The sequence below is a fragment of the Curtobacterium sp. PhB190 genome, from assembly GCF_004365385.1.
Classification (GTDB): Bacteria; Actinomycetota; Actinomycetes; order Actinomycetales; family Microbacteriaceae; genus Curtobacterium.
On sequence record NZ_SODN01000014.1, the window covers coordinates 1 to 56,326 of the forward strand.

Annotated in this window: 58 protein-coding genes; 46 read left to right on the forward strand and 12 right to left on the reverse strand. The window is 71.5% G+C overall.

From position 1 onward, the window contains the following. Positions 1–151: 151 nt before the first annotated feature. On the reverse strand, positions 152–1,471 hold the full coding sequence (locus EDF47_RS17950) for an MFS transporter (protein ID WP_132099683.1): 1,320 nt from the start codon (positions 1,469–1,471) through the stop codon (positions 152–154). A gap of 69 nt (positions 1,472–1,540) precedes the next feature. Between EDF47_RS17950 and EDF47_RS17955 the strand changes: the two genes are divergently transcribed. From EDF47_RS17955 to EDF47_RS17965, 3 genes are all read left to right on the forward strand, one after another. Then, a complete protein-coding gene (locus tag EDF47_RS17955) occupies positions 1,541–1,912 on the forward strand; it encodes an FKBP-type peptidyl-prolyl cis-trans isomerase (RefSeq protein ID WP_123293932.1) in 372 nt (123 codons plus the stop codon). Then, the gene (locus tag EDF47_RS17960) at positions 1,912–2,748 is read left to right on the forward strand and encodes an aldo/keto reductase (RefSeq protein ID WP_132099684.1); all 837 of its coding nucleotides are present in this window, start codon (positions 1,912–1,914) and stop codon (positions 2,746–2,748) included. Before EDF47_RS17955 ends, EDF47_RS17960 begins: the two co-directional genes overlap by 1 nt. 73 nt (positions 2,749–2,821) lie before the next feature. After that, complete coding sequence (locus EDF47_RS17965) at positions 2,822–5,065, forward strand: AAA family ATPase (protein ID WP_243692389.1); 2,244 nt, start codon at positions 2,822–2,824, stop codon at positions 5,063–5,065. 153 nt (positions 5,066–5,218) lie between these two features. Here EDF47_RS17965 and EDF47_RS17970 read toward each other — a convergent pair whose 3' ends face one another. Genes EDF47_RS17970 through EDF47_RS17980 form a run of 3 tightly spaced genes read right to left on the reverse strand, consistent with a single transcriptional unit; the run spans position 5,219 to position 7,700 of the window. Next, the gene (locus EDF47_RS17970) at positions 5,219–5,488 is read right to left on the reverse strand and encodes a protealysin inhibitor emfourin (RefSeq protein ID WP_132099686.1); all 270 of its coding nucleotides are present in this window, start codon (positions 5,486–5,488) and stop codon (positions 5,219–5,221) included. A gap of 38 nt (positions 5,489–5,526) precedes the next feature. Further along, complete coding sequence (locus EDF47_RS17975) at positions 5,527–6,576, reverse strand: M4 family metallopeptidase (protein ID WP_132099687.1); 1,050 nt, start codon at positions 6,574–6,576, stop codon at positions 5,527–5,529. 41 nt (positions 6,577–6,617) lie between these two features. Beyond that, the gene (locus EDF47_RS17980) at positions 6,618–7,700 is read right to left on the reverse strand and encodes a glycoside hydrolase family 6 protein (protein ID WP_132099688.1); all 1,083 of its coding nucleotides are present in this window, start codon (positions 7,698–7,700) and stop codon (positions 6,618–6,620) included. 116 nt (positions 7,701–7,816) lie between these two features. On the opposite strand from EDF47_RS17980, the gene EDF47_RS17985 reads away from it, so the two are divergent. The 8 genes from EDF47_RS17985 to EDF47_RS18020 all read left to right on the forward strand — a co-directional run bounded on the left by EDF47_RS17985 (position 7,817) and on the right by EDF47_RS18020 (position 12,910). After that, positions 7,817–8,263, forward strand: a complete 447-nt coding sequence (locus EDF47_RS17985; RefSeq protein WP_123293926.1) for a VanZ family protein — start codon at positions 7,817–7,819, stop codon at positions 8,261–8,263. Positions 8,264–8,365: 102 nt separating this feature from the next. Beyond that, positions 8,366–8,635, forward strand: coding sequence for a 30S ribosomal protein S15 (rpsO, locus tag EDF47_RS17990; protein WP_070416523.1), 270 nt, complete (start codon positions 8,366–8,368; stop codon positions 8,633–8,635). A gap of 137 nt (positions 8,636–8,772) precedes the next feature. After that, a complete protein-coding gene (locus tag EDF47_RS17995) occupies positions 8,773–9,390 on the forward strand; it encodes a CE1759 family FMN reductase (RefSeq protein ID WP_123673424.1) in 618 nt (205 codons plus the stop codon). 125 nt (positions 9,391–9,515) lie between these two features. Further along, the gene (locus EDF47_RS18000) at positions 9,516–9,875 is read left to right on the forward strand and encodes a hypothetical protein (protein WP_133939020.1); all 360 of its coding nucleotides are present in this window, start codon (positions 9,516–9,518) and stop codon (positions 9,873–9,875) included. Next, entirely contained in the window at positions 9,872–10,837 is a 966-nt protein-coding gene (locus tag EDF47_RS18005) for an FAD:protein FMN transferase (RefSeq protein WP_208321006.1), read from the forward strand. The genes EDF47_RS18000 and EDF47_RS18005 overlap by 4 nt, the downstream gene beginning before the upstream one ends. Then, entirely contained in the window at positions 10,837–11,394 is a 558-nt protein-coding gene (locus EDF47_RS18010; protein ID WP_133939016.1) for a ferric reductase-like transmembrane domain-containing protein, read from the forward strand. The genes EDF47_RS18005 and EDF47_RS18010 overlap by 1 nt, the downstream gene beginning before the upstream one ends. Continuing rightward, positions 11,391–12,662: an NADH-ubiquinone oxidoreductase-F iron-sulfur binding region domain-containing protein gene (locus EDF47_RS18015; protein WP_133939014.1), complete on the forward strand. Its 1,272-nt coding sequence runs from the start codon at positions 11,391–11,393 to the stop codon at positions 12,660–12,662. The genes EDF47_RS18010 and EDF47_RS18015 overlap by 4 nt, the downstream gene beginning before the upstream one ends. A gap of 38 nt (positions 12,663–12,700) precedes the next feature. Beyond that, positions 12,701–12,910 (forward strand): ferredoxin, encoded by a 210-nt coding sequence (locus EDF47_RS18020; RefSeq protein ID WP_133939012.1) that lies wholly within the window; start codon positions 12,701–12,703, stop codon positions 12,908–12,910. 25 nt (positions 12,911–12,935) lie between these two features. Here EDF47_RS18020 and EDF47_RS18025 read toward each other — a convergent pair whose 3' ends face one another. After that, positions 12,936–14,150, reverse strand: coding sequence for a lytic transglycosylase domain-containing protein (locus EDF47_RS18025; protein ID WP_133939010.1), 1,215 nt, complete (start codon positions 14,148–14,150; stop codon positions 12,936–12,938). A gap of 281 nt (positions 14,151–14,431) precedes the next feature. Between EDF47_RS18025 and EDF47_RS18030 the strand changes: the two genes are divergently transcribed. After that, complete coding sequence (locus tag EDF47_RS18030; protein ID WP_123938813.1) at positions 14,432–16,699, forward strand: polyribonucleotide nucleotidyltransferase; 2,268 nt, start codon at positions 14,432–14,434, stop codon at positions 16,697–16,699. Positions 16,700–16,768: 69 nt separating this feature from the next. Here the strand turns inward: EDF47_RS18030 and EDF47_RS18035 are convergent, their stop codons facing one another. After that, the gene (locus tag EDF47_RS18035) at positions 16,769–17,296 is read right to left on the reverse strand and encodes a YbhB/YbcL family Raf kinase inhibitor-like protein (protein WP_111084582.1); all 528 of its coding nucleotides are present in this window, start codon (positions 17,294–17,296) and stop codon (positions 16,769–16,771) included. 234 nt (positions 17,297–17,530) lie between these two features. Here EDF47_RS18035 and EDF47_RS18040 point away from each other — a divergent pair, with 234 nt between their 5' ends. Further along, positions 17,531–18,496, forward strand: a complete 966-nt coding sequence (locus EDF47_RS18040) for a ferritin-like domain-containing protein (RefSeq protein ID WP_132099694.1) — start codon at positions 17,531–17,533, stop codon at positions 18,494–18,496. Positions 18,497–18,738: 242 nt separating this feature from the next. Here EDF47_RS18040 and EDF47_RS18045 read toward each other — a convergent pair whose 3' ends face one another. Next, the gene (locus tag EDF47_RS18045; RefSeq protein WP_123341038.1) at positions 18,739–19,386 is read right to left on the reverse strand and encodes a TetR/AcrR family transcriptional regulator; all 648 of its coding nucleotides are present in this window, start codon (positions 19,384–19,386) and stop codon (positions 18,739–18,741) included. Between the two features lie 246 nt (positions 19,387–19,632). On the opposite strand from EDF47_RS18045, the gene EDF47_RS18050 reads away from it, so the two are divergent. Then, on the forward strand, positions 19,633–20,967 hold the full coding sequence (locus tag EDF47_RS18050; protein WP_123938811.1) for a pitrilysin family protein: 1,335 nt from the start codon (positions 19,633–19,635) through the stop codon (positions 20,965–20,967). A gap of 8 nt (positions 20,968–20,975) precedes the next feature. Next, positions 20,976–21,578, forward strand: a complete 603-nt coding sequence (locus EDF47_RS18055) for a histidine phosphatase family protein (protein WP_111084585.1) — start codon at positions 20,976–20,978, stop codon at positions 21,576–21,578. Here the strand turns inward: EDF47_RS18055 and EDF47_RS18060 are convergent. Continuing rightward, positions 21,575–22,066: a GNAT family N-acetyltransferase gene (locus EDF47_RS18060; protein WP_133939008.1), complete on the reverse strand. Its 492-nt coding sequence runs from the start codon at positions 22,064–22,066 to the stop codon at positions 21,575–21,577. The two genes, EDF47_RS18055 and EDF47_RS18060, sit on opposite strands and share 4 nt — an antisense overlap. Before the next feature lie 23 nt (positions 22,067–22,089). On the opposite strand from EDF47_RS18060, the gene EDF47_RS18065 reads away from it, so the two are divergent. Beyond that, entirely contained in the window at positions 22,090–22,836 is a 747-nt protein-coding gene (locus tag EDF47_RS18065; RefSeq protein WP_228505012.1) for a dihydrodipicolinate reductase C-terminal domain-containing protein, read from the forward strand. A 64-nt stretch (positions 22,837–22,900) separates the two neighbouring features. Then, positions 22,901–23,311, forward strand: coding sequence for a tetratricopeptide repeat protein (locus EDF47_RS18070; protein WP_123938809.1), 411 nt, complete (start codon positions 22,901–22,903; stop codon positions 23,309–23,311). A 7-nt stretch (positions 23,312–23,318) separates the two neighbouring features. Here EDF47_RS18070 and EDF47_RS18075 read toward each other — a convergent pair whose 3' ends face one another. Then, the gene (locus EDF47_RS18075; RefSeq protein ID WP_123938808.1) at positions 23,319–24,239 is read right to left on the reverse strand and encodes a TIGR01777 family oxidoreductase; all 921 of its coding nucleotides are present in this window, start codon (positions 24,237–24,239) and stop codon (positions 23,319–23,321) included. A gap of 38 nt (positions 24,240–24,277) precedes the next feature. Here EDF47_RS18075 and EDF47_RS18080 point away from each other — a divergent pair, with 38 nt between their 5' ends. The 14 genes from EDF47_RS18080 to dapF all read left to right on the forward strand — a co-directional run bounded on the left by EDF47_RS18080 (position 24,278) and on the right by dapF (position 39,164). Then, a complete protein-coding gene (locus EDF47_RS18080; RefSeq protein WP_133939006.1) occupies positions 24,278–25,108 on the forward strand; it encodes a thymidylate synthase in 831 nt (276 codons plus the stop codon). After that, entirely contained in the window at positions 25,108–25,608 is a 501-nt protein-coding gene (locus EDF47_RS18085; RefSeq protein ID WP_133939004.1) for a dihydrofolate reductase, read from the forward strand. The genes EDF47_RS18080 and EDF47_RS18085 overlap by 1 nt, the downstream gene beginning before the upstream one ends. Before the next feature lie 248 nt (positions 25,609–25,856). Continuing rightward, positions 25,857–26,834: a 4-hydroxy-tetrahydrodipicolinate synthase gene (gene dapA / locus EDF47_RS18090; protein WP_111084638.1), complete on the forward strand. Its 978-nt coding sequence runs from the start codon at positions 25,857–25,859 to the stop codon at positions 26,832–26,834. A 49-nt stretch (positions 26,835–26,883) separates the two neighbouring features. After that, positions 26,884–28,560, forward strand: coding sequence for a ribonuclease J (locus EDF47_RS18095; protein ID WP_111084591.1), 1,677 nt, complete (start codon positions 26,884–26,886; stop codon positions 28,558–28,560). A 110-nt stretch (positions 28,561–28,670) separates the two neighbouring features. Continuing rightward, complete coding sequence (locus EDF47_RS18100) at positions 28,671–31,580, forward strand: DNA translocase FtsK (protein ID WP_133939002.1); 2,910 nt, start codon at positions 28,671–28,673, stop codon at positions 31,578–31,580. After that, positions 31,577–32,245 carry a CDP-diacylglycerol--glycerol-3-phosphate 3-phosphatidyltransferase gene (gene pgsA, locus EDF47_RS18105; RefSeq protein ID WP_133939030.1) on the forward strand — a complete coding sequence of 223 codons (669 nt, stop codon included), beginning with the start codon at positions 31,577–31,579 and terminating at the stop codon, positions 32,243–32,245. The genes EDF47_RS18100 and pgsA overlap by 4 nt, the downstream gene beginning before the upstream one ends. Before the next feature lie 59 nt (positions 32,246–32,304). Then, positions 32,305–32,787, forward strand: coding sequence for a CinA family protein (locus EDF47_RS18110; protein WP_123939007.1), 483 nt, complete (start codon positions 32,305–32,307; stop codon positions 32,785–32,787). 154 nt (positions 32,788–32,941) lie between these two features. Continuing rightward, a complete protein-coding gene (locus tag EDF47_RS18115; protein ID WP_027464765.1) occupies positions 32,942–33,250 on the forward strand; it encodes a helix-turn-helix transcriptional regulator in 309 nt (102 codons plus the stop codon). 93 nt (positions 33,251–33,343) lie between these two features. Continuing rightward, positions 33,344–33,568, forward strand: coding sequence for a DUF3046 domain-containing protein (locus EDF47_RS18120; RefSeq protein WP_111084594.1), 225 nt, complete (start codon positions 33,344–33,346; stop codon positions 33,566–33,568). 282 nt (positions 33,569–33,850) lie between these two features. Then, positions 33,851–34,912 carry a recombinase RecA gene (gene recA / locus EDF47_RS18125; RefSeq protein ID WP_133939000.1) on the forward strand — a complete coding sequence of 354 codons (1,062 nt, stop codon included), beginning with the start codon at positions 33,851–33,853 and terminating at the stop codon, positions 34,910–34,912. Then, positions 34,909–35,775, forward strand: coding sequence for a regulatory protein RecX (locus EDF47_RS18130; protein ID WP_123673447.1), 867 nt, complete (start codon positions 34,909–34,911; stop codon positions 35,773–35,775). The genes recA and EDF47_RS18130 overlap by 4 nt, the downstream gene beginning before the upstream one ends. A 26-nt stretch (positions 35,776–35,801) precedes the next feature. Next, the gene (gene miaB, locus EDF47_RS18135; RefSeq protein WP_123938804.1) at positions 35,802–37,295 is read left to right on the forward strand and encodes a tRNA (N6-isopentenyl adenosine(37)-C2)-methylthiotransferase MiaB; all 1,494 of its coding nucleotides are present in this window, start codon (positions 35,802–35,804) and stop codon (positions 37,293–37,295) included. Then, on the forward strand, positions 37,282–38,277 hold the full coding sequence (miaA, locus tag EDF47_RS18140) for a tRNA (adenosine(37)-N6)-dimethylallyltransferase MiaA (protein ID WP_347876475.1): 996 nt from the start codon (positions 37,282–37,284) through the stop codon (positions 38,275–38,277). Before miaB ends, miaA begins: the two co-directional genes overlap by 14 nt. Further along, positions 38,274–39,164, forward strand: coding sequence for a diaminopimelate epimerase (dapF, locus tag EDF47_RS18145; protein WP_123293905.1), 891 nt, complete (start codon positions 38,274–38,276; stop codon positions 39,162–39,164). The genes miaA and dapF overlap by 4 nt, the downstream gene beginning before the upstream one ends. A 213-nt stretch (positions 39,165–39,377) precedes the next feature. Here dapF and EDF47_RS18150 read toward each other — a convergent pair whose 3' ends face one another. Next, a complete protein-coding gene (locus EDF47_RS18150; protein ID WP_133938998.1) occupies positions 39,378–39,989 on the reverse strand; it encodes a methyltransferase in 612 nt (203 codons plus the stop codon). Between the two features lie 61 nt (positions 39,990–40,050). On the opposite strand from EDF47_RS18150, the gene hflX reads away from it, so the two are divergent. After that, entirely contained in the window at positions 40,051–41,589 is a 1,539-nt protein-coding gene (gene hflX, locus EDF47_RS18155) for a GTPase HflX (protein ID WP_111084601.1), read from the forward strand. A 181-nt stretch (positions 41,590–41,770) separates the two neighbouring features. On the opposite strand, the gene lexA is transcribed toward hflX, so the two are convergent. Continuing rightward, complete coding sequence (gene lexA, locus EDF47_RS18160) at positions 41,771–42,415, reverse strand: transcriptional repressor LexA (protein ID WP_123293903.1); 645 nt, start codon at positions 42,413–42,415, stop codon at positions 41,771–41,773. A gap of 235 nt (positions 42,416–42,650) precedes the next feature. Between lexA and EDF47_RS18165 the strand changes: the two genes are divergently transcribed. The 9 genes from EDF47_RS18165 (at position 42,651) to scpB (ending at position 49,636) form a co-directional block, all read left to right on the forward strand. After that, positions 42,651–43,028 carry a LysM peptidoglycan-binding domain-containing protein gene (locus tag EDF47_RS18165; RefSeq protein ID WP_133938996.1) on the forward strand — a complete coding sequence of 126 codons (378 nt, stop codon included), beginning with the start codon at positions 42,651–42,653 and terminating at the stop codon, positions 43,026–43,028. 75 nt (positions 43,029–43,103) lie between these two features. Further along, positions 43,104–44,210, forward strand: a complete 1,107-nt coding sequence (locus EDF47_RS18170; protein WP_133938994.1) for a histidinol-phosphate transaminase — start codon at positions 43,104–43,106, stop codon at positions 44,208–44,210. Further along, a complete protein-coding gene (gene hisB, locus EDF47_RS18175) occupies positions 44,207–44,809 on the forward strand; it encodes an imidazoleglycerol-phosphate dehydratase HisB (RefSeq protein WP_111084605.1) in 603 nt (200 codons plus the stop codon). The genes EDF47_RS18170 and hisB overlap by 4 nt, the downstream gene beginning before the upstream one ends. Next, positions 44,806–45,441 carry an imidazole glycerol phosphate synthase subunit HisH gene (gene hisH / locus EDF47_RS18180; protein ID WP_132099706.1) on the forward strand — a complete coding sequence of 212 codons (636 nt, stop codon included), beginning with the start codon at positions 44,806–44,808 and terminating at the stop codon, positions 45,439–45,441. Before hisB ends, hisH begins: the two co-directional genes overlap by 4 nt. Before the next feature lie 111 nt (positions 45,442–45,552). Then, a complete protein-coding gene (gene priA, locus EDF47_RS18185) occupies positions 45,553–46,299 on the forward strand; it encodes a bifunctional 1-(5-phosphoribosyl)-5-((5-phosphoribosylamino)methylideneamino)imidazole-4-carboxamide isomerase/phosphoribosylanthranilate isomerase PriA (RefSeq protein WP_111084607.1) in 747 nt (248 codons plus the stop codon). A gap of 4 nt (positions 46,300–46,303) precedes the next feature. Further along, positions 46,304–47,131, forward strand: a complete 828-nt coding sequence (locus EDF47_RS18190; protein WP_123293900.1) for an SseB family protein — start codon at positions 46,304–46,306, stop codon at positions 47,129–47,131. Positions 47,132–47,255: 124 nt separating this feature from the next. Next, the gene (locus EDF47_RS18195) at positions 47,256–48,131 is read left to right on the forward strand and encodes a ParA family protein (protein ID WP_111084609.1); all 876 of its coding nucleotides are present in this window, start codon (positions 47,256–47,258) and stop codon (positions 48,129–48,131) included. Continuing rightward, positions 48,115–48,918: a ScpA family protein gene (locus tag EDF47_RS18200; RefSeq protein ID WP_111084610.1), complete on the forward strand. Its 804-nt coding sequence runs from the start codon at positions 48,115–48,117 to the stop codon at positions 48,916–48,918. The genes EDF47_RS18195 and EDF47_RS18200 overlap by 17 nt, the downstream gene beginning before the upstream one ends. Further along, positions 48,908–49,636, forward strand: coding sequence for an SMC-Scp complex subunit ScpB (gene scpB, locus EDF47_RS18205; RefSeq protein ID WP_185021036.1), 729 nt, complete (start codon positions 48,908–48,910; stop codon positions 49,634–49,636). The genes EDF47_RS18200 and scpB overlap by 11 nt, the downstream gene beginning before the upstream one ends. A 49-nt stretch (positions 49,637–49,685) precedes the next feature. Here the strand turns inward: scpB and EDF47_RS20265 are convergent, their stop codons facing one another. Beyond that, positions 49,686–50,663, reverse strand: a complete 978-nt coding sequence (locus EDF47_RS20265) for a hypothetical protein (RefSeq protein ID WP_243834084.1) — start codon at positions 50,661–50,663, stop codon at positions 49,686–49,688. Positions 50,664–50,894: 231 nt separating this feature from the next. Here EDF47_RS20265 and EDF47_RS20270 point away from each other — a divergent pair, with 231 nt between their 5' ends. The 5 genes from EDF47_RS20270 (at position 50,895) to EDF47_RS18230 (ending at position 56,199) form a co-directional block, all read left to right on the forward strand. After that, positions 50,895–51,686 carry a pseudouridine synthase gene (locus EDF47_RS20270; protein ID WP_240347709.1) on the forward strand — a complete coding sequence of 264 codons (792 nt, stop codon included), beginning with the start codon at positions 50,895–50,897 and terminating at the stop codon, positions 51,684–51,686. A gap of 105 nt (positions 51,687–51,791) precedes the next feature. Next, a complete protein-coding gene (locus EDF47_RS18215) occupies positions 51,792–52,904 on the forward strand; it encodes a prephenate dehydrogenase (RefSeq protein ID WP_133938990.1) in 1,113 nt (370 codons plus the stop codon). A gap of 239 nt (positions 52,905–53,143) precedes the next feature. Continuing rightward, entirely contained in the window at positions 53,144–53,809 is a 666-nt protein-coding gene (cmk, locus tag EDF47_RS18220; protein WP_133939026.1) for a (d)CMP kinase, read from the forward strand. A 108-nt stretch (positions 53,810–53,917) separates the two neighbouring features. Next, a complete protein-coding gene (gene der / locus EDF47_RS18225) occupies positions 53,918–55,438 on the forward strand; it encodes a ribosome biogenesis GTPase Der (RefSeq protein ID WP_123293896.1) in 1,521 nt (506 codons plus the stop codon). A gap of 119 nt (positions 55,439–55,557) precedes the next feature. Next, positions 55,558–56,199 (forward strand): hypothetical protein, encoded by a 642-nt coding sequence (locus EDF47_RS18230; protein WP_133938988.1) that lies wholly within the window; start codon positions 55,558–55,560, stop codon positions 56,197–56,199. Positions 56,200–56,326: the final 127 nt, after the last annotated feature.

The following is a 56,326-nucleotide window of genomic DNA, read 5'->3' on the forward strand; positions in this document are numbered from 1 at the left end:
AACGCCTCGACGCCATGACGCCGAGAGAAGCTCTCGACGAGCTACTCTCGGCGTCACTGACAGGCGGTGTTGCACCGACCACTTGAATCCACCCGCGGAAGGTTCGCGCAGATCTGTCGCTTTCGCGGGAGGGCCTGCGGCCGCTCGCCGTTCAGTTGGCGTGGGGGTGCAGGGCGTCGTAGCGGCGGAAGGAAGGCACGAGGCGGAGGAGCAGCGCGACGAGCGCCACGATGAGCACGCCGCCGATGATCGGCGGGTACGCGATGCCGGCCGCGACGACCAGGCCCGCGTAGAGGTCACCGAGCCGTGGACCTCCTGTGACGACCACGATGAAGATGCCCTGCAGCCGGCCGCGCATGCCGTCCGGCGATGCCGCCTGCAGGATCGTGTTCCGGAACACCGAGCTGACGTTGTCCGCACCGCCGGCCGCCGCCAGGAACAGGGCCGCGAGGCCGAGCGCGGGCAGGATCCCGACCGAGAACGACTCGCCCGAGCGTCCGCCGAGCACGTGCGCGAGCGCGATGACGACGCCGAACGCCGCGATCGCTGCGCCGTACGCGGTGATGGCCCAACCGACCGCCTCGCCCTGGCGGCGCACGTGCCCGAGCGGTCCGGAGAAGACGCTCGACAGCAGTGCGCCGATCGCGTAGGCGGCCGTGAGGGTGCCCACGGTGATCGATCCGCCGCCGATGACGAGTGCCCCGATCGCGGGGAACAGGACGCGGGGCTGGCCGAACGTCATCGCGACGATGTCGAGCACGAACGTCATGGTGATGTTGCGCGACCTCCGCAGGAACCGCGCGCCCTCGACCAGGGAGCTCAGCCCCGGACGGAGAGCACCGTGGTCGGCCGCCATCCGCGGCAGCGTGAACACCCCGAGGAACGCGAAGGTGAACAGGACGACGTCGATCGTGTAGGTCGGCGCGAACCCGACGCTCGCGATCAGGACACCGGCGACGGCCGGTCCGACGGTGACCTGGAACCCGGAGGCGATCCCGCCCAGGGCGCTCGCCGCGGGCAGCAGGTCGGTGCCGACGAGTCGCGGGACGATCGCCGAGCGCGAGGCGTTGCTCACGGTCGCCGCGACGGCGTTCACGGTCGCCAGGACGTAGAGCAGTGCGACGCTGTGCAGTCCGAGCCACGAGTGCGTGGCGATGAGGGCGACCGCGACCCAGGCGATGATCGACGACACGAGCGCGACGGTGCGCCGGTCGAAGGCGTCGGCGAGCATGCCGCCGTACAGGCCGGCGACCACCATCGGCAGCAGGGCGATGACCCCCACGAGCGCCACGGCGAAGGTGGAGTGCGTGATCTCGTACACCTCGAGCCCGACCGCCACCGTGGTCATCTGCGTGCCGATGCCGGCGATGGCGGTGCCCGCCCAGAGCCGGGCGAAGGCGGGGGATCGGCGGAGCGGGGTGAGGTCGGCGAGCAGGCGGCGGCGCGGCGGTGCGGGAGTGGGTCGTGTCACGGTGGAACCATTCTGCGGCCTGGGTGGCCGTTGCGTCTGCCGTTGCCGCGCTCTGGTTGACTGGATCGCATGACTGACCTCAACAGCAAGCCCGAGTTCGACGCGCCCGAGGGCCCGGCCCCCACCGATCTCGTCATCACCGACATCGTCGAGGGCTCCGGCGAGGAAGCGTCCGCCGGCTCGACCGTCAAGGTGCACTACGCCGGCGTCGAGTACGAGACCGGCGAGGAGTTCGACAGCTCGTGGAACCGCGGTGAGCCCATCGACTTCCCGCTCGCAGCGCTCGTGCGCGGCTGGCAGGAGGGCATCCCCGGCATGAAGGTCGGCGGTCGCCGCAAGCTCGTCGTCCCGCCGGAGCTCGCCTACGGACCCGCCGGTGGTGGCCACTTCCTGTCCGGCAAGACCCTGATCTTCGTGATCGACCTGCTCGGGGTGCGCTGATGCAGGTCGGTGCACCGACCATCGAGCTGAACGACGGCCACCGGTTCCCGGAGCTCGGCCTCGGCACCTACGGCCTGAACGGCGACGAGGGTGCGGCCGCGGTCGGCACCGCCATCGCGGGCGGCTACCGGCTGCTCGACACCGCACTGAACTACGGCAACGAAGACGCCGTCGGCCGTGCCGTCCGCGAGTCCGACGTCGCGCGTGAGGACCTCGTCGTCACGTCGAAGCTCCCCGGCCGCCACCACGGCTACGACGAGGCGCACCGCTCGATCGACGAGACCCTGGGCAACCTCGGGCTCGACCACGTCGACCTGTACCTGATCCACTGGCCGAACCCGTCGGTGGACAGGTTCGTCGACACGTGGAAGGCGTTCGTCGACCTGCGCGACAGCGGCAAGGTCCGCTCGATCGGTGTCTCGAACTTCACCCCGGAGCACCTGCGTCGCATCATCGACGCGACCGGTGTCGCCCCGGCCGTGAACCAGGTCGAGCTGCACCCGTACTTCCCGCAGGCAGAACTGCGGAAGGTGCACCAGGAGCTCGGCATCGTGACCGAGAGCTGGAGCCCGCTCGCCGTCCGGTCGGAGCTCCTCACCGAGCAGCCGATCACCGACGCTGCAGCGGCCCACGGTGTGACCCCCGGACAGGTCGTCCTGCGGTGGCACGTCCAGCTCGGTGCCGTGCCGGTGCCGAAGTCGGCCGACGCCACCCGGCAGCGCGAGAACCTCGACGTGTTCGGCTTCGAGCTGACCGACGCCGAGGTGCAGGCCATCTCCGGCCTCGAGCGCGGCCGGCTGTGGGACGCAGACCCGGACACGCACGAAGAGATGTGACCGACGACCCTTCGGGAACTGCGGGCCTCCAGCGGGCAGTACACTGGATTCCCCTCTTCCCGAAGGGTTGCGTGTGTCCGAACCGACCGAGATCGACCGCGAGCGCGGCTACGTGGACGGCCTCTTCCGCCGTCTCGACGAGCTGACCGCCGAGGCCGAGCAACGTCTCGCCGAGACCCGTCGTCAGGCGGTCGGCGGGAACCACCAGAGCCGCAGCGAGCGCGACGCGTACGCCCGACTCTACGAAGACACCGTGGCGACGCTCGAGCGCGTGGGGGACCGTCTGGTCTTCGGCCGGCTCGAGGTCTCCGAGCCCGACAGCTCCGAGGACGCCTTCCGCTACATCGGCCGGGTGGGGCTGCGTGACGCCGACCACCGCCCGCTGCTGCTCGACTGGCGGGTGCCCGGTGCCAGCGCGTTCTACCAGGCCACCGCGGCGCACCCGATGGGGATGCGCTCGCGTCGCCACCTGTCGCTCGAGGGCCGTCGGGTCGTCGGCGTCGAGGACGAGGTGTTCGACGCCTCGCTCTACGACGACGAGCGCACCCACCTGCAGGGCGAGGGGGCGCTGCTGGCCGCGGTGACCGCCGAGCGCACCGGCCGGATGACCGACATCGTCGCCACCATCCAGGGCGAGCAGGACCGGATCATCCGTTCCCCGCTCGAGGGTGTCCTGATCGTGCAGGGCGGCCCCGGCACCGGCAAGACCGCCGTGGCGCTGCACCGTGCCGCGTACCTGCTGTACTCGTACCGCGAGCGGCTGCGGGGTTCCGGCGTCCTGATGGTCGGCCCGTCGCCGGCGTTCCTGACCTACATCGAACAGGTCCTGCCGTCGCTCGGTGAGACCGGCGTCGTGATGGCGTCGCTCGGTTCGCTCTACCCGGGTGTGCACGCGACGACGCACGACTCCCGCGACGTCGCCGCCGTGAAGGGCTCCGCGCAGACGGCTGCGCTCCTGCGCCGCGCCGTGCGCTCCCGCCAGGTGGTGCCGACCGAGTCGGTGACGCTCGACGTCGAGGGCGAGCGGCTCGTGGTGCCGCCGCAGCTCGTTGCCGACGCGATGAAGCGCGCACAGGACCGCGGCAAGCCCCACAACGCCGCGCGGGTGACGTTCAACAAGCTCGCGCTCGACGCGATGACCCGGCTGCTCGCCGAACAGCTGCGCGAGCGTGGGACGACGGTGGACGAGGCCGACGAGAAGGTCCTGCGCGAGGACATCCGGAGCTCGTACGACGCCCGGGTACTGCTCAACACCGCCTGGCTACCGCTGCCCCCGGAGAAGTTCCTCGAGGACCTGTACGCCCGTCCGAACTGGCTCGCCTCGCTGACCCCGGACTGGACCCCGGAGCGCCGTGCCCTGCTGCAGCGTGCACGCGGTGGTGCCTGGACGGTCGAGGACGTCCCCCTGCTCGACGAGGCCGCCGAACTGCTCGGCCCGTTCGACCCGACCGGCGGCGCCGCCAAGCGCGCGGCGAAGGCCAGCCGGAACCGCGACATCGAGAACGCGCGGCAGGCGATCGAGAACATGGGCGTCGAGGGCATCGTCACCGCCGAACAGGTCGCCGGCTCGTTCGCCGAGGGTGGCGACCCCCGCTCGACCGCGGAGCGCGCCGCCGACGACCGCGAGTGGACCTACGGGCACATCGTGGTCGACGAGGCGCAGGAGCTCTCGCCGATGCAGTGGCGCGTGCTCGCCCGCCGCAACCCGCTGCGCTCCTTCACGATCGTCGGCGACATGGCGCAGGGCTCCTCGCCCGGGGCCGCGCGCACCTGGGACGACGTGCTCGGCGCGCTCTCCCGCCGACGCCGTGGCCGGGCACCGCTCGTGCCGCTCGACCACCGCATCGAGCAGCTCACCGTGAACTACCGCACCCCGCGGTCGATCGTCGAGGCCGCAGGCGTGTTCGCCGACGGTGCCGGCCTGACCGTCACCCGCAACGAGGCCGTGCGCGACGGCGACCCCGTCGAGCGCGTCCGCGTCGCCCGCGCCGACCTGCTCGACACCGTCGTGTCGGTCGCCGACGCCGAGCGGTCGCGGATCGGTGCCGGCACCATCGGCGTGATCGTCCCGGAGTCCGAGGTCGACGCCGTCCGGCAGCGGCTCACGCGCACCGAGGCCGACGTGCGCGGGCTGGCCTCGCCGCACGCCGGGTCGCTCACGGTGCTCACCGGGGCGGACGCCAAGGGCCTCGAGTTCGACGGCGTGCTGCTCGTCGACCCCGACCGGGTCGGTGCCGACGCTGCGCGCCCGGCGGCCGCGGTCTACGTCGCGATGACGCGTCCGACGCGGCGCCTGACGGTCATCGACGTCGACTGAGGGGTCGCGTTCGCGCATCGCGCGGCCACTTCGTGAGCAGAAATGGTCGGGTTCGCCGCGCGGAGGCGACCACTCCTGCTCACGATCCGCGGCGGTCCGGCCGGCGCGGGGCGGACGGGAGGCCCGTGGCGGCTCCGGCACGGGCCTGCCGTCTCAGGGCTGGTCGCCTGCAGAGCGGACGCGCGCGACGAGGTCGGCCCACGCGCCGTCGAGTCGGCGTCCAGGGATCGTCACGGTCGTGCGCTCGACGGTGATCGTCCACGTGAAGTCGTCGGGGACCGGCGGCCCGGCCGTCGCCGGGGTCCGGGGGAGCGCGTCGACGACCTCGGACCACGCCGCGGGGTCGGCGCTCGTGTCGGTGTCGACCCGCCAGTGCCGCGTGGTACCGGCGAAGCCCCCGGAACGACGGACCTCGATGCGCATGCTCCCGACCGTACGCCGGTGCGTGGCGCTCGATCGTCTCAGACGAGGACGCCCACCGTCCGCCAGGCGTCCTGCACCGCGGTGTGCTCCGCGGAACCGGCGCCGAACCGGGACCCAGCGGCGTCGATCGTCACGGCGGCGAAGCCAGCGAAGTCGATCGAGGCGGTGACGGCGTCCGAGGTCAGGGCGTCCCACCACACGGCACCGGCGCCCTGCCAGGCGTACCCGCCGATCGCGGTCGCCGCCAGGAAGAACGCGTGGTTCGGGATGCCGGAGTTCGTGTGCACCCCACCGGCGTCGTCGGTCGTCACGACGAAGTCGGCCATCGTCGCGGGCTGCGGGTCCTTGCCGAGCACCGGGTCGTCGTAGGCGGTACCCGGGGCCCGCATCGAGCGCAGGGCATCGCCGTGCACGGCATCGGTGAAGAGCCCCTGGCCGATGAGCCAGCTCGCCTGCTCGGCGGTCTGCCCGGCCGCGTACTGGGCGACGAGTGAGCCGAACACGTCGCTGATCGACTCGTTGAGCGCCCCGGACTGCCCCTGGTAGGTCAGGTCGGCGGTGTACTGCGTGACGCCGTGCGCCAGTTCGTGCCCGATGACGTCGAGCGCGATGGTGAAGCGCCGGAAGACCTCGTCGTCGCCGTCGCCGAACACCATCCGGCTGCCGTCCCAGTAGGCGTTGTCGTAGTCCTGCCCGAAGTGGACCGTGGCGTCGAGGGGGAGTCCGGCACCGTCGATCGACACCCGGCCGAAGACGTCGAGCCAGAAGGCGTGGGTCGCACCGAGGCCCGCGTACGCCTCGTCGACGGCCGCGTCGCCGGTGACGGGGGCGCCCTCGCTCCGGACCACCGTGCCGGGCAGGGTCGTCGTGCCGCGGGCGTCGGCGATCGTGCGCTGGGGAGACCGGTCGACCGTGCCGCTGACACGGCGCGGGGCGACCAGGTGCTGGTGCTTCGGGCTCTGCACGAGCTCGAGCGACGCCAGTGCGGTGCGCGCGGCAGACGCCGCCCGGGGGAACTCGGCCGCCTGGGCCACGGCGTGGAGCAGGTAGGGCGGGACGACGGAGCGCCGGCTGTCGGTCGGGGTCATGCGCTCATGCAACCACCGGGCACCGACACCCCGGCACCGGCTCAGTCGCGCTTGCGGTTCTCGACCAGGCCGAGCGCGTAGGACTCCCACCACTGCCCGGCGGCCGGTCCACCGTTGCACGTGCCGTCGCTGAGCCCAGGGGTCTTGACCCAGAGCAGGGCGTCGAGCCGGCTCGATCCGCCGGTGACGTGCGGCGCCTGGCCGAGACCGGCGCCCTCGGGGTTGCACCACGTCCCGCGCCAGCCCTGACCGTTCCGGGAGACGTCGATGACGAAGTGCGGATCCCCACCGATCGCGTCGGCGAGTTCGTCGGCGTAGGCGCGTTCCTGGTCGACGCGGTAGAAGTTCGACACGTTCGTGAAGAAGCCCTGCACCTCGTCGACGCCCGCCTGCCGCAGCCAGTCGGCCATCGTCGCGGTCGGGACACGGTTCTCGTTGCCGCCGTCGAGGTACACCGTCAGTCCGTGCCCGGTCAGCGCGTCCACGGCCTTGCGGAGCAGCGGGAGTCGGGAGTCGCGGAGGCGCTCGCAGTTCTGGATCTGCGCGATCGCGTCCGGTTCGACGAGCACGACGGCCTTCGAGCCGGCCATCGCGCGGACGGCGGAGCGGACCCACGGCAGGTACGCGTCGTCGGTGGTGCCGCCCTTCGAGTAGCTGCCGCAGTCGCGGTCCGGCACGGTGTACAGCACGAACACCGGGGTGGCCTGCTGCTGCTCGGCGTTCCGGACGACGGTGCGGATCGTCGCGCGCGTCTCGGACCGCGAGGTGTTCGTGAGCCAGGTCGCGATCGGCTGGTCGGCGATGCGGGCGATCTGCGCCGCGGTGTCGTCGTGTCCGGCGGCGCGGGCCTGGCGCTCGCGGATGCCCGGCTGGTTCACGTCCGACGGCTGGTGCGCGAGGCCGCCGGGGAACGCCTGCTCCACGGTCTTCCGCGTCACGACGTCCCGTCCGCTCGCCGTCGGGTCGGCATCCGGGCCGCCGCCGTGCGGCACGACGACCACGAGCGTCGTCACGACCGCCGCGACACCGACGACCGCGGCCGCGATCCACAGCCACTGACGTCGCGCGGACGCACGCTTCCCCTGGTGCTCCGGCATCCGGCGGTCCTCCTTGTTCGCACCCATGCTGACAGGTGCGGGGGAGTCCTGACCAGGACACCGGGGTGTTCGTTCAGGTCGGCCGACGGCTTCTGCCAGGAGCGCTCCAGCGACCCCGCAGGACGGTGTTGCAGAATACCGGGATGTTCCGTCGACTCCTCCTCCTCGCCGTGACCGCGGCGTACGCCTGGGTGATCTGGCGGATGACGCTGACCCCGCAGGTCTTCACCTCGGCACAGAACTCGTTCGTGCTGCACGCGATCGCCTGGGTGCAGCAGCTGCCGCACGGCACCTGGTTCACGTACGAGCGCACCGAGTTCCTGGCCAACATCGCGATGTTCGTGCCGGTCGGCATGCTCGCCGCACTCTGGCTGCCGCGGCGCTGGTGGATCCTCGGGGCCCTGGTCGCGGTCGCCCTGTCGACCGGCATCGAGTTCGCGCAGGCCACCTACCTGCCCTACCGGGTCGCCGACCCCCGCGACGTGCTGTCGAACGGCCTCGGCGGACTGCTCGGCGCGACGCTCGTCGGACTCGTCCGCAGTCTGCTGCCGGCGCCCCGGCGTCGTCGCCTGCGCGCCAGGACCGCCTAGGACTCTGGTAGTCTTGCGCGGTTGCCGTCGAACGGCCGCGGACAAAGAGCGCTCGTGCATCAGGCACGGGCACCGCGCAACGGACTGAAAGGGGATCTACGCATGGCACTTGACGCGAAGGTCAAGCAGGAGATCATCGAAGAGTACGCGACCCACCCGGGCGACACCGGTTCCCCCGAGGTCCAGGTCGCCGTTCTGACGCGTCGTATCAACGACCTGAACGAGCACCTCAAGGAGCACAAGCACGACCACCACTCGCGTCGTGGTCTGCTGCTCATGGTCGGTCAGCGTCGCCGTCTCCTCGGTTACCTCTCCGACGTCGACATCGCCCGCTACCGTGCGCTCATCGAGCGCCTCGGACTGCGCCGCTAGTCGACGCCTCACGGCTTGACTGAACGCCCCGGTCCTCCTCGCGAGGACCGGGGCGTTCTCCGTTCCCGGGAATGGTTGCGCGCTGCGTGCGGTTCGGTACGATGTTCATGCAAACGCATCGAAAGTCGGGAACCACCATGACCACCATCGCCGTCGTCTCCGCCGGACTCTCCGAGCCCAGCTCCACCCGCCTGCTCGCCGACCGCCTGGGCGAGGCCGCCGTCGCCGCACTCGTCGCCGAGGGCACGCCCGCGCACGTCCTGCACGTCGAGCTCCGGCCGCTCGCGCACGAGATCACCGACGCGATGCTCACCGGCTTCGCGGCGCCCGCGCTGTCCGCCGCCACGGCCGCAGTGGTCGAGGCCGACGCCGTCGTCTTCGTGACGCCGATCTTCACGGCCGGCGTCAGCGGCCTCGCGAAGTCGTTCCTCGACGTCCTCGACAAGGACGCGCTCGCCGACCTGCCCGTCCTGCTCGGCGCCACGGGCGGGACCTCGCGGCACTCGCTCGCCATCGACCACGCCCTGCGTCCGGTCTTCGCGTACCTCCGTGCAGCGGTGGTGCCGACCGGCGTGTTCGCCGCGACCGACGACTGGGGGAGCGACGGCGACGCCGCGGCCCTGGACGGACGCATCCGCCGGGCCGGAGCGGACCTGGCCTGGGCGATCCGGGCCTCCCGGCGGGCCCCGCAGGAAGCCGACGCGCTCCCCGCGACCGTGGACTTCGCGAGCCTGCTCGGCGGCCTCGGTCACTGACCCGGACCGCTGACCCGTGGCGCGCTCTTAGGCGGACCACAGGGTTCGTGGGGTCGGAGTGCGGCCGGCTGGCGGCTCGCTCATCGGTGGGCTCGGGAACCTCGTCATGACGACGAGGAGGACCGATGGACACCAGAGGCAACGGCAAGCGATCCGCGCGGGTCACGAGTGCGCTCGTGAGCCTGGGCGGACTCGCGGTCGCGACGGTCACGGGTGCCGGGCTGTGGTTCGGGCACGAGCAGGCCAGCACGACGACGACCGACACGTCCACGAGCACGAGCACCACGACGGACTCCGGTTCGGGTACCGGGACGTCGGGCGACGCCACCACCGACTCCGGGTCCTCGTCCTCCTCGTCGTCGAACGACACGTCAACCGACTCGTCGAACGACACGTCGACCGACAGCGGCACGAGCAGCAGTGACACCGGCGTCTCGCAGGGCACCACCGGTGGGTCGTCCGACACGACGACGACGGGATCGTGACCGTGCGCGCCGCCGCTGAGTGGGACCTCTGGACCACCACCGCCCGGGTCGTCCTCGACCACCGCGACCGCCGCCACCTCGCTGCCGCCGAGTCCTGCGTCCGCGAGGTCACGGCCGCCGTCGACGCCGCGTGCAGCCGGTTCCGCGGCGACTCCGAGCTCCTGTCCCGCGCCGAGGACCTGGTGCGCGGCACCGAGGTCTCGCCGTTGCTGGCGACGCTCGTGCACCAGGCCGTCGACGCCGCCCGGCTGTCCGACGGGGACGTCGACCCGACGCTCGGCCGACGGATGGTGTCCCTCGGGTACGACGCCGCGTTCGCCGACGCGCTACCGGTCCCGTCACCCGACGCCGTGGCCCGATCGCTCGACGACCGCCCGGCGTGGCAGCGGATCCTGCTGTCCGGTACGTTCCTGCGGGTCCCCGAGGGCGTCACGCTCGACCTCGGTGCCACGGCGAAGGCCGCCGCCGCGGACATGGCGGCCGCGAGCATCACCGCGCGGCTCGGCGTCGGTGCCCTCGTCTCGCTCGGCGGGGACGTCGCCACGGCTGGCCCGGACCCCTCCGGCGGCTGGCAGGTGCGCGTGCAGGACTTGGCGGACGACCCCGTCGACCACGTCCGCATCGCCTCCGGGTGGTCCGTCGCGACCTCGAGTACGCAGAAGCGCCGCTGGGAGCAGGACGGGACCGCGCGGCACCACATCCTCGATCCCCGGTGGGGCCTGCCCGCCGACCCGGTGTGGCGGTCGGTGACGGTCGTCGCCCCCTCGTGCACCACCGCCAACACGATGACCACCGCCGCGGTCGTCCGGGGGCACGGCGCCGTGGAGTGGCTCCGGCAGAGCGGTCGTGCGGCCCGGCTCGTCGCGGCCGACGGCTCGGTGCTGCGGCTCGGCGGCTGGCCGGAGGACCAGGCTGCCGACGGTGCCGTCACTGACACCTTCGACGGGGCGGACGCCGCCTGATGGACACCGCGCTCTGGGTGATCGGCCGCGGCACGGGCGTCGCCGCCGTCGTGCTCCTGACCCTGACGGTCCTGCTCGGCATCGTGACCCGCGGCGGCCGACCGTTCCCCGGCCTGCCGCGGTTCGGCGTGCAGCTCGTGCACCGGGACGTCGCCCTCGCGTCCACCGTGTTCGTGGCCGTGCACGTGGTGACGCTGCTGCTCGACACCGAGGCCGAACTGCGCCTGCTGGACGCCGTCGTGCCGTTCATCGGCGCGTACCGCTGGTTCTGGCTCGGGCTCGGCACCCTGGCGGTGGACCTGCTCGTGGTGCTCGTCGTCACGGGGATGCTCCGCCGGGTGATCGGTCCGCGGGTGTTCCGCGCCGTGCACTGGGCTGCCTACGCCATGTGGCCGATCGCGATGGCGCACGCGATCGGCACCGGGACCGACGGCACGTCCGCCTGGTTCCTGGTGGTCGCCGGGGTCTGCGCCGCCGCCGTCCTCGGCGCCGTGGCCTGGCGCTGCACGGCCGGCGTCACCGCGTTCCGTCCGACCCCGAAGGAGGCCCTCCGATGACCCTGGCCCACCCGCTCACCGTGCCACCACCGACCGGCACGCAGCGACTCCTCGCCGCCCCCGGCCCAGGGCTCGACGCCCACCTCCGCACGCACGGGCCGCTGCCGCACGTGGGACCCGGGATCATCAACGAGATCGGTCTCGCCGGGGTCGACGGCCGCGGCGGAGCCGGGTTCCCGCTCGCCCGCAAGCTCGACGCCGTGGCGGGCCGGACCCGGCGCGGCAGCCGCGGTGCCCCCATCGTCATCGCCAACGGCGCCGAGGGGGAACCCGCCAGCCGCAAGGACGCCGTCCTGCTCGAACGCGCACCGCACCTGGTGCTCGACGGCATCGTCGTCGCGGCGCTCGCGATCGGTGCGACCGAGGCCGTGGTCGCCACGAGTGCGCGGCTCGCCGACCGGGTCCGGCAGGCACTCGCCGAACGCACCGACGGCCGGCGCGGCACCGGCACCGACCCGGTCGCCATCGAGGTCCGGGCACTGCTCCACACCACCTTCGTCGCCGGGCAGGCCACGGCACTCGCCTCGGCCGTCGCCGGAGGACGAGGACTGCCGGAGGACCGCGTCGTGCGGCTCGCCGACCGTGGCCCGAGCGGTCGCGCGACCCTCGTGTCGAACGTCGAGACCCTGGCCCAGGCGGCACTCGTCGCACGGTACGGGGCGGCGTGGGCGCGGAGCGTCGGCAGCGCGAGCGCTCCCGGCACCCGTCTCGTGACGGTCAGCGACGTGACCGACCCTGGCGGGGCCGTGGTGCTGGAGACTGCCGGGGGTGTGCCGCTCGGACAGCTGCTGGGGGCCTCCCGGCTATCGGCGGCCGACCCGCGACGGACGCGAGCCGTCCTGGTCGGCGGGTGGGGCGGCACCTGGCTGCCGGCCGCAGCGCTCGACGCGCGCCTCGACGTCGACGGACTCGCACCGTGGGGTGCGGCGCCCGGGGCGGGTGTGCTGGCCGTGCTCGACGACCGGACCTGCCCGGTCGGGGTCACCGCAGGCCTCGCCGCGGCGCTCGCCGGGGCGTCCGCCGGCCGCTGCGGGCCGTGCGTGAACGGGTTGCCGCGGATCGCCGACGTGGTCGCCGACCTGGCCTCCGGGCGTCGGGCGGGCGACCTGGCCGGCGAGGTCCGGCGGGTCGCTGCCCTGGTCGACGGGCGCGGGGCCTGCCACCACCCGGACGGCGTCGCGCGGATGGTGCGGAGCGCCCTCGACGTGTTCCACGACGACGTCCAGGCGCACCTGCGGGGCGCGTGCCTGGTCGGGGGACGACGGTGAGCGGCGCACCGGGCGGTGCAACCGCAGCCGGTCCCGTCGTGCTGCACGTCGACTGGACCCGCTGCCGGGGACGCGGCCTGTGCACCGAACTGTTCGCCGAGCGGCTGGCGCGCGACGAGTGGGGCTACCCGATCGAACGGGACGGCGGCGGCACCCGCGACGTGCCGGTGCGGCCGGACGAACGCGCCGCCGCTGCGGACGCGGTGGCGATGTGCCCGCTGCAGGCGTTGCGGCTGGTGGGGGAGTGAGCAGGGACGCGGCGAGCAGTGGTGCTCAGTACCAGTGCGGGTTGACGCTCATCTCGTGGCCCCACGCACCGCACGGCGACCCGTAGGCGCTCTTGATGTAGGCGAGTCCCCAGTTGACCTGCGTGTTCGCGTTCGTCCGCCAGTCCGCCCCGGCCGCCGACATCTTGTCAGCGGGCAGGGACTGCGGGATGCCGTAGGCGCCGCTCGAGGCGTTCAGCGCGTTCGCCCGCCAGCCGGACTCCTGCGTCCACAGCGACACCAGGCAGGAGAACTGGTCGTCGCCCCATCCGTACGAGCTCAGGGCGCTCCGCGCGTACGCCTGTGCGGCCGCGGGGTCCACCACGACACCGCCGGTGCTCGGGTAGCTCGTGCCCCCGCCGCCACCGGCGCTGGTGCTCCCGCCGCTACCGGTGTCGGCGCTCGCCGAGGCTGCTGCCGCCGCCTGTGCCGCGGCGGCCGCCGCACGCTTGCGCTGCTGTTCGGCCTTCTGCGCCGCGACCTTCTGCCCGAGCTCGTACCCGGCGGCCTGCTTCGCGGTGGTGTCCCGGAGCGACGCGAGCTGCGCGTACAGCTCGTCGCTGTGCTGCTCGGTCGACTCGACCGCGGCGTTCGCCACGGCCTCGGCGGACTTCGCCGCCGCGGACCGTTCCTCTGCGGCCTGCGCACGCGTCGCGCGTTCGGTCTCGGCGCGTTCGGCCTGTTCGTGCAGTGACGATGCCGTGCCGGCCGCGACGGACGCCTCGTCCATCACGCCGGACCACGTGGACGACAGCTGGTCGAGCGCGCCCAGCTGGTAGAGCAGCTGGTCGGGGTTCCCCGCGGTCGCGATCCGGGTGGTCATCTGGTTCGTGCTGCCGTCGCGGTACAGGTTCGCCGCCAGCTGGCCGGCGCGTGTCTGCGCGCGCTCGGCCGTCTCGGACGCGCGGTGCGCCTGGGCCTGGAGGCTCGTGGCGGCCTGGGTGGCCTCCGCCAGCTCCGCCTCGGCCGCGTCCGCCTTCGACGAGGCCGTCAGCGCGGCCTGCGACTTCACTGCCGCCTCGTCCTGCGCCGACTGCAGCGCGGCCTGCACCGTGGTGACCTCGGCGCGCTTGGCGGTCTCGTTCCCCTTGGCCTGCTGCACGTCCTGCCAGGTCGGGTACTCCGTCGCGGACGCCGGGACAGCGGTGAGGACCGGGGCGACGAGCGCGCCGACGACCACGGCGGCCGCGACGAGCACGCCCCGCGAGGGGGTGAGACGCATGGCAGCAGGTTACCGAGGCTCGCCCGGCCGTCAGCGAGCCGCGCCGCCGATTCCCTGTGGACTGGTAAAGTCCATCGTGTCCGAGGACCGTTTCCCCGGATGTTCGACACAACACTGCGCAGGCCGGGCACGGAGCTGGTCATCGGTGGTGGCTCGCGGGCCGGAACGGTTTCCCGAGTGCTTCTACTGCTGGCCAGACATGCGTCCGGAACGATCGGCGCGCACGCACCATCGAGTGCCGTCGCCACGGCCTGCCGAACACACATCAAGGAGGCACCCTTTTGGAGGGTCCCGAGATCAAGTTCGCCGAAGCCGTCATCGACAACGGCAAGTACGGCAAGCGCACCGTCCGGTTCGAGACCGGTCGGCTCGCACAGCAGGCGCAGGGCGCGGTCGCCGCGTACCTCGACGAGGAAACGATGCTCCTCTCGGCCACCAGCGCCGGCAAGCACCCGCGTGAAGGATTCGACTTCTTCCCGCTGACCGTCGACGTCGAGGAGCGCTCCTACGCCGCCGGCAAGATCCCCGGTTCGTTCTTCCGCCGCGAAGGCCGCCCGTCGACCGAGGCCATCCTGGTCTGCCGACTCATCGACCGGCCGCTGCGCCCGTCGTTCGTCGACGGCCTGCGCAACGAGGTCCAGATCGTCATCACCGTCCTGAGCATCGCTCCGGACGAGTTCTACGACGCGCTGGCCATCAACGCCGCGTCCGCGTCGACGCAGATCTCCGGTCTGCCGTTCTCCGGCCCGATCGCCGGTGTGCGCCTCGCGCTGATCGGCGAACAGTGGGTCGCGTTCCCGAAGGCATCGCAGCTCGCCGACGCCGTCTTCGACCTCACGGTCGCCGGCCGTGTCGTCACCGACGAGGCGGGCAACGAGGACGTCGCCATCATGATGGTCGAGGCCGAGGCCACCGAGCACAGCTGGGAGCTCATCCAGGGCGGCGCCACCAAGCCCGACGAGGCCGTCGTCGCGCAGGGTCTCGAGGCGGCCAAGCCGTTCCTCAAGTCCCTCGTCGACGCCCAGGCGAAGCTCGCCGCGCAGTCCGCCAAGGAGATCCAGGACTACCCGGTCTTCCCGCCGTACGCGCCCGAGGTCTACTCGGCCGTCGAGGCCATCGCGCTCTCCGAGCTCGGTGACGTCTACAAGATCGCCGCCAAGACCGAGCGCCAGGACGCCGACGACGCACTCAAGTCGCGCGTCAAGGAGGCCATCGCGTCGAAGGTGTCGGCGGGCGAACTTCCCGACGTCGCCAACTCGCAGGTCAGCGCCGCGTACAAGTCGGTCACGAAGAAGGTCGTGCGCGGCCGCATCCTGACCGAGCAGGTCCGCATGGACGGCCGAGGCCTCGCCGACATCCGTCCGCTCGACGCCGAGGTCGCCGTGATCCCGCGCGTCCACGGCTCGGCGATCTTCCAGCGCGGCGAGACGCAGATCCTCGGCGTCACCACGCTGAACATGCTCAAGATGGAGCAGCAGATCGACTCGCTGTCGCCCGTCACGAAGAAGCGCTACCTGCACCACTACAACTTCCCGCCCTACTCGACCGGTGAGACCGGCCGTGTGGGTTCGCCGAAGCGTCGCGAGATCGGGCACGGCTTCCTCGCCGAGCGCGCCCTCGTGCCGGTGCTGCCGACGCGTGAAGAGTTCCCGTACGCCATCCGTCAGGTCTCCGAGGCGCTCAGCTCCAACGGCTCGACCTCGATGGGTTCCGTCTGCGCCTCGACCCTCTCGCTGCTCAACGCCGGTGTGCCCCTCAAGGCCCCGGTCGCCGGCATCGCGATGGGTCTGGTGTCCGACACCGTCGACGGTCAGACCCGCTACGCGGCGCTGACCGACATCCTCGGTGCCGAGGACGCCCTCGGCGACATGGACTTCAAGGTCGCCGGTACCTCGGAGTTCGTCACCGCGATCCAGCTCGACACCAAGCTCGACGGCATCCCGTCGACGGTGCTCGACGCGGCGCTGAAGCAGGCCAAGGAGGCCCGCTCGGCCATCCTCGGTGTGCTGAACGAGGCGATCGACGCCCCCGACGAGATGGCGGACACCGCTCCTCGCGTCATCTCGGTGCAGATCCCCGTCGACAAGATCGGCGAGCTGATCGGCCCGAAGGGCAAGACGATCAACGGCATCCAGGACGAGACCGGTGCCGACATCTCGATCGAGGACAACGGCACCGTCTACATCGGTGCCGTCGACGGACCGTCGGCCGAGGCCGCTCGTGCGTCGGTCAACGCGATCGCGAACCCGACCAACCCGGAGATCGGGGACCAGTTCCTCGGCACCGTCGTGAAGATCGCCACGTTCGGCGCCTTCGTGTCGCTGCTCCCGGGCCGTGACGGTCTGCTCCACGTCTCCGAGGTGCGCAAGCTCGCCGGTGGCAAGCGTGTGGAGAACGTCGAGGACGTCCTGGGCGTCGGCCAGAAGGTCCTGGTCGAGGTCACCAAGGTGGACGACCGCGGCAAGCTGTCGCTCGCGCCGGTCGTCGCCGAGGAGTCGGACACCGACTCCAGCGGTGCCCGCGAGGAGTCGACGGACGCCACCGTCTGATCCACCCCTGGCACACGAACGGCCGTCGTCCCTTCCGGGGCGGCGGCCGTTCGTCGTTGCGGGGTCGTCCTACGCGGCGGGGGTCTCCTGCGTGCCGACGAGCTGCGCGCGACCGAGCAGGTGCTCGCGCAGCACGAACCCGACGACCGCGGGGGTGGCGTCGGCCGGCGCCTCGAGCAGCGGCACGTCGAGGGCGCTCAGCGTGAAGAAGTAGCGGTGCACGCCGTGGCCCGCGGGCGGAGCGGCGCCGAGGAACGTGTCGGTGCCGAACTCGTTGCGACGGCGCAGGGCCTCGGCCGGCAGCAGGGCGTCGTCGGTGCCGGCGCCGGCGGGCAGCGAGGTCGCCGAGCCCGGGATGTCCGTCAGGCTCCAGTGCCAGAAGCCCGAACCGGTCGGGGCGTCGGGGTCGTACACGGTGAGCACGAAGCTCTTCGTGCCCTCGGGAGCGCCGGACCACTCGAGTGCGGGGGAGCGGTCCTCGCCACCCGCGTCGGTGCCGCGCGCCGAAGTCGGCAGGGCGCCGCCGTCGGTGAAGTCGGGGCTGGTCAGGGTGAACGAGGGGACCTCGGGGAGGTTCCAGTTGGGGTCGTTGGCCATGCGCCCAGCCAACACCCACAGCCTCGGCGGCCGCCCGACGCGGCCGCCCGACGCGGCCGCCCGGTGCGGTGACCCTGTCCGAACTCCGCCGAATGACCGGGAACGCTGGAAGCGCCCCCTGTTCGGGGGTATCTTCGCCGCACGATCGACCATCCCGCCGATCGCGGCTCGACCGACCCGTTTCCCTGCAGCGTCGGTGGGGTCCCGTGCTGCCAGCACGACATGAGGACAACGATGTTCGACAAGCGTTTCATCCACCACGCCATCGATCGCAGCGCCGAGAACGCGCTCGACCGACGACGGTTCTTCGCAGCCGCCGGCGTCGCCGGCGCCTCAGCCGGCATCGCCGCGCTCGGCTCGTCGGTGCTCACCACCGACCGCGCCGCCGCCACCCCGGAAGAGGACGGTGCCGTCTCCGACGCCGCCATCCTCAACTTCGCCCTGAACCTCGAGTACCTCGAGGCCGAGTTCTACCTGCGTGCTGTGTTCGGCGCGGGCCTCGCCGACAGCATGATCACCGGCATCGACCCGCAGGGGCCGGTGATCGGTGGCAAGAAGGTGCCGTTCAAGACCGCGGCCATCCGCGGCATCGCCACCGAGATCGCGAACGACGAGCGCGCGCACGTTGCGTTCCTCCGATCCGCCCTCGGCGGTGCGAAGGTCTCACGTCCGAAGATCGACCTCGTGTCGAGCTTCACCGCGGCGGCGCGCGCTGCGGGTGTGGTCGGCCCGACCGGCACCTTCGACCCGTTCGCCAGCGAGGAGAACTTCCTGCTCGGGGCGTACATCTTCGAGGACGTCGGGGTCACCGCCTACAAGGGGGCCGCGCCGCTCATCACCAGCAAGACGTACCTCAGTGCCGCGGCGGGCATCCTCGCCGTCGAGGCCTACCACGCCGGGATCATCCGGTCGAAGCTCTCGGACAAGGGGCTGCAGGTGCCGGCGAACAAGATCTCCGACGCCCGTGACTCGCTCGACGGTCCGACCGACGACGACCAGGGGGTGACGACCCGGTCGGGAGCGGTGAACCTCGTGCCGACGGACTCGAACTCGCTCGCCTACGGCCGCACCGCGGAGCGTGTCCTGAACGTGGTGTTCCTGAACCCGAACCAGATCGACAAGGGCGGGTTCTTCCCGGACGGCGTCAACGGCTCCATCGTCTCGAGCGGCAACCCCGGGAGCGCCACCGGACCGGCCTGATCCGCGCGACGCGACCGGTCGCGGTGAGCGCGACCACAGTGCGGACGGGAGGCACGGTGCCAGCTGGCACCGTGCCTCCCGTCCGCTCGTGGTCGCGAAAGCGACGGATGTCCGTCACGTCGGCGGATCCGTGCCGCGAGGGCGACAGTGTGCCGCGAACAGTTCGCGGCAGACTGTCGCTTTCGCGGCAGGCGGGCGGCAGATGGGCCGCAGCCGAGCGGGGCCCCGACGGCAGCCGGGCGTCAGGCGGCGAGGACGCGGTCGACGACGCGACCGAGCGCTGCCGTCGCCGCGATGGCGTCGCCGGCGTAGGCGCCGGCCATCGCACCGTCGCGCGCGAGCATGAGCTCGTCGGCACCGTCGCCCGGCAGCTGGTGGCCGGACTCCTGCAGCAGGGTGGCGAGCCGGTCGGTGTACCAGTCGCGGTGGGTGGCGACCACCTCGCGCACGGGGTCGCGGGGGTCGTGGTACTCGGCGGCGGCGTTGAGGAACGCGCACCCGCGGAAATCGGGGTCGTTGACCTCGTCCGCCAGGGCAGCGACCCACGCGCGGACCGCTGCGGCGGAGGAGCCGGCGTCGGTGACGAGCTGTTCCAGGCGTTCCTGCACCCGCTCGTGCTGCGTGCGGATGTAGGCGAGGATCAGGTTGTCTTTCGACCCGTAGTGCTTGTAGAACGTCGCCTTCGTGACGCTCGCCTCGGAGATGAGGCGGTCGACGCCGACGCTGTGGATGCCCTCTTCGTAGAAGAGTCGCGTGGCCGTCTCGAGGATGCGGACCTTCGCGCCGCCGGAGCGGGGAGTCGGGGGGACGCTCGACCCGTCCGGCGACGCGAGGTTCGTGCTCGGACCAGGGAGACGCTGGACGGCCGGTTGGGGGGAATCGACCGTCACAGCGTGGCTCCTTGGTTCATCGGCTCCGCGGACGAGTGGGGGAACTCGTGGCCGCGAGGACTGATGTCCCGAGCCGCCGGATCGGAACTTAGGGGGGCTTTCGATCCGGCGTGAACGACTGTACCACAAGGAGGACAGACAGACGAGTCGGTCTGTCCGCAATTTCTGTACCCCTCTTCGAGTGACAGTCCGTGGGCCTGTGGAAACTGGGCGGTGGGCTCCGGAGCATCAGTAGGCTCGTCTGCGATGAACCAGCCAGTGCCACTGCCGCTCGGGGCCCCGGACACGTCCTTCCTGACGTCCGGAGGGGCCTTCGTCCGCCGCACCGTGCTGCCGTCGGGTGTCCGCGTGCTGACCGAAGCCGTGCCCGGGGCCGCTTCGACGAGCATCGGGTTCTGGGTCGGCGTCGGTTCGCGTGACGAACGCGACGGCCAGTTCGGATCGACCCACTTCCTCGAGCACCTGTTGTTCAAGGGCACCGAGACCCGGTCGGCGCTCGACATCGCGATCGCGTTCGACTCGGTCGGCGGCGAGCACAACGCCGCGACAGCCAAGGAGTACACCTGCTACTACGCACGGGTGCGGGACGCCGACGTCCCGATGGCCGTGCAGGTCATCGGTGACATGGTGACCGGCTCGGTGCTCGACCCCGAGGCGTTCGCCGTCGAGCGCGGCGTCATCCTCGAAGAACTCGCGATGGCCGCCGACGACCCGGCCGACGTCGCGGGCGAAGCGTTCTTCGCCGCGGCCTTCGGCGGACATGCGCTCGGTCGTCCGATCGGCGGGACCCCGGACAGCATCCGCGCGGTCCAGCGGGACGAGGTCCTGGCCCACTACCGCGAGCACTACGCACCGAACGGCATCGTCGTGACCGCCGCCGGTGCCGTCGACCACGACCGGTTCTGCGACGCGGTCGCCGCGGTGTTCCACGACGCTCCGCCCGCCGAGCCGCTCGCACGACGGACGCCACAGACCGTCGCCGACCCCATCGAGCCGAAGCTGTCGGTGGTCCACCGTCCGACGGAACAGGTCAGCATGCTGCGCGGCTCGCAGGGACTCGACCTGCGCGACGACCGCAGGCCGTCCCTCAGCGTCCTGAACGCCGTGCTCGGCGGGGGCATGAGCTCCCGGCTCTTCCAAGAGGTCCGCGAGCGACGCGGCCTCGCCTACGCGGTGTCGTCTTTCGCGCCCGCCTACCTCGACAACGGCGCCTTCGGCGTCTACGCGGGCTGTGCTCCCGACAACGTCCCCGGGGTCATCGAGATCATCGACGCCGAGTTCCGCCGCATGGTGGACGACGGCATCACCGACGACGAGCTCCGCCGCGCCAAGGGCCAGATCGAGGGCGCCCTGACGCTCTCGCTCGAGGACTCCGACGCCCGGATGACCCGCCTCGGCCGGTCCGAGCTCGGCACCGGGGAGTACACCGACCTGTCGACCGCACTGGAGCGTGTCGACCGGGTCACCACCGACGGCGTGCTCGAACTCGCCCGCGACCTCCTGACCCGCCCGACGATCACGTCGGTGGTCGGGGCGGTGCAGCAGGACGAGCTCGCCGCAGCGATCGGGATGGGCAGCTGAGCACGGACATGTCGCACTACCTGTACCTCGTCCGGCACGGCGAACACCAGGACGCCGAGCACGGCCTCCGCGACGGCAAGCTGTCGGAACGCGGCAAGCGCCAGGCCATGCTCGTCGCCGACCGTCTCGGCGGGCTGCCGTTCGACGGCGTGTACCACTCCCCGTTGGAGGCCCCCAGCGAGACCGCCGCGTTCCTGGCGCAGCGACTGCCGTCGATCCAGCCCGAACCGTCGACGCTGCTGTTCGACTGCGTCCCCTCCGGCCCGACCCCGGACATGCCGCACGCCTACCAGGGCTGGTACGGCGGCGTCACGGAAGAGGAGATCATCGCCGGCCAGGCACAGATGGGCGACGCCGTCTCCGAGTGGTTCACCCCTGCGCGCGAGGACCGGCACGACCTGCTCATCACCCACAACGCCGTGATCGGCTGGTTCGTGCGCGAGGCGTTCCAGGCACCCGAGTGGCGCTGGATGGGCACGAACGTCGCGCACACCGCGCTCACGATCATCCGGATCCGTTCCGCGAAGCCGGCCGAGGTGGTCGCCCTGAACGACCTGGCCCACCTGCCGGTGGAGCTCCGCACCGGGCTGCCGGTCGACCAGCCCGTCTAGCGGGAGGCCGGCTTGCGGAACCAGGCGGTCGCGTTCGGGTTGTCGTTGAACGGCGCGACGCGCTCGTAGCCCCGGCTGCGGTACATCGCGCCCGCGGCGACGAGCGAGTCGTTCGTGTCCAGCACGATGCTCGTCGCCCCCAGCGCGGCGCCTTCCCGTTCGAGCGCGTCCATCAGCGCCGTTGCCACGCCCTTGCCCCGTCCCGCCGGGGTGACGAAGACGTGCTTGACCTCGAACCGGACGTCCGTGGTGGTCGCGTCGGGGTCGTCCGCGATCCGCCGAAGGCCGCCGCAGCCGACCGCGACCCCGCCGTCGTACGCCACCGCGAAGACCCCGTTCGGCGGCGTGAACTCCGCCGCCGGGGTGCGCTTCCGCGAGTACGCGCCCTGCGCACTGGGGAACGTCGCCTCGCGCTCGTCGAGGTACGCGTCGAGCAGGACGTCGACCTCGGGCAGATCGGCCGGCACGGTCCTGACCTCGACTGACATGCGTCGATCCTAGGATGGACCGCATGGTCACTCCCGTCGCCGTCGTCGGCGCCACCGGTCGTCTCGGGGGCCTCGTGGCCTCCGTCGTCGAGGAACTCCCGGAGTTCGAGCTCGTCGCCCGCCTGTCGTCGAAGGACGGTGCCCACGAAGCACCGCCGTCGGTGTTCGGCGGTGCCGCGCTCGTCGTGGACGTGACGGTGCCGGCGCTCAGCCCCGCGATCGTCGAGAACGCGCTGTCGAGCGGGGCGAACGTCCTCGTCGGCACGTCCGGGTGGTCCGCCGACCGTCTCGCGAAGCTCCGTACCGCCCTGCAGGAGCGTCCCGACCAGGGCGTCCTCGTGGTGCCGAACTTCTCGATCGGGTCGGTGCTCGGCACTCACCTGGCCACCATCGCGGCGCCGTGGTTCCCCTCGGTCGAGATCGTCGAGACGCACCACGCCGGCAAGATCGACTCGCCGTCCGGCACCGCGGTGCGCACCGCCGAGCTCATCGCCGAGGCCCGTCGCGACGTCGGCCCGGTCGAGGCTCCGCACGTCGACCAGCGCGCCCGCGGCCAGCAGGTGGCGAGCGTGCCGATCCACTCGCTCCGGCTGCCCGGGGTGAAGGCCGTGCAGGACGTCCTGCTCAGCGGTCCCGGCGAGACCCTGACGATCCGGCACGACACCAACGACGACGTCGCCTACGTCGCCGGGATCCGGGCGGCGTTGTCCGCCCTCGGATCCGCCCGCGGGCTCACCGTGGGCCTCGGCAGCGTCCTCGGCATCGGCTGACCCGGTGGGACGTGCAGCGCGTGCCGGTAGCGCGATCCGGTCGCCGTTCTGGGGAGCAGCGCTGATGACCCTGCTGTTGGCGCTCTACATCGTGCTCGTCGGGCAGCGGGCCGTGGCGTTCATCGCCACCGGCATCCCGATCGGGATCGGCATCGGCGTCGCCCTGTTCGTCGTCGCCGCGATCGGGGCGCTGTTGCTCGTGCTCGAGTTCCGCTTCGGCATCCGGATCACCCGGCTCGGCTCCCGGCTCGAGGCCGAGGGCGGTGCACCGGAGGACGTCGTGCCCGTGCGTCCGTCCGGGCGTCCGACGCGCGAGGCCGCTGACGAGCTCTTCCCGCAGTACAAGGCCGCCGTCGAGCAGGACCCGGCGGACTGGCGCGCCTGGTACCGGCTCGGGGTGGTCTACGACGCCGCGGGGGACCGCAAGCGCGCTCGAGCCGCGATGCGCACGGCCCTGTCGCGGTCGAGCGCCTGAGACCTGGTCAGAGGACCGCGTCGACGGCGTCCACGGCACGCGTGTACCGGAACGTGTAGCCGGACTCGAGCAGCTTCGTCGGCACCATCCGCTGACTCGACAGCAGCATCTCGTCGGCGGCGTCCTGCAGCGCGAGGCGCAGCGCGAACTCCGGGATCCGGAACAGGTACGGCCGGTGCAGGTCCTCGGCGACGCGCTTCGTGATGCGGTCGGCGACGACGGCTTCCGGCCCGGAGAGGTTCACCGGTCCGCTGACACCGGACGCCGACGGGCTCGTCGCCAGGTGCACGATCGCCCCGACCTCGTCCTCGAGTGCGATCCACGGCCAGTGCTGCCCGCCGGTGCCGAGGCGACCGCCGAGCCCTGCCCGGGTGAGCGGGATGAGGGGTGCGAGCGCGCCGCCGCCCTCGCCGATCACGATGCCCGTGCGCAGGGTCACCACGCGGACGCCGTCCGGGGCAGCGTTCGCCGCGGATTCCCACGCGGTGCAGACCTCGGCGAGGAACCCGGTGCCGGGGGCCGCGTCGTCCTGCAGGACGTCCGCCGGGCGGTCGCCGTACACGCCGGACGCCGATCCGGACAGGAACAGCGCCGGGGGAGTGCTGGCGTGCCGCATGGCCTCGACCAGGGTGTCGGTCGCGTCGACGCGGGAGCGCCGGATCTCCTCGCGGTACTTCGCGGTCCAGGGCAGCTTGCCGATGTTCGCCCCCGCCAGGTTGATCACCACGTCGGCACCGTCGACGATGGCTGGGTCGAGCGGCCGGCGACCCGGAGCCCAGCGGAACTCGGTGGCCGTGTGCGGCTCGCGCCGGACGAGCGTGGTCACGTGGTGGCCCGCCTCGCGCAGCGCGCGGACGAGCGGGGTGCCGATGAAACCGGACGCGCCGGCGATCAGGATCGAGAGGGGCTCTGCCGCCGTGTCTGCCATGCCGGCAACGCTACTCACGCCGACGTAGGCTTCTGTGTGTGAGCGACAGCGAGACCGTGCAGCCCGACCCCACCGTGCCGACCCCGTACGAGGACCTGCTCCGCCGGGTCCTGACCGAGGGCACGCCGAAGGGTGACCGCACCGGCACCGGGACCCGCAGCCTGTTCGGCGCGCAGCTCCGCTACGACCTGTCGAAGGGCTTCCCGCTCGTGTCCACGAAGCGCGTGCACTTCAAGTCGATCGCGTACGAGCTGCTCTGGTTCCTACGCGGCGACGGCAACGCCACCTGGCTGCAGGAGCACGGTGTCCGGATCTGGAACGAGTGGGCGGACGAGGACGGCGACCTCGGCCCCGTCTACGGCGTGCAGTGGCGCTCGTGGCCGACCCCGTCCGGCGAGCACGTCGACCAGATCGCCCAGGTCATCGACCAGATCCGCACGAACCCGGACAGCCGCCGGCTCATCGTCTCGGCGTGGAACGTCGCCGAGATCCCGGACATGGCGCTCGCACCGTGCCACGCGTTCTTCCAGTTCTACGTCAACGACGGCAAGCTCTCGTGCCAGCTCTACCAGCGCAGCGCCGACATGTTCCTCGGCGTCCCCTTCAACATCGCGTCGTACGCGCTGCTCACCCACATGATCGCCGCGCAGACCGGGCTCGAGGTCGGCGACTTCGTCTGGACCGGCGGCGACTGCCACGTCTACGACAACCACGTCGAGCAGGTCGAGGGGCAGCTGTCCCGCACGGCGTACGCCCTGCCGACGCTCGAGCTCGCGCCGCGCGACTCGATCGACGACTACGAGTACGAGGACTTCACCGTCGTCGGCTACCACCACCACCCGGCGATCAAGGCCGCGGTCGCCGTCTGATGATCGGCATGGTCTGGGCCCGGTCGACCGACGGGGTCATCGGGGCCGACGGCGGCATGCCCTGGCACGTGCCCGAGGACCTCGCGCACTTCAAGCAGGTCACCGGCGACGCCACGGTGCTCATGGGCCGTCGCACCTGGGAGTCCCTGCCGGAACGCTTCCGCCCGCTGCCCGGTCGGCGCAACGTGGTGCTCACCCGCGACGCGTCCTGGACCGCCGACGGCGCCGAGGTCGTGCACGACCTCCGCGCCGCGCTCGACGGTGCCGACGGTGCCGACAGCCCCGTCTGGGTCATCGGCGGCGGCCAGGTCTACGCCGCGGCGCTGGACCGTGCCGACCGGGTGTCCGAGACCGTCATCGACGTCGACGTGCCCGGCGACACCGTCGCACCGACGCTCGGCGAGTCGGCCGGATGGACGCTCACCGACGAGGGCCCGTGGCAGGAGTCCCGCACGGGAACGCGCTACCGCTTCCTCGAGTGGCGCCGGAGCAGCGCCTGAGCGTGCGGGCGCCGCGTCGGTGTGCGCCGCGCGCCCCCGTGCGGGCGCCGCGCCCCGAAGAGTCGGGGCGCGAAGACCGCAGCGGGGCGCAGCTGGCGCGGAACCAGGTTCCGGACACCGCCGGGCGCGCGCGACACCGGGCGTGAGCGGCAGGACGGACGCGATCCGGGCCTCCCGTCCGCGCCGCAGGCAGGCGACCGTCCGCCCGGACGGCGGCCATCGCGTCTATCCCCGGTACGCTGGTGCCCGTGTCCCCGCGTGAGAATCCCTTCGGTCAGGTCCTCGTCGCCCTCGTGACCCCGTTCACGGCCGACGGTGAGGTCGACTGGCCCGGCGTCGAGCAGCACATCGACGACTGCATCACCGCCGGCGCCGACGGCATCGTCGTCACCGGGACGACCGGCGAGACCAGCACCCTGACCGACCCCGAGAAGCTCCGTCTGGTCGAGGTCGGCAAGTCCGTCGCCGCGGGCCGCGCGAAGATCATCACGGGTGGCGGGTCGAACGAGACCGCGCACGCGATCCACCTGTACAAGCAGAGCGAGAAGGCCGGCGCGGACGGCGTGATGATCGTCACGCCGTACTACAACAAGCCGACCCAGTCGGGGGTGCTCACCCACTTCCGGATGATCGCCGACGCCACCGACCTGCCGGTGATCCTGTACGACATCCCGGGGCGAACCGGCATCCCGATCACGTACGAGACGATCGTGCGGGCGTCGCACCACCCGAACATCCTCGCCGTGAAGGACGCCAAGGGCGACTTCGCCGAGGTGTCCCGCGTGCTCAACAACACCGACCTCATGTACTTCTCCGGCGACGACACCAACGTGCTCCCGCACCTGTCGATCGGCGCGACGGGCCTGATCGGCGTCACCGCGAACATCACGAGCACGCCGTACCGCACCATCATCGACGCCGTGAACCGCGGCGACCTGGCGACCGCCACCGCCGAGCACAAGCGCGTCGAGCCACTCGTCCGCGCCGTGATGACCCACGTGCCCGGCACGGTCGCGGCGAAGTACATCCTGCACGGGCTCGGCCGCATCGGCAGCCCGCGCGTCCGTCTGCCGCTCGTCGGCCCCGAGGACTCCGAGGCGTACGCCATCGAGACCTCGCTCGAAGCCGTGCGCGACGTGCCCGGCGCCGACTTCTCGAACTTCCGCCCCGACCGCAACGCTGCGGCCGGCGGCGCACTACCAAAGGTGCCAGGCACCACCCGCTAGCGAACACCGCGGCGCGCTCCTCGCGCGTCGCCTGAATCCGTAGGACCGAATGCCCACACAAGTCTCCACACCGCAGCCGCTCGAACCCGGCACCCTCCGCGTCATCCCCATCGGGGGACTCGGCGAGATCGGTCGCAACATGACCGTCTACGAGTACGAGGGCAAGCTGCTCATCGTCGACGCCGGCGTGCTCTTCCCCGAGGAGCACCAGCCGGGGGTCGACCTGATCCTGCCGGACTTCGCGCCGATCCGTGACCGTCTCGACGACGTCCTCGGTGTCGTGCTCACGCACGGCCACGAGGACCACATCGGCGCCGTGCCGTACCTGCTGAAGCTCCGCGACGACATCCCGCTGATCGGCTCCACGCTGACCCTCGCGCTCGTCGAGGCGAAGCTCAAGGAACACCGGATCAAGCCGTACACGCTCGTCGTGGCCGAGGACCAGACCGAGCAGCTCGGCCCGTTCCACCTCGAGTTCGTGGCCGTGAACCACTCCATCCCGGACGCCCTCGCCGTGTCGATCACGACCCCCGCCGGTCGTGTCCTGCACACGGGTGACTTCAAGATGGACCAGCTCCCGCTGGACGACCGCATCACCGACCTCCGTGCGTTCGCGCGTCTGGGGGAGCAGGGCGTCGACCTGTTCCTGCCGGACTCCACGAACGCCGACGTGCCCGGCTTCACCGCCCCTGAGCGCGACATCGGCCCGGTCCTCGAGAACATCATCACGCGCGCCCGCAAGAAGGTCGTCGTGGCGAGCTTCTCGTCGCACGTGCACCGTGTGCAGCAGGTCCTCGACGCCGCCGCGGCCGCGAACCGCAAGGTCGCGTTCATGGGGCGCTCGATGATCCGCAACATGACCATCGCCGCCGACCTCGGCTACCTCCGCGTGCCCGAGAACGTCCTCATCGACACCAAGAAGGCGAAGAACGTCCCCGACGACCAGATCGTCTACATGTCGACTGGGTCGCAGGGCGAGCCGATGGCCGTGCTCGCGCGCATGGCGAACCTCGAGCACCAGATCGAGATCGGCGAGGGCGACACCGTCATCCTCGCCTCGTCGCTGATCCCGGGCAACGAGAACGCCGTGTACCGCGTCATCGACGGGCTGACGAAGCTCGGCGCGAAGGTCGTGCACAAGGGCAACGCCAAGGTGCACGTCTCCGGACACGCCTCGGCCGGCGAACTGCTCTACTGCTACAACATCCTGCGTCCGCGCAACGTCCTGCCCGTGCACGGCGAACACCGCCACCTGTACGCGAACGCCGACCTGGCGATCCAGACGGGTGTGCCGCCGCGCAACGTGATCCTCGGGCAGGACGGCATCGTCGTCGACCTGAAGGACGGCGTCGCGACGGTCGCCGGGCAGCTCGACATCGGCTACGTGTACGTCGACGGCTCGACCGTGGGCGAGATCACCGACGCCGACCTCAAGGACCGCCGCGTGCTGTCCGAAGAGGGCTTCATCTCGGTCTTCGCCGCGGTGGACTTCACCACCGGCCAGTGCGTCATCGGCCCGGAGATCCAGTCGCGCGGCTTCGCCGAGGACGACTCCGTGTTCGACGACGTCCGTCCCCAGATCGCCAAGGCGATCGCCGAGGCTGCCGCGAACGGCACGCGCGACTCGCACGCGTTCGCGCAGGTCGTCCGCCGCACGGTCGGCCGCTGGGTCAACACCAAGCACCGCCGCCGTCCGATGATCGTCCCGGTGGTCATCGAGGCGTAGCGCGTCGGTCGCGTTCATCGCGGTCGACCGGGAGGCCCGTCCAGCGTCCGTCACGGATGCTGCGGCGGGCCTCCCTTGGTTTGTCCTGAGTGGGGATTAGGGTTCTGCCCATGGCCGGAGGCACCAAGTCGACCACGCGCTCGCGCGCGTCCACGTCGTCCCGTGGGAACGGGACGCGCGGTTCGTCGCGCACCCAGGCCACGACGAAGAAGCTGCCGCAGGCGGCACCGACACCGGTGTTCCGCGAGCAGAACCCGCTCGTGACGTTCTGGCTCGCGATGGCGCACGGCGTCGGCGCGATGTTCCGACTGCTCGGCAAGGAGTCCCTCGAGAAGGACCAGCGGCGTGACGGGTTCCCGTTCCTGCTGTTCGTGCTGGCCATCGCCGGTGCGGTCGTCGAGTGGCTCAACCCGACGAACGGGGTGTCGGTCGCCCTCGACGCGTACACGTTCGGCGGGCTGTTCGGCCGGTTGGCGTTCGCCCTGCCGGTGATCATGATCGTGTTCGCCGGATGGCTGTTCCGGCACCCGGCCTCGGTGCACGACAACACCCGGATCGGCATCGGCCTCGGGATCCTGCTCGTCGCGATCGCCTCGCTCTGCCACGTCTTCGGCGGGCAGCCGAGCGCAGCGGACGGCATGCCCGCCCTGGCTGCGGCCGGCGGGGTGCTCGGCTGGGTCGTGATCGGCTGGCTCGTCACGATCGCGACCGCCTGGGTCGCGGTCCCGGTGGCGATCGTGCTGCTCGTGCTCTCCCTCTTCATCATCACCAAGACGCCGCCGAACAAGGTCGGGCGTCGGCTGCACGAGCTGTACGCGTACCTGTTCGGAGCGCCGGCCCCGGCCGCCGAGCCCGAGGTCGAAGCGGCAGCAGCCGCACCCGCCGCCCGAACCAAGACGACCAAGCGCGGCAAGAAGGGCGACACCGACTTCCAGCTGTTCGACGACCTCGGCTTCGGCGAGGAGCAGGCCGCTGCCGACGGTGACGCCGGCGGCGACAACGTGCCGTGGTGGCGGCGGAACAAGTCCGGGCGCGAAGAGGACCCGGCGTACGACAGCCCCGTCCTGCCCCCGGCCACCGGTGTCGCACCGACGGCCCCGCCCGCCGCGGCGGCTGCACCCGCTGCCCCGGTGGTCAACCCCAACGCGGGCGCTGCGGCCGGTCTCGTGGACCTGACGCCGGCCGAACCCGCGTCGGTCAACCTCAACGACTCCGTCGAACAGGACCTGCAGGTCGCCGAGCAGGCCCTGCGGGACTTCGGCACCGACGTCCCCGCGCGTCCGGAGCCGACCGCTGCGATCCGCCCCGCGGTTCCCGACGTGGTCGCGGCACCCCTCGTCGAGGACCCCGTCGTCGACGAGCCCGAGGAACTCTCCGCGGCGGCGACCGACGACGACCCGTCGAAGCCGTACCGCCTGCCGGCCGCCACCACCCTGAGCTCCGGCACCCCCTCGGTCGCTCGCAGCCAGGCGAACGACGACATCGTCGCCGCCATCACCGGCGTGCTGACGGAGTTCAAGGTCGACGCGAAGGTCACCGGGTTCTCCCGCGGCCCGACGGTCACCCGCTACGAGATCGAGCTCGGACCGGGTGTCAAGGTCGAGCGCGTCACGGCGCTGTCGAAGAACCTGTCGTACGCGGTGGCCTCCAACGAGGTCCGGATCCTCTCGCCGATCCCGGGCAAGAGCGCCATCGGTGTCGAGATCCCGAACTCCGACCGCGAGATCGTGTCCCTCGGCGACGTGCTGCGCTCGAACGCGGCGCGGAAGTCGAAGCACCCGATGACGATCGGCGTCGGCAAGGACGTCGAGGGCGGCTTCGTCGTCGCGAACCTGGCGAAGATGCCGCACCTGCTCGTCGCCGGTTCGACCGGTTCCGGCAAGTCGGTCTTCATCAACTCGATGATCACGTCGCTGCTCATGCGGGCGAAACCGTCCGAGGTCCGCATGGTCCTGGTCGACCCGAAGCGCGTCGAGCTCTCGATCTACGCGGGTGTCCCGCACCTCATCACGCCCATCATCACGAACCCGAAGAAGGCGGCCGAAGCGCTGCAGTGGGTCGTGAAGGAGATGGACATGCGGTACGACGACCTGGCGTCGTTCGGGTTCCGCCACGTCGACGACTTCAACAAGGCGATCGAGAACAACGAGATCGTCCTGCCCGCCGGCAGCGAGCGGAAGCTCAAGCCGTACCCGTACCTGCTCGTCGTCGTCGACGAGCTCGCGGACCTCATGCTCGTCGCCCCGCGCGACGTCGAGGAGTCGATCGTCCGCATCACCCAGCTCGCCCGTGCCGCCGGCATCCACCTGGTGCTCGCGACGCAGCGCCCGTCGGTGGACGTCATCACCGGCCTGATCAAGGCGAACGTGCCGTCCCGCATCGCCTTCGCGGTGACGAGCGTCACGGACTCCCGCGTCATCCTCGACCAGCCCGGCGCGGACAAGCTCATCGGTCAGGGCGACGCGCTCTTCCTGCCGATGGGGTCGTCGAAGTCCCTGCGCGTGCAGGGAGCGTGGGTGCAGGAGGGCGAGGTCGCCGAGGTCGTCCAGCACGTCACCCGCCAGGCCCAGCCCGAGTACCGCCAGGACGTCCAGGCCGTGGTCGAGCGCAAGGAGATCGACGCCGACATCGGCGACGACCTCGAACTGCTGCTCGCGGCGGTCGAACAGGTCGTCTCGACGCAGTTCGGCTCGACCTCGATGCTGCAGCGCAAGCTCCGGGTCGGCTTCGCCAAGGCCGGTCGCCTGATGGACCTGATGGAGTCCCGCGACATCGTCGGGCCGTCCGAGGGGTCGAAGGCCCGGGACGTGCTCGTCACCACCGACCAGCTGCCCGCGGTGCTCGCGAAGCTCCGCGGCGAGGAGCCGCCGGCTGCTCCGGCGCCCGTGGCCCCCGTGCCCGGCCCGGGTGACGACGGCGACCGCTACGGTGGCGACCCCGTGGGCGACATGACCCGCGGGTACGATGAAGTGCACGACGAGCCCGATGAGGACGCGTGGGGACTGACGGGCAGGGAGTGAAGGCGATGACCGCCTCGGACGGCACGGAGACGACGGACGGCGCCACGACACACGGCGCGAAGTTCCCCTGGCGCGGGCGACTGCTCCGCAAGGGTCCCGGCCCCGCATCGACGGCGAACGTCGCGAACATCATCACCGTGGTGCGCATCCTGATGGCGCCGCTGTTCTTCGTGCTGCTCCTCGCCGATGCCGGTAACGACGGCCCGCTGCGCATCTGGGCGGCGATCGTCTTCGTCGTCGCGATCGTGACCGACAGCGCCGACGGCATCATCGCCCGACGGCAAAACCTGGTCACCGACTTCGGCAAGCTCGTCGACCCGATCGCCGACAAGGTCCTGATCGGCGGCGCGCTCGTCGCCCTGTCGATCCTGGCCGAACTGCCCTGGTACGTGACGGTGCTCATCATGGTGCGCGAGATCGGCATCACGGTGTTCCGCTTCGCGGTGCTGTCGGACCGGGTGATCCCGGCCAGTCGCGGTGGCAAGATCAAGACCGTGCTGCAGGCCGTCGCCCTGACGTCGGCACTCTTCCCGTGGTGGGAGCTCGTCGGCGACTGGGCGCACTGGGTCAACGTGGTGCTGATGAGCGCCGCCTTCCTGGCGACCGTGCTCAGCGGCATCGACTACCTGTACCAGGCGTGGAAGCACAACCGGACCACCGCGTGACGCAGGCCGACGACGCGACCGGCGCCGTGCCTCCCGGCCCTGCCGACACGGTCGACGCGATCGCGCAGCACCTGGTCGCCGACCTGACGCGTCGCGGTGAGACCGTCGCCGTGGCGGAGTCGCTCACCGGCGGGTTGGTGGTGTCGACGCTCGTCGGTGTTCCGGGGGCGAGCGCCGTGGTGCGCGGGGGAGTCGTGGCCTACGCGACGCCCGTCAAGCACACCGTGCTCGGGGTGTCGTCGGCGTTGCTGGCGGCCAACGGGGCCGTCGATCCCGAGGTCGCGCGGCAGATGGCGGCCGGTGTCCGCATCGCGCTGTCCGTCGATGGTGAGCCGGCGACGTGGGGGATCAGCACGACCGGTGTCGCCGGGCCGGACCCGCAGGACGGCAAGCCGGTCGGCACCGTCTACGTCGGCATCGCGTCGGCGGACGGCGCCACTGCCTGGGAACTCCACCTCGACGGGGACCGCGGTGCAATCCGGACGGCGTCCGTCTCCGAACTCCTGACACGGATGTCGTCCGTGGTCCGGGGCCGGGAATAGGTCCCGTTTCCACTGGGTTACATCTCACGCAATCTCCAGCAGGACGGCAGCCAGCCTGGTTAGCATGCTTCAACCGGCAACGCTAAAGTTGCTGAACCCGAACTCGATCCTCCGGATCGGGCGGGCGCGGAGACGACAGAGAGGAGGAGTTCTCATGGTTCTCGTTCGTCAGGAAATCGGCGATGTGCTTCGGGACTTCCGCTTGCAGAAGGGCCGGACCCTCCGTCAGGTCGCGTCCAAGGCCAGTGTGGCTCTCGGGTACCTCAGTGAGGTCGAGCGTGGTCAGAAAGAGGCCAGCTCGGAGATCCTCGCGTCCGTCGCGGACGCGCTGGACACCCCCATCTCCACGATCATGCGCGAGGTGGGCGACCGCCTCGCGATCGTCGAGGGACTCACTCCCGTCCCCGACACGCTCCCGGACGACCTCGTCGCCGAGTTCGACAACGACCTCGCGGTGCGCTGAGCGCCTCGCACTGACCGCCCCCGCCGGAACCTCCCGACGGGGGCGTTCTGCGTCCGGGGCGCTGTGTGTTCGGGGACGCTTTAGGCTTGTCGGATGCGGGTGAGTGAGTTCTGGCGTGCCGTCGACCAGGTGTTCGGCGAGGCCTACGGGTCCGTGGTCAGCCGTGACGTCGTGCTCGAGGACCTCGGTGGCCGCTCGGCCGTGGACGCCCTCGCCGCCGGCATCGACGCCCGCCGGGTGTGGGATGCCCTCTGCGACTCGCAGGACGTCCCGCTCGACCGGCGGCACGGCAAGGGGCTGGCCGAGCCGCAGAACTGAGGCATCCGCGCTCCGTCGCGCCAACGCCACCGACCGAAACTGTGTTCGGCGTGTTGCTCGAACGGGTGTTCGATCGGTGGTACGTTCCTCCACAGCGGCGTCGCCCGGGTGTTCCATCCACAGATCGCGTGACCGTCGGCAGTGATGTCGGTGGCCAGCCATAGGTTGATGGACATCGGGAACAGCCCGAAGCCTTGTCGCAGAACCATCGGCCTTGCACCACCGGCCGGCGTGGACGCGACAGCCTACAGGCGGCCGAACACGAGCACGAAGGAGCACCCCATGCCATCACCGGCAGACCGCGAAAAGGCCCTCGAGACCGCACTCGCACAGATCGACAGGCAGTTCGGCAAGGGTGCGATCATGCGCCTCGGTTCGGACGAACGCGCCCCCGTCAACGTCATCCAGACCGGGTCGGTGGCGCTCGACGTCGCGCTCGGCATCGGCGGACTGCCCCGCGGCCGCATCGTCGAGATCTACGGCCCGGAGTCCTCGGGTAAGACGACCCTCACCATCCACGCCATCGCCAACGCCCAGCGCGCCGGTGGCATCGCGGCCTTCATCGACGCCGAGCACGCGCTCGACCCGGAGTACGCCAAGAAGCTCGGTGTCGACATCGACGCCCTGCTCGTGTCGCAGCCGGACACCGCCGAGCAGGCGCTCGAGATCGCGGACATGCTCGTCCGCTCCGGCTCGATCGACCTCATCGTGATCGACTCGGTCGCAGCACTGGTGCCGCGCGCCGAGATCGAGGGCGAGATGGGTGACTCCCACGTCGGTCTGCAAGCCCGCCTCATGTCCCAGGCGCTGCGCAAGCTCGCCGGTGGGCTGAACCAGACGCAGACCACGATGATCTTCATCAACCAGCTGCGCGAGAAGATCGGCGTGTTCTTCGGTTCCCCGGAGACCACCTCGGGCGGTAAGGCACTGAAGTTCTACGCGTCCGTCCGCCTCGACATCCGTCGCATCGAGACGCTCAAGAGCGGCACCGACGCGGTGGGCAACCGCACGCGTGTCAAGGTCGTCAAGAACAAGATGGCGCCGCCCTTCAAGCAGGCCGAGTTCGACATCCTGTACGGCGTCGGCATCTCGCGCGAAGGCTCGCTGCTCGACTTCGGTGTCGACCACGGCATCGTCAAGAAGTCGGGTGCCTGGTACACCTACGACGGCGACCAGCTCGGGCAGGGCAAGGAGAACTCGCGTTCCTTCCTGATCCAGAACCCCGACACCGCGGCTGAGATCGAGGGCAAGATCCTCGCCAAGCTCGGTGTCGGTGCTGCCAAGGCGGATGAGGCTCCGGTCGAGTCGATCGCGCCGAAGCTCGCGGAGCGCAAGGGCGCGTGAGCACCGACCACGACGACGACGGCCTCGCACCGGTCACCGACCTGTTCGGTGCGAGGTCCCGTCGTCGGGCCCCGGCAGCTGCGGAGCCCACCCCCGAACCCGAGCAGACGGTGCCCAGCATTCCGGAGCCCGTGCTCGAAGACGATGCGGACACCCCCGTCCCGTTGCCCATCCGCGGGCCGCGTGCACAGGCCGACTGGGTCTCGCCGGTCATCGGCGACGGTTCCGGCCGGACCGCGCGGGCCGAGCAGGACGGCTACGACGACGACGGGGCGGACGCCACGACGGCGTCGGTCTTCTCGATCGCCGGTGGCGAAGAACTCGACCCTGCGGATGCTCCGCGTCCCCTGGACGAGCAACGCGCCGACGCCGAGCGGCTCAGCATGCGGGCGCTCGGCCGCAAGGGCGTGAGCGAGTCCGAGATGCGGACACTGCTCACCCAGCAGGACCTCGACCCCGACGTGGTCGAGCACGAGATCGAACGCCTGACCCGCGTCGGGCTGCTCGACGACGTCGCCCTCGCCACCGACCTGGTGGACCGCTTGCACGCCCGCAAGGGTCTGGGGCGGCAGGGCGTGGTCACCGAGTTGCGTCGTCGTGGAATCGACCAGATCGCGATCGACACCGCGCTCGACGAAGCCGCCGACGACGAGGACGACGAGTTCATCCGCGCCCAGGAGCTCGCCGACAAGCGTGCGCCGCAGATGCGTGGGCTCGACCGTGCGACCGCCGAGCGTCGGTTGTCGGGGTTCCTGATGCGCAAGGGCTACGGCTCGGGCGTGGTGCGGATCGCCGTTCAGCGGGCCCTCGACGGCGGCGGACGCCGCCCTCCGACGGGCCGCGGGACCGTGCGCTTCGAGTAGTCGCCCCGACCTACACTGGGACGACCATGGCCACCGTCGCAGCGCGCCAGCGCACCTACGAAGTCCGCACCTACGGGTGCCAGATGAACGTGCACGACTCCGAGCGGCTGAGCGGGTCGCTGCAGGCGGCGGGCTACACGGCCGCGGACGGAGAGCAGGCCGACGTCGTCGTGATCAACACCTGTGCGGTGCGCGAGAACGCGGACAACCGTCTGTACGGCAACCTCGGGCAGCTCGCGGGCATCAAGCGCGACCACCCGGGCATGCAGATCGCCGTCGGTGGGTGCCTGGCGCAGAAGGACAAGAACGTCATCCTCGAGAAGGCGCCGTGGGTGGACGTGGTCTTCGGCACGCACAACATGGGCTCGTTGCCGACGCTGCTCGAACGTGCGCGGCACAACGACGAGGCGCAGATCGAGATCCTCGAAGCGCTCGACGTGTTCCCGTCGACGCTGCCGACCAAGCGTGACTCGACCCACAGCGGTTGGGTGTCGATCTCGGTCGGGTGCAACAACACGTGCACGTTCTGCATCGTCCCGTCGCTCCGCGGCAAGGAGAAGGACCGCCGCCCGGGTGACGTCCTCGCCGAGATCCAGGCGCTCGTCGACGACGGTGCGATCGAGGTCACGCTGCTCGGGCAGAACGTGAACTCGTACGGGGTCGAGTTCGGCGACCGTCAGGCGTTCGGCAAGCTGCTGCGCGCGGCCGGCGCCATCGACGGCCTCGAGCGCATCCGCTTCACGAGCCCGCACCCGGCAGCCTTCACCGACGACGTCATCGACGCCATGGCCGAGACCCCGAACGTCATGCCGCAGCTGCACATGCCGTTGCAGTCCGGGTCCGACCGGGTCCTCAAGGCCATGCGGCGGAGCTACCGGAGCGAGCGGTTCCTCGGCATCCTCGACCGGGTGCGCGCCAAGATCCCGAACGCGGCGATCTCGACCGACATCATCGTCGGGTTCCCCGGCGAGACGGAAGAGGACTTCGCGGACACCCTCCGCGTCGTCGAGCAGGCACGGTTCGCCAGCGCCTTCACGTTCCAGTACTCGATCCGTCCCGGCACCCCGGCAGCGACGATGGACGACCAGCTGCCGAAGCACGTCGTGCAGGAGCGGTACGAGCGGCTCGTCGCGCTGCAGGAACGCATCACCGCCGAAGAGAACGCCGCGCAGGTCGGCCGGAGCGTCGAGGTCCTCGTAGCGACGGGCGAGGGGCGGAAGGACGACGCCACCCGCCGGTTGTCCGGACGCGCCGAGGACTCGCGGCTCGTGCACTTCGCCGTGCCGGAGGGCTCCGCTGTCCCGCGACCCGGCGACGTCGTGACGGTCGAGATCACCCGAGCGGCTCCGCACTTCCTGATCGCCGACGACGACGCTCCGCTGCGCATCCGGCGCACCCGAGCGGGCGACGCCTGGGACCGCGCCGAGGCCGAGAGCTGCGGCGTGCCGACCCCGGCGGCGCCCGGCGACGGTCCGCGGCCGGTGTCGCTCGGGCTGCCGACGCTCCGTGTCGGGCGCTGACGCCCCCGTCGGGGACGGCCCCGAGCGCGACCCGGCCCAGCACTGCGGGCTCGATGCCTCCGACGCTGATCTGATCGCCGTCGTCGGCGCGACCGGGACGGGCAAGTCCGACCTCGGGATCGCGATCGCCGAACGCCTCCGCGCCGCCGGCCGGAACGCCGAGATCGTCAACGCGGATGCCATGCAGCTGTACCGGGGCATGGACATCGGCACCGCCAAGCTGTCGTTCGACGAACGGCACGGCATCCCGCACCACGAACTCGACGTGCTCGACGTCACCGACGAGGCGAGCGTCGCCGCGTACCAGGTGGCTGCCCGAGCCGACGTGGACCGGATCCAGGCGGACGGCGGCGTCGCCGTGCTCGTCGGCGGCAGCGGGCTCTACGTGTCCTCCGTCCTGTTCGACCTGGCGTTCCCCGGCACCGACCCGGAACTCCGCGCGCAGCTCGAGCGCGAGCACGACGAGCTCGGTCCGGGCATCCTGCTCGAGCGGCTCCGCGGCCTGGACCCGGCGGCCGCAGCGACGATCGATGCACGCAACCCACGGCGGTTGATCCGGGCACTCGAGATCGCGAGCCGGTCCGAGGTCGTGACCCCGAGCCTCCCGTCCGCGCCCCGCGCCTGGCGACCGTCCCGCATCCTGCACCTGCGACGGGATCGTGAGCAGCTGGTCGCGGCGCTGCACGCGCGTGCGGCGGGGATGTTCGCCGCCGGACTCGTCGACGAGGTCGCGGCTCTGCGCGAGCAGGGCATCGAGCAAGGGAAGACCGCGCGGGCCGCGATCGGGTACTCGCAGGCGCTCGACGTGCTGCGGGGGACCTCCACGATCGAGGCCGCGGTCGAGGCGACCGGCATCGCGACGCGCAAGTACGCCCGACGGCAGGTGTCCTGGTTCCGCCGCTACGCCGACGCCGAGACCCTCGACGTCACCGGAGCCGACCGCGGGGACCTGTCGGAACTGGCCCGTAGGATCGTCCCGTGACCGAGCTGCACTTCACCAAGGGCCAGGGGACCGGCAACGACTTCGTCCTGTTCGCCGACCCCGACGCCACCGTCGACCTGACCCCCGAGCGGATCCGCGCGATCGCGGACCGACGCTTCGGCGTGGGCGGCGACGGCGTGATCCGTGCGGTGCGGTCCGAATCGATCCCCGAAGGTCGCGCCCTGGTGGCCGTCGAACCCGCGGCGACGTGGTTCATGGACTACCACAACGCCGACGGCACGGTCGCCGAGATGTGCGGCAACGGGATCCGGGTGTTCGCGCGGTACCTGACCGAGTCCGGCCTGGTCGAGCTCGCACCCGGCGAGACCCTGACCGTCGGCAGCCGCAAGGGCCTGGTCGACATCCAGCGGACCACGAACGGCTTCGCTGCCGACCTCGGCCGGTGGGGGCTGGGCATCGAGGACGGCGGCTCGGACGACGTCATGGTGCGCGCCAAGAACCTCGACGGCGCCCGGCCCGGCATCGGCATCGACGTCGGCAACCCGCACGTGGTCGTCGCCGTCGCGACCGAGGACGAACTCGCCGACCTCGACCTGACCTTCCTGCCCGTGCTCGACCCGGCGCCCGAACACGGTGCCAACGTCGAGTTCGTGCTGCCCGGCGACCCCCTGATCAACGACGGCGTCGGCGAGATCACGATGCGGGTGCACGAGCGGGGCAGCGGCGAGACGCTGTCGTGCGGCACCGGTGCGGTGGCTGCGGCCCTCGCGACGCGGTACTGGGTGGGTTCCGGCGCGCCGGACACCTGGCGCGTACGGGTGCCGGGCGGGGTCGTGACGGTCCGGATGTTCGCGGCGGAGGACGGCGAGCACGTCTCGCTGTCCGGTCCCGCCGAGCTGGTGTTCTCCGGCGACCTGACGGTCTGACGCAGGGCGCGCGGGCCGCGGCGTGCGGGGCGCGCTTCGCGGGGGCCGCGTGGCGCGCGCGGCGCGCTTCGCTTCGTGAGCAGAAATGGTCGGGTGCGCTGCGGCGACTCGACCATTTCTGCTCACGAAGTGGCGCGGGCGCGCAGCGCGCGCCCGGCGCCGCCCGGCGCCGCGCGGCGGCGCGCAGCGGCGCGCGGCGCGCCGCGCGCCCGCCTACGCCGTCCGGCGCACCCGGATGACGCGGAACCCCTTGTCGGTGGACGCCCGCGCGACGTGGAACCCTGCCCCGAGCGCACCGACGAGCCACTTCTGCAACGAGTCACCCCCGAGGTCCTTCGACACCACGAGCCAGGCGTCGCCCTCGACCTCGAGCCGGGGCAGCCACGTCAGCAGGATCTCGTGGAGTTCGTCCTTGCCGACGCGGATCGGCGGGTTCGACCAGATCGTCCGGAACCGCAGGTCGTCCGGGACGTCGTCGGGCAGGGCGATGGTGACGTTCGACGCACCGGCGGCCTCGGCGTTGGTTCGCGCCAAGCCGAGCACCCGTTCGTTGACGTCGACGCCCCACACCGACGCGTCGGGGGAGTGCAGCGCCATCGTGATCGCGATCGGGCCCCAGCCGCAGCCGACGTCGAGCAGCGCGCCGTCGTGCGCGGGCGGCGGGACGGAACCGAGCAGCACGCGGGTGCCGCGGTCGAGGCCGTCCGGGCTGAAGACCCCTGCGGCCGTGGTCAGCGTGAGCGACCGGCCGGAGAGGGTGACGTCGATCTGGCGTTCGCGGGTGTCCGATGACGGGTTCGCGGAGAAGTAGTGGTCGTTCGCCATGGATGAACCGTAGCGGGAACCCGGTGTGTCCGAGGCCCGCCGGAGGTACCCTGTGGACAGGATGACGGATACCCATCAGCAGAACGACCAGACCAACGACGACAGCGCAGACGGTGTCGTCGAACGGGTGTTGCGCAACGCCGACCGCCGCGCAGCATCGTCCATCTTCGCCCCCGCCCAGGCGATCCAGACCCGCTCGGTCGACGAGCACGGGTGGGACGGCGACGGCGACCAGTACGACCGTGAGGACCGGGCGGCCCTGCGCCGCGTGGCCGGCCTCTCCACCGAGCTCGAGGACGTCACCGAAGTCGAGTACCGCCAGCTGCGGCTCGAGCAAGTCGTCCTGATCGGCGTGTACCCGCACGGTGATGCGCAGGACGCCGAGAACTCCCTGCGGGAGCTGTCCGCCCTGGCCGAGACGGCCGGCGCGGTGGTCCTCGACGGGCTCCTCCAGCGTCGACCGAACCCCGACCCGGCGACCTACCTCGGCAAGGGCAAGGCAGAAGAGCTCGCGATGGTCGTCAAGGCCACCGGCGCCGACACGGTGATCGCGGACACCGAGCTCGCCCCGTCGCAGCGCCGCGCGCTCGAGGACGTGGTGAAGGTGAAGGTCATCGACCGCACGGCCGTGATCCTCGACATCTTCAGCCAGCACGCGAAGACCCGAGAGGGCAAGGCCCAGGTCGAGCTCGCGCAGCTCCAGTACCTGCTGCCCCGACTGCGCGGCTGGGGTGACTCGATGTCCCGGCAGGCCGGTGGTCAGGTCTCCGGCGGTGCGGGCATGGGGTCGCGTGGTCCCGGTGAGACGAAGATCGAGCTCGACCGCCGTCGCATCCACACCCGCATGTCGAAACTCCGCCGCCAGATCGCCGGGTTCCGCCCCGCGCGCGAGGCGAAGCGTGCGGACCGTCACCGCAACGAGGTGCCGAGCGTCGCAATCGCCGGTTACACGAACGCGGGCAAGTCCTCGCTCCTGAACCGTCTGACGAGCGCCGGCGTGCTGGTGCAGAACCAGCTGTTCGCGACGCTGGACGCCACGGTCCGCCGGACCGAGAGCACCAAGGGCCGCGAGTTCACGTTCGTGGACACGGTCGGCTTCGTCCGGAACCTGCCGCACCAGCTGGTCGAGGCGTTCCGCTCCACTCTCGAGGAGGTCGGCGAGGCCGACGTCATCGTGCACGTGGTCGACGGCTCGCACCCCGACCCCGGGGCGCAGCTCGCGACCGTGCGCGAGGTCATCGGCGACGTCGGCGCGCACGACATCCCCGAGATCGTCGTGTTCAACAAGGCCGACCTGATCGACGACGCACAGCGCCTCGTCCTGATCGGGCTCGCGTCGGACGCCGTCTTCGTGTCGGCCCGCACGGGCGAGGGCATCCCGGAGCTGCTCCGCACCATCGAGGAGCGCCTGCCGGAGCCCGACGTCGAGCTCACGGTGGTCGTGCCCTACGACCGGGGGGACCTCGTCTCCACGCTGCACGACGCGGGCGCGGTCGACTCCGTCGACTACGTCGAGGACGGCACCCGCCTACGCGTGCGCGTCTTCCAGCGGCAGGTCGCGGAGCTCGATCCGTACGTGGTCGCGCCCGTCACGTCCTGACGGCCGGTACCGACTGACAGCCGGGAGGCCCGCCCCACGTCCGTCGCGCGGGTGCGCTCCGGCCGCGGTTCCGTTCAACGCCGCACAACCGCAATCGGCTCGGACCACGAGATCTCGTGGTTCGAGCCGATTGTCGTTGTGCGCCGGTCAGTCCCCGGCGTAGGTCGGTGCCCGGCGCGGCTCAGAGGGAGCGGAGGACTGCGACGACCTTGCCGAGCACCGAGGCCGCGTCGCCGAGGATCGGCTCGAACGCGGTGTTGCGGGGGAGCAGCCACGTGTGGCCGTCGCGCTGGCGGAAGACCTTGACGGTCGCCTCTTCGTCGAGCATCGCGGCGACGATGTCACCGTTCTCGGCGGTCTGCTGCGCACGGACGACCACCCAGTCGCCGTCGCAGATCGCGGCGTCGATCATCGACTCGCCGACGACCTTGAGCATGAAGAGGTCGCCCGAGCCGACGAGCTGCCGGGGGAGCGGGACGATCTCGTCGACGTGCTGCTCCGCCGTGATCGGGACACCCGCGGCGATCCGACCGACCAGGGGCACGAGCGTGGTGGCGTCGACGTCGGGTCCGGTGACGTCCGGCGTGGGCTCGTCGACCAGGACCTCGAGCGCACGGGGACGGTTCGGGTCGCGGCGGATCCAGCCACCGAGCTCGAGCTGGCCGAGCTGGTGGGACACGCTCGACAGCGAGGAGAGCCCGGCTGCGTCGCCGATCTCGCGCATGCTCGGCGGGTAGCCCCGCGAGGCGATGGACGCGCGGATGGCGTCGAGGATCGTCTGCTGCTTCGCGGTCAGCGGCTTCTGGCCCCGCAGTTCGTCCACCACGTCGTCTCGCTTTCGTCGGTGCTGAGCGGCCGTGGCGGGAATGTCGGTGGTCCCCGTTTGACTTGTCCCAGTCGATCGAAACAGTATCCGACCGGTCAACCCCGGACAAACACCTGTTCGAGCGTGTCGCAAGAAAACCCCGCAGAAATCCTCTCTCAGGACTTGTGCGTCGTCTGATTCGAAACTATGTTCGGTACACGACTTCGGTTCACCCGAACGGGAAGGCAAGAACGACATGAGCACCATCGCCATCGCTGACATCCAGCGCACCGCGGCCCCCGCCGTGCGCGTCCGCCTGCGCCTGACGCGCCGCGGCCGCATCGTCTTCACGACGCTCGCCGCGCTCCCCCTCCTCATCGTCGTCGCCTTCTTCGTCCTGAACGGCGGCCAGGCGTCCGCCGGTGACGCCGCCGCTGGTGGCGCCCGGACGCAGTTCGACACGGTCACGATCCAGCCGGGCGAGACGCTCTGGCAGCTGGCCGAGGACACCGCGCCGAACGCCGACCCGCGCGACTTCGTGCAGGACGTCATCACCCTCAACGCCCTCGACGGCTCCGGGCTGCAGGCCGGCGAGCAGATCGCCATCCCGACGAAGTACACCTCCGGCCAGTAGCAGCCGGACGTGGTCGTGGGCAGTCCCGTCCGGACGGCTGGTCGTCCAGTGGCCACAGCGGCCTACGATGGATCGGTGGCATTCACGCTGGAAGACCTCCCGATCCGAGACGACCTCCGCGGTCAGAGTCCCTACGGCGCTCCGCAGAAGCACGTCCGCGTCCAGCTGAACGTCAACGAGAACACGCATCCCGTGCCGGACGACGTGGCTGACGACATCGTCGCCTCGATCCGTCAGGCGCTCGCGACGGTGAACCGCTACCCGGACCGCGAGTTCACGGAGCTCCGCGAGTCGCTCGCCGGGTACCTCGGCCACGGCCTGTCGGCAGAACAGCTGTGGGCGGCGAACGGCTCGAACGAGGTCCTCCAGCAGCTGTTGCAGGCCTTCGGTGGCCCGGGGCGTTCCGTCCTCGGGTTCCCGCCCACCTACTCGATGCACTCGATCCTGGCGTCCGGCACCGGCACGACCTGGATCCCGGCGGAGCGCGACGACGAGTACCGCATCTCGCCCGAGACCGTCGTGGCGGCGATCGAGCAGCACCGTCCGGACATCGTGTTCCTGTGCGGGCCGAACAACCCCACGGGCACACCGCTGCCGATCGAGACGATCGAGGCCGCGTACGCCGCGACCGACGGCATCGTGATGGTGGACGAGGCCTACGCCGAGTTCATGCCGGCCGACGTGCCGAGCGCCCTCACGCTGCTGCACGGGCGTGAGCGTCTCGTCGTGTCGCGCACCATGAGCAAGGCCTTCGCGTTCGCCGGTGCACGGGTCGGCTACATGGCGGCACACCCCGCCGTGATCGACGCCGTCCGCCTCGTCCGACTGCCCTACCACCTGTCCGTCCTGACACAGGCAGCCGCCGTCGCCGCACTGCGCCACGCGCCCGAGATGCTCGCGATGGTCGACGACATCAAGCAGCAGCGCGACCGGATGGTGATCGAGCTGCAGGCCATGGGCTACCGGACGTACGAGACCTGGTCGAACTTCGTCCTGTTCGGCGGGGTCGCCGACCCGCACGCCGCGTTCGAGTCGCTGCTCGAGCGGGACGTCATCGTGCGCGACCTCGGCATCCCGAACCACCTGCGGGTGAGTGCCGGCACCGAAGAGGAGACCACCGCGTTCCTCGACGCCATGCGGCAGGTCGCCGCTGAGCAGCCGCCGGTTAGGGTTGGGGCATGACCGCGCGCACCGCCTCGATCAGCCGCAGCACGAGCGAATCGAGCGTCGAACTCGAGCTCGACCTCGACGGCACCGGCTCGTCCGACATCTCGACGAGCGTGCCGTTCTTCGACCACATGCTGACCGCGTTCAGCAAGCACTCGCTCATCGACCTTCGCGTGCGGTCGACCGGTGACACCGACATCGACGTGCACCACACCGTCGAGGACACCGGCATCGTGCTCGGACAGGCCCTCAAGCAGGCCCTCGGCGACCGGTCCGGCATCGGCCGGTACGGCGACGCCCTCGTACCCCTCGACGAAGCGCTGGCCCAGGCGGTCGTCGACGTCTCCGGGCGCCCGTTCCTCGTGCACTCGGGTGAGCCCGAGGGGTTCGAGTTCCACCGCATCGGCGGCCACTTCACCGGGTCGATGATCCGCCACGTGTTCGAGGCGATCACGTTCAACGCGGGCATCACCGTGCACGTCCGTGTGCTCGGTGGCCGCGACCCGCACCACATCGCCGAAGCCGAGTTCAAGGCGTTCGCGCGTGCGATGCGCAAGGCGGTCGAGCTCGACCCGCGCGTCGACGGCATCCCCTCCACCAAGGGCGCACTGTGACCGCGAAGCCGAACGTCGTCGTCCTCGACTACGGGTCGGGCAACGTCCACTCCGCCGCCAAGGCACTCGAGCGGGCCGGAGCCGAGGTCACGCTGACCTCCGACAAGCAGGCGGCGCTCCGTGCCGACGGCCTGCTCGTGCCCGGGGTCGGGGCGTTCGCCGCGGTCATCGACCAGCTCGAGGGCGTCCAGGGCGGCGAGATCGTCGACCACCGTCTGGCTGGCGGCCGTCCGGTGCTCGGCATCTGCGTCGGCATGCAGGTGCTGTTCTCCCGCGGCATCGAACGCGGAGCCGACGTCGAGGGGCTCGGACAGTGGCCCGGCACCGTCGAGGAGCTCCAGGCCGAGGTCCTGCCGCACATGGGCTGGAACACCGTCCAGGCACCGGAGAACTCCGTACTGTTCGACGGGCTGCACGACGAGCGGTTCTACTTCGTGCACTCGTACGGCGTGACCGACTTCCCGCTCGACGCCTACGGCCCGTTCCGTGCTCCCGGCCTGACGTGGGCTGAACACGGGCAGCGGTTCATCGCCGCGGTCGAGAACGGGCCGCTCACCGCGACCCAGTTCCACCCCGAGAAGTCCGGCGAGCCGGGCATCCGCCTGCTGACCAACTGGGTGCGCTCGCTCTGAACCCGGCCCGCAACGGGCGCGACGGCGCCGCCGGACGCGCCACGGGCCTCCAGGCCGAACCCCGCACCTTCACCACCGCACCTTCACCACCGTGACGAAACCGACAGGACCATGACCGACCTCACCGACACCTCGCCCCTCGTCCTGCTGCCTGCCGTCGACGTCGTCGACGGCCAGGCCGTCCGGCTGACCCAGGGCGAGGCGGGGAGCGAGACCGGCTACGGCGACCCCGTCGCCGCCGCGCGCACCTGGCGTGACCAGGGCGCGGAGTGGATCCACCTGGTGGACCTCGACGCAGCGTTCGGTCGGGGCGACAACCGCAAGGTCATCGCGCACGCGATCCGCGAGGTCGACGGCGTCTCGGTCGAGCTGTCGGGCGGCATCCGCGACGACGCCTCGCTCGAAGCCGCGCTGGCCACCGGCGCTGCCCGGGTCAACCTCGGCACGGCGGCGCTCGAGAACCCGGACTGGGCCGCTCGGGTGATCGGCGAGTACGGCGAGCAGATCGCCGTCGGGCTCGACGTTCGTGGCACGACCCTCGCCAGCCGTGGCTGGACCGAGGACGCCGGCGACCTGTGGGAGGTCCTCGACCGGCTCGAGGCCGCGGGGTGCGCCCGGTACGTCGTCACCGACGTCACGAAGGACGGCACGCTGCAGGGCCCGAACGTCGAGCTGCTGCGCCAGGTGTGCGACCGGACCGACCAGCCCGTCGTGGCCTCTGGCGGGATCTCGACGCTCGACGACCTGCGGGCACTGCGCGAGCTCGTGCCGTTCGGGCTCGAGGGCGCGATCATCGGCAAGGCGCTGTACTCCGGGGCGTTCACGCTGCCGGCCGCACTCGACATCGCCTCGGAGTAGCGGCGTGGCGGGGATCTCGAACGGGCGCGGAACCGGTCCGGACGCGGCAACCGGTCCCGACGACGCACACACCCCGGGTGGCGCGGCGGACTCGGCCGGCTTCACGTGGGAAGGCCGCACGTTCGACCACCACGACACCGCGTTCGCCGACGACGACGGGCTGGCCGACCCGGCGCTGACCGCGGCGATCGCAGGCGTGGCCGCCGGTGCATCGCAGGCGGCGGTCGTCCATGCACTGCGCACCGCCCGTCTGCTCATCCCGCTCATCGCCGAGGCCGGCGACCTCGGCGAGACCGACGCCGGCAAGCTCGTGGACAAGACCCAGGAGCTCTCGATCGTGACGGTCGCCGGCCCGGACGGGCGGAGCGTGATGCCAGCGTTCACCTCGGTCGACGCGATGCACGCCTGGGACGCCGATGCCCGGCCCGTGCCCGTCGAGTCACGCCGGGTGGCGATGGCCGCGGCGAGCGAGGAGACGCAGCTCGTCGTGCTCGACCCGAAGTCGGCGACCGAGTTCGTGCTGCGCCGTCCCGCGGTGTGGGCGCTCGGCCAGGACCTGCCGTGGACCCCGTGCTTCGAGGACCCCGAGGTCGCTCAGGCGTTCGCCGACTCGGTCGTGGGGGAGCGCAGCGTCGCCCGTGTCGAACTGACCCCCGGTGACCCGGTCGGACGCTTCGCCGGCCCGGAGCTGACCGTCGGACTGGCGTTGCACCCCGGGCTCGACCGCGAGCAGGTCGGCGAGCTCGTCGGACGCCTGCAGCAGCGGTGGTCGACGGACGCCGTCATCGCCGAACGCGTCGACAGCATGCGCGTGGCCCTGCGGGCAGCCTGAGCGGCGACCGCGTCGGCCAAGCACCCGGCCACGAGCAAAGCCGACCCGGCCACGAGCAACGCAGACCCGGCCGCGCGCGGCGGTGCGGCCCCGGGCTGGCCGACGTCGCCGGTACGATGGCCGGGTGAGCACGAACCCGACGACCAACCCCACCGGCGCGACCTCCATCGGTCCGACGGGTCGTCCTGTCCGGGAGTTCCCCGTGCCCGAGGAACTCGACAGCACCGGCCCCGCGCGCATCATCGCTCTCTGCAACCAGAAGGGCGGCGTCGGCAAGACCACCACGGCGATCAACCTCGGTGCAGCCCTGGCGGAGTACGGCCGCAAGGTCCTGGCCGTCGACTTCGACCCGCAGGGTGCGCTCTCCGCGGGCCTCGGTGTCCGCACGCACGACATCCACACCGTCTACGACCTGCTGATGGGCGCCGTGAAGGACCCGATCCAGGTCATCCAGCCGACGAACACTCCGGGGCTCGACGTGATCCCGGCGAACATCGACCTGTCCGCGGCCGAGGTGCACCTGGTCAACGAGGTCGCCCGCGAGCAGATCCTGGCGAGCGTGCTGCGCAAGGTCGCGAACGACTACGACGTGATCCTGGTCGACTGCCAGCCGTCGCTCGGCCTGCTCACCGTCAACGCCCTGACCGCGGCGCACGGGGTGCTCATTCCGCTCGAGTGCGAGTTCTTCGCCCTGCGCGGTGTCGCCCTGCTCATCGAGACGATCGACAAGGTGCGCGACCGCCTCAACCCGGCGCTGACGCTCGACGGCATCCTGCCCACCATGTACGACTCGCGCACCCTGCACTCGCGCGAGGTCATGGAGCGCGTCGTCGACACGTTCGACGACCGGGTCCTCGACACCGTCATCGGGCGCACCGTGAAGTTCCCGGACGCCACGGTCTCCGCTCGACCGATCACCCAGACGGCGCCGGACCACGCCGCCGCCCACGCCTACCGGCAGCTCGCACGAGAGCTCGTCCAGCGTGGCGCCGTCGCCTGAGTCGGGGTTCCGGGTCCGACTCACCAACTTCGACGGCCCGTTCGACCTCCTGCTGTCGCTCATCACGAAGCACGAGCTCGACATCACCGAGGTCTCGCTCGGCGCGGTCACGGGGGAGTTCATCCAGTACGTGCGTCAGGCCGAGTCGGCGGACGAACTCGACGAGGCGAGCGAGTTCCTCGTCGTCGCCGCCACCCTGCTCGACCTGAAGATCGTCGGGCTGCTGCCGCAGGGTGAGCTCGTCGACGCCGAGGACGTCGCCCTGCTCGAAGCCCGCGACCTGCTGTTCGCGCGGCTGCTGCAGTACCGGGCGTTCAAGCAGGCCGCCGACTGGTTCGGCGAACGCTGGGGTGTGGAGTCGCGTCGGCACGTCCGGAGCGTCCGGCTCGAGGAGCGGTTCCGCGCCCGCACGCCCGAGCTCGTGTGGACGCTCTCGGTACAGGACTTCGCCGCACTGGCAGCGCTGGCGTTCGCCCCGCGGGAGATCCCGACGGTCGGACTCGACCACCTGCACGCGCCGCTCATCAGCATCCGCGAACAGGCCGCGATCGTCGTCTCGATCCTGCGGACACGCGACGGCGAGGGGGTCTCGTTCCGCGAACTGGTCGCGGGCGTCGACCAGACGGGTATCGTGGTGGCTCGCTTCCTCGCGATCCTGGAGCTGTACCGGAACGCATCGATCTCGTTCGAACAACTCGAGCCGCTCGGGGAACTCACGCTCCGATGGACCGCCGAGGACTGGTCCGACGAGAGCCTCGCCAACCTGGGAGCCGACTATGACGGATGACGTGCACGACACGTCCAGCGCCGAACCCGGCGGCGCCGACGAGATGGCCGACGCCCGCGCGATCGAGCACGAGATGCACGCGCGCGCCGAGCACGCTGAGCACGGCCAGCGCGCCGAGCACGACCGCGCCCCGCAGGCGCACCCGGCGATCCCGATCGACCGCCAGCTCGAGGCGATCCTGATGATCGCGGACGAGCCCCAGTCGCTCGTCGCGCTCGGCGCCGCCGTGAACGCCCCCGTCCCCGCCGTCCGCCAGGCCGTCGAACGCCTCGTCGCGGACTTCGACGGCGTCGACGGCACCACCCGCCGCGGGTTCGAACTCCGCGAGGTCGGCGGCGGCTGGCGCTTCTACGTCCGCCAGGACCTGGACGCCGTCGTCGAGCAGTTCGTCGAGGCCGAGCGTCCCTCGCGCCTGTCGCAGGCCGCACTCGAGACCCTCGCGGTCGTCGCCTACAAGCAACCGATCACGCGATCCCAGATCGCGTCGATCCGCGCCGTCAACGTCGACGGCGTCGTCCGAACGCTGGTCGCGCGCGGTCTCATCGAGGAGTCGTTCACCGACTCCGAGACCGGCGCCATCAACTACGTCACGTCCGATCTGCTCCTGCAGCAGCTCGGCATCAACTCGCTCGACGAGCTGCCGCTCATCTCGCCCCTCCTGGACGACGGTGCGGACGGCTTCGGGCAGAACGAAGGGATCCCCGATGGCCGGGTTTGACGACCGGGGGCGCGGCGCGCCCCGAGACCGAGACGACCGCAACGGACGCTCAGGAGGCCCGGATCGCCCCGGGCGTTCGGCTCCCGGCCGCGGCGGGGCCGGCTCCAGTGCCGGTGGCCGCTCCGGCGGGTACGGTCGCGACGACCGCGGGGGCGCACGTCCGCCGCGTGACGACGACCGTCGTGGCGGCTACCCGCCGCGCGACGACCGTGGTGGCGACCGTGGCGGCTACCGGGGTCGCGATGACCGTAGCTCCGCGCCGCGTGATGACCGTGGTGGGTACCGCGGCCGTGACGACCGCAGCTCGGCGCCGCGCGACGACCGTGGCGGGTACCGGGGCAACTCGGCTCCGCGTGACGACCGCGGTGGGTACCGAGGCCGTGACGACCGTGCCGGCGGCGGCGACCGTGGCGGCTACCGCGGGAACTCCGCGCCGCGCGATGACCGTGGTGGGTACCGGGGTCGCGATGACCGCAGCTCGGCTCCGCGCGATGACCGCGGTGGCTACCGCGGGAACTCCGCGCCGCGTGACGATCGCGGTGGCTACCGGGGTCGCGACGACCGCAGCTCGGCCCCGCGTGATGACCGTGGTGGGTACCGCGGTAACTCGGCTCCGCGTGATGACCGTGGTGGCTACCGCGGCCGCGATGACCGCAGCGCCGCGCCGCGCGACGACCGTGGTGGCTACCGGGGTCGCGATGACCGCAGCTCGGCCCCGCGCGATGACCGTGGTGGCTACCGCGGTAACTCGGCTCCGCGTGACGACCGTGGTGGGTACCGCGGCCGCGACGACCGCAGCGCAGCTCCCCGTGATGACCGTGGCGGGTACCGCGGTCGCGACGACCGCAGCGCAGCTCCCCGTGACGACCGTGGTGGCTACCGCGGCCGCGACGACCGCAGCGCCGGGCCGCGCGACGACCGTGGTGGGTACCGGGGCCGCGATGACCGCAGCTCGGCACCCCGCGACAACCGCGACAGCCGCGAGGACCGCCGCGGCCCCGACGGCCAGCAGAGCCGCGTCTGGCACAACGGCCGCCGCTACGTCGGCGGCACCACGAGCGTCCGCAACAGCGACCGCCCCGGCAAGGGCGGCAACAGCGCCGGCAACCGCACCACGCCGAAGCCGAGCGGTGAGCGCGACAGCCACGGTGCTCCGGTGGAGGGCACGCCCGAACGCCCGATCATCGAGGACTGGGACGCGGCGGACGGGACGACGTCTGCCGGGGCTGAGCCGGGCCTCCAGGCAGAGGGGGAGCGCCTGCAGAAGGTGATCGCCGCTGCGGGCGTGGCATCTCGTCGCGTCGCGGAGAACCTGATCGTCGAGGGCCGCGTGACGGTCAACGGCCAGGTCGTGGACGCCCTCGGGCGTCGTGTCGACCCCGCGACGGACGCGATCTCGGTCGACGGCGTGCCGGTGCAGATCGACTCCTCGCGGCGGTACATCGTGCTGAACAAGCCGACCGGTGTCGTCTCGAGCCTGCAGGACGAGCGCGGTCGCCGCGACCTGACCGAGTTCGTGGACCGCTACGAGGAGCGCCTGTTCAACGTCGGCCGCCTGGACACCGAGACCTCCGGGCTGCTCGTCCTGACGAACGACGGCGACCTGGCCCACGTGCTCGCGCACCCGTCGTTCGGCGTGCAGAAGACCTACATCGCGAAGGTGCACGGCAACGTGAACCCGGCCGTGGTGCAGCGTCTGACCGAGGGCGTCGAGCTCGAGGACGGTCCGATCAAGGCCGACAAGGTGCGGTTGCTCGAGTCCTCGCGGGGTGAGTCGCTCGTCGAGATCACGCTGCACTCCGGCCGCAACCGGATCGTCCGTCGCATGCTCGAGGCCGTCGACCACCCGGTCCTCGAGCTCGTCCGGCGTTCGTTCGGGCCGCTGCACCTCGGCAGCCTGCCGCCGGGCAAGATGCGCGAGCTGGGCACGGTCGAGGTCGGGAAGCTGCTCGGCACCGTCCGCGACGCCAAGCCCTCCGCTCGTGACGACCGCGACGTCGCCCTCGACCAGGGCGACGACGACGAATGGGACGACGAGACCGCGGACTGACCGCGACCGGCCTGCGACCGGCCATCTGGCCCTGACCGACGCCCGCGTGTCGGTCGGCACCCGGGCGTCGACCGACGCCCGGGTGTCGGTCGGTAGGCTTGCCCGGTGACCGACCTGACCCCACCCGACATCGACCGCCGCGTGCGCGGCCCGGTGCGGGTCGTCGGCACCGGGCTCCTCGGCACCTCGATCGGTCTGGCGCTGCGCGAGAAGGGGGTCGACGTCGTCCTCGACGACGTCTCACCCGGCGCGTTGGCGCTCGCCGTCGACTACGGGGCCGGGCGGCGGCCCGAACCCGGCGACCAGCCGGAACTCGTGGTGGTGGCGGTTCCGCCGGACGTCGTGGCGACCGTCGTCGCCCGCGAACTGTCCGCGTACCCGGACGCCATCGTGACCGACGTCGCGAGCGTCAAGGCCGGACCGTTGGCGGAGCTCGTGGCCGGCGGGGCGGACGTCACCCGCTACATCGGGTCGCACCCGATGGCCGGACGGGAACGCAGCGGACCGAGCGCCGCCCGCGCCGACTTGTTCGTCGGCAGCCCGTGGGTGATCGCCGGGCACGACGCCATCAGCTACCAGCGCGCCGCCGTGGTCGAGGACCTGGCGCTCGACGTCGGCGCGACCGTCGTGCCGATGGACCCGGCGTCGCACGACCTGGCCGTGGCCTATGTCTCGCACGTGCCGCAGCTCGTGTCGACGTTGATGGCCTCGCGGCTGCGCGACGCCCCGGACGGGTCCCTCGGTCTCGCCGGAGGTGGCGTCCGCGACGTCACCCGTGTCGCCGCGAGCGACCCCGGCCTGTGGGTGCAGATCATCGGTGCGAACGCGGTCAACGTGCGGCGGGTGCTGTCCGACCTGCGCGACGAGCTGAGCGGCGTGATCGGGGCGCTCGACGACCCCGCCGCCGCCGGGGCACCGCGGACCCTGGCCGAGACGATCGCCGCCGGCAACCGCGGGGTCGAACGGCTGCCCGGCAAGCACGGCACCACCAAGCGCTTCGCCCAGGTGGTCGTCCTCGTCGACGACACCCCCGGGCAGATCGCCGCGCTCCTGACGTTCATCGGGGAGATCGGCATCAACCTCGAGGACATGCGCCTCGAGCACTCACCGGGCGCGCAGATCGGCATCGTCGAGGTGTCGGTCCTGCCCGAGCAGGAACAGCGACTCGTCGAGGAACTCGAGGGTCGCGGATGGAGGATCGCAGCAGCATGGGCCTGAACGACACGAACGCAGCGACGAACGACTCCGGTGTGACCGCCGACTCCGGCGTGACCGGCGGGCCGGACGGTCCGGACTCCGGTCTGCCGACCCCGGGCCAGGGCGGTGCCGGCGGCCCGCTCAGCGGCAGCGGCGACGGCGGCGCACTCGGCGGACCGGCCGGTGGCCTCGGTGAGCCCGGCGGTGAGCCCGGTTCGACCAGCGCCCCGGTACCGGCCGGTCTCATCGACGGCGCCTACGTGGCCAAGATCGTCATCGCCGTCGACGGCCCCGCGGGCAGCGGCAAGTCGAGCGTCTCCCGCGCGGCCGCCCGGGCCCTCGGCTACGGCTACCAGGACACCGGCGCCGCCTACCGCGCCCTCGCCTGGCACGCCCTGCAGCAGCGGGTCGACCTCGACGACGCGGCGGCGATCCTGGCGAGCTGGGACACCTTCGACTACGCCATCGGCACCGACCCCGACGACTACTACGTGCGCGTGGGGGAGACCGACGTCACCGACGCGATCCGCACCCCGGACGTGACGGGCGCGGTGGCCCACATCGCGAAGCTCCCCGACGTCCGAAACCGGCTCGTGCAGCTGTTCCGGAACGTCATGCGGAAGACCGACGCACCGGGCATCATCACCGAGGGTCGGGACATCACCACGGTGGTCGCACCCGACGCCGAGGTCCGGATCCTGCTGACGGCCGACGAGTCCGTTAGAATGGCCCGGCGCTCGGCGGAGGTCACGACCCAGTCGGCCGCAGAGACCTCCGCCGCACTCGCTCGTCGAGACGCGGCGGACGCGAAGGTCGTCGACTTCATGAACGCCGCAGACGGCGTCACGACGCTCGACTCCACCGACCTCGACTTCGACCAGACCGTGCAGGCGGTCGTCGACCTGGCCCGCGCGGCCACGCACTGACGCACGACCGGACGGCCTCGGCCGCCTGGTCACACCACGGCCGGATCTCCGGCCCGGCCGGGAACGGCCACCGACACCGCGGCTCCGGCCGCTCGCGAGGAACCCACCATGGCTCAGTTGGACAACCCGGACAACGACGACTTCCCCCAGTACGACGACGCCCTCGGCGAGCGGCTCGCCGGACTCGACGAGGCCGAGGCCGAGCAGCGCGCGACCGCGCTCCGCGCCGGACTCGAGGAGTACGACCTCGAGGACGACGACCTCGCCCTGCTCGAGGCTGGTCAGGTCGGCGAGGACGGCGTCCACTACCTGCCCGCCTACCCGGTGCTCGCGATCGTCGGTCGCCCGAACGTCGGCAAGTCCGCGCTCGTCAACCGCATCCTCGGTCGTCGCGAGGCCGTCGTGCAGGACGTCCCCGGCGTCACGCGTGACCGCGTCAGCTACAAGGCCGACTGGAACGACAAGCGCTTCACGCTCGTCGACACCGGCGGCTGGGAGCCCGGCGCCGAGGGCATCAACGCCTCGGTCGCCGCGCAGGCCGAGGTCGCGATCGACCTCGCCGACGCCGTGCTGTTCGTCGTCGACGTCACGGTCGGGATCACCGCCACCGACGAGCACGTCGTCAAGATGCTCCGCGGCACCGACCGCCCCGTCATCGTCGTCGCGAACAAGGCCGACGACGAGCGCCGCGAACTCGACGCCTACGAGCTCTGGAACCTGGGGCTCGGCGAGCCGCACCCCGTGTCGGCCCTGCACGGCCGTGGCGTCGCGGACCTGCTCGACCTCATCATCAAGACGCTGCCCGACACCTCGGCCGTCGCCAAGCAGGAGGTCGGTGGCCCCCGTCGCGTGGCCATCCTCGGCCGCCCGAACGTCGGCAAGAGCTCGCTGCTCAACAAGGCCGCCGGTGAAGAGCGCGTCGTCGTGAACGACATCGCCGGCACCACCCGCGACCCGGTGGACGAGCAGATCGAGCTCGGCGGCAAGGTGTGGCGCTTCGTCGACACCGCCGGCATCCGGAAGCGCGTCCACATGCAGCAGGGCGCCGACTTCTACGCCTCGCTCCGCACCACCGCCGCGCTCGAGAAGGCAGAGGTCGCCGTCGTCGTCCTCGACGTCACCGAGCCCGTCTCCGTGCAGGACCTGCGCATCATCGACCTGGTGCTCGAGTCGGGCCGTGCGCTCGTCCTGGCCTACAACAAGTGGGACCTGCTCGACGACGAACGCCGCCGCTACCTCGAGCGCGAGATCGAGCAGGACCTGGCGCACGTCGCCTGGGCCCCGCGCGTGAACATCTCCGCCCGCACCGGCCGCCACCTCGAGAAGCTCGTGCCGGCGCTCGAGACCGCCCTCGCGTCGTGGGACACCCGCATCCCGACGGGCAAGGTCAACGCCTTCATCGCCGAGCTCGTCCAGGAGCACCCCCACCCCGTGCGCGGCGGCAAGCAGCCCCGCATCCTGTTCGGGACCCAGGCGTCGAGCCAGCCGCCGACGTTCGTGCTCTTCACGTCGGCGTTCCTCGACCCGCAGTACCGACGGTTCATCACCCGTCGACTCCGCGAGGTCTGGGGCTTCTCCGGCACCCCGATCAACGTCAACATGCGCGTGCGCGAGCGCCGGAAGCGCTGAGTCGCAGCTCCGTCACACACAACGCGTCCCGTCTGCACGGGGCGCGTTGTGCGTTCGCGTTCGCGTTCGGCCAGGAGGCCCGGAGCGCGTCCGCAGCGTCGGCGCGGCATCATGGGACCGTGCGCATCGGGCGGTGGGGAACGGATCGACGTCGGCTCGCCCTGGTGGGTGCCCTCGTCGCCGTGGTCGTCGTCGGCTCGGTCTCGCTCTGGACGGTCTCGCACGCACCCTCCGAGGACGACACCGTCACCCGCTCCGACCGTGCGGCGCCCGTGCCCGAGCCCGCGCAGTCGCCCGCGGAGGGGCTGCGACCCTCGAACGGCCTCGGCGTGCCCCTGCCCGAGGCGTCCCCGGCCGTGCAACCCGTCGATTCGTCGCCGATCGAGCCGTGGTGGCGCCGTGTCCCGCCGGTCTCCGGGGACATCGTCGGCATCGACGGCGCCGCTGCCTCTGGACACGTCCACATCGCGGCGAACACGGGTGACGCGACTCTCGCGGTCGACATCTCGCGCCTGAAGACGGGCACGAGCGGCCCCGTCGACGTCGTGTTGTCCGGTGGGACCGTCACCGGAGGCAAGGACCCGGAGTGGACGCCGGCGGGGGAGTCCTTCGACGTGTTCCAGGCCGCCGGCGTCGAGCAGGGTCTGACCATCGTGCTGAGCGACCCGTGGACGTTGCCCGACGAGGTCCGCTCCCTCGTCCTGCTCGATGCGGCGACCGGCACCGTGCTGGGCGGCGCGGCGCTCGTGCCGAGCGACTGAGCCAGCTGGGGCAGTCCCGCGCCGACCCGGAACGACATCGTCGACGTCGTGCGACCTCGAGGACGTCGTTCGGCGTCGGCGTCGGGTCGGCGTCGGTACCCGCGCGGTACGCCGGTGGTCGCTCGAT

Excerpts from the sequence above, each read along its gene's own strand:
- EDF47_RS18150 (WP_133938998.1), bottom strand. The coding sequence starts at position 39,989 with ATGGCGAACGACCACTACTTCTCCGCGAACCCGTCATCGGACACCCGC.
- EDF47_RS18010 (WP_133939016.1), top strand. The coding sequence starts at position 10,837 with ATGGACACCGCGCTCTGGGTGATCGGCCGCGGCACGGGCGTCGCCGCC.
- rpsO (WP_070416523.1), top strand. The coding sequence starts at position 8,366 with ATGGCACTTGACGCGAAGGTCAAGCAGGAGATCATCGAAGAGTACGCG.
- EDF47_RS18050 (WP_123938811.1), top strand. The coding sequence starts at position 19,633 with ATGAACCAGCCAGTGCCACTGCCGCTCGGGGCCCCGGACACGTCCTTC.
- EDF47_RS18015 (WP_133939014.1), top strand. The coding sequence starts at position 11,391 with ATGACCCTGGCCCACCCGCTCACCGTGCCACCACCGACCGGCACGCAG.
- EDF47_RS18115 (WP_027464765.1), top strand. The coding sequence starts at position 32,942 with ATGGTTCTCGTTCGTCAGGAAATCGGCGATGTGCTTCGGGACTTCCGC.
- recA (WP_133939000.1), top strand. The coding sequence starts at position 33,851 with ATGCCATCACCGGCAGACCGCGAAAAGGCCCTCGAGACCGCACTCGCA.
- EDF47_RS18055 (WP_111084585.1), top strand. The coding sequence starts at position 20,976 with ATGTCGCACTACCTGTACCTCGTCCGGCACGGCGAACACCAGGACGCC.
- priA (WP_111084607.1), top strand. The coding sequence starts at position 45,553 with ATGACCGACCTCACCGACACCTCGCCCCTCGTCCTGCTGCCTGCCGTC.
- EDF47_RS17975 (WP_132099687.1), bottom strand. The coding sequence starts at position 6,576 with ATGACCCCGACCGACAGCCGGCGCTCCGTCGTCCCGCCCTACCTGCTC.
- EDF47_RS17980 (WP_132099688.1), bottom strand. The coding sequence starts at position 7,700 with ATGGGTGCGAACAAGGAGGACCGCCGGATGCCGGAGCACCAGGGGAAG.
- EDF47_RS18065 (WP_228505012.1), top strand. The coding sequence starts at position 22,090 with ATGGTCACTCCCGTCGCCGTCGTCGGCGCCACCGGTCGTCTCGGGGGC.
- EDF47_RS18100 (WP_133939002.1), top strand. The coding sequence starts at position 28,671 with ATGGCCGGAGGCACCAAGTCGACCACGCGCTCGCGCGCGTCCACGTCG.
- EDF47_RS17995 (WP_123673424.1), top strand. The coding sequence starts at position 8,773 with ATGACCACCATCGCCGTCGTCTCCGCCGGACTCTCCGAGCCCAGCTCC.
- EDF47_RS18165 (WP_133938996.1), top strand. The coding sequence starts at position 42,651 with ATGAGCACCATCGCCATCGCTGACATCCAGCGCACCGCGGCCCCCGCC.
- EDF47_RS18120 (WP_111084594.1), top strand. The coding sequence starts at position 33,344 with ATGCGGGTGAGTGAGTTCTGGCGTGCCGTCGACCAGGTGTTCGGCGAG.
- EDF47_RS18095 (WP_111084591.1), top strand. The coding sequence starts at position 26,884 with ATGCCCACACAAGTCTCCACACCGCAGCCGCTCGAACCCGGCACCCTC.
- miaB (WP_123938804.1), top strand. The coding sequence starts at position 35,802 with ATGGCCACCGTCGCAGCGCGCCAGCGCACCTACGAAGTCCGCACCTAC.
- EDF47_RS18060 (WP_133939008.1), bottom strand. The coding sequence starts at position 22,066 with ATGTCAGTCGAGGTCAGGACCGTGCCGGCCGATCTGCCCGAGGTCGAC.
- scpB (WP_185021036.1), top strand. The coding sequence starts at position 48,908 with ATGACGGATGACGTGCACGACACGTCCAGCGCCGAACCCGGCGGCGCC.
- EDF47_RS18000 (WP_133939020.1), top strand. The coding sequence starts at position 9,516 with ATGGACACCAGAGGCAACGGCAAGCGATCCGCGCGGGTCACGAGTGCG.
- EDF47_RS18070 (WP_123938809.1), top strand. The coding sequence starts at position 22,901 with ATGACCCTGCTGTTGGCGCTCTACATCGTGCTCGTCGGGCAGCGGGCC.
- hisB (WP_111084605.1), top strand. The coding sequence starts at position 44,207 with ATGACCGCGCGCACCGCCTCGATCAGCCGCAGCACGAGCGAATCGAGC.
- hflX (WP_111084601.1), top strand. The coding sequence starts at position 40,051 with ATGACGGATACCCATCAGCAGAACGACCAGACCAACGACGACAGCGCA.
- EDF47_RS18075 (WP_123938808.1), bottom strand. The coding sequence starts at position 24,239 with ATGGCAGACACGGCGGCAGAGCCCCTCTCGATCCTGATCGCCGGCGCG.
- EDF47_RS17955 (WP_123293932.1), top strand. The coding sequence starts at position 1,541 with ATGACTGACCTCAACAGCAAGCCCGAGTTCGACGCGCCCGAGGGCCCG.
- EDF47_RS18040 (WP_132099694.1), top strand. The coding sequence starts at position 17,531 with ATGTTCGACAAGCGTTTCATCCACCACGCCATCGATCGCAGCGCCGAG.
- EDF47_RS17960 (WP_132099684.1), top strand. The coding sequence starts at position 1,912 with ATGCAGGTCGGTGCACCGACCATCGAGCTGAACGACGGCCACCGGTTC.
- EDF47_RS18025 (WP_133939010.1), bottom strand. The coding sequence starts at position 14,150 with ATGCGTCTCACCCCCTCGCGGGGCGTGCTCGTCGCGGCCGCCGTGGTC.
- EDF47_RS18035 (WP_111084582.1), bottom strand. The coding sequence starts at position 17,296 with ATGGCCAACGACCCCAACTGGAACCTCCCCGAGGTCCCCTCGTTCACC.
- EDF47_RS18085 (WP_133939004.1), top strand. The coding sequence starts at position 25,108 with ATGATCGGCATGGTCTGGGCCCGGTCGACCGACGGGGTCATCGGGGCC.
- EDF47_RS17985 (WP_123293926.1), top strand. The coding sequence starts at position 7,817 with ATGTTCCGTCGACTCCTCCTCCTCGCCGTGACCGCGGCGTACGCCTGG.
- EDF47_RS17970 (WP_132099686.1), bottom strand. The coding sequence starts at position 5,488 with ATGCGCATCGAGGTCCGTCGTTCCGGGGGCTTCGCCGGTACCACGCGG.
- der (WP_123293896.1), top strand. The coding sequence starts at position 53,918 with ATGGCTCAGTTGGACAACCCGGACAACGACGACTTCCCCCAGTACGAC.